We start from the raw sequence: 57,671 nt of genomic DNA on the forward strand, positions 1-57,671 counted from the left end.
TGTCGTAGCAGACACGCACTTCGGGAATGGCCGCATCGTCTGCTCGTATGTGCTGAAGACTTCCCTTGAAGTGGCGGTGAAAGCCGTTCGGCCCGAGTACCCAGAGGTCGTAGTCGCTGCCGTTGTCGGCAATTGCCGACCAGTTGTCATCGAGCATCTTTCCCGCTTCCACCATGTATCGCCGCGGGAGCCGATCGAGGTTGAGCTTGTCGTACACGTGGAACACGGCGGCGGCCTTGCCCGAGTTGGCGAACAGCAGCTTCAGCTTGCCGGCAACCGGGTCTGCCCTGGCGCTGACATGCAGTTCGTAAGGCAGAGCTCGCGAAGGTTTGACGCCGATTTCTTGATGCGGCATTTGAGCGTCTGACGGCGGTTCGATCGGTGGCCTCGGGGTGACGCCATCCGCCTCGAACTCCTGTGAAGCTCTCAGCGCATCCGCATCTGGCCTGCTCGTCTTCCCGGCCAGCACTGGCAAGGCTTCGCCATTCGGCGTGCCGAAGTTGAAGGCGCTTGTCAGATCGCCACACACCGCCCGGCGATAGGGAGAGATGTTGGTTTCTTCCAGACCGAAACGGGCTTCGATGAAGCGCAGCACCGAGGTGTGGTCGAACACCTGCGAGTTGACCCAGCCGCCACGACTCCAGGGTGAGACGACGTAGAGCGGAACACGCGGCCCGGGGCCGTAGACCCGTCCATCGGGCTTGGGCTGTTTGACGGAATCTGGAGCGGCCGGATGGTTGAAGTATTCGGCGCTCATGGCCGTGTCCGAAAGCGTGGTCTTGCCGGCATAGGTGCCGTCCCCCAATGGCGATGGCGCCGACGGCGACGGCACGTGGTCGAAGTACCCGTCGTTCTCGTCGAAGTTGATCAGCAACACCGTCTTGCTCCAGACCTCGGGAACGGACGTCAGCGCGTCCAGGACCTCTTGCACGAACCACGCACCCTGGACCGGACTGGAGACTTCGGGATGCTCGGAGTAGAAGCAAGGCGCGTTGATCCAACTCACGTGCGGCAAGCGCCCGGCCTTCACATCACGCCGGAACGCGTCGAGGTATTCCTCAGGCTTGTTGCCTGGCAGGGTATTGGCAATGCCCTTGTAGAGCGGGTTGCCCGGGTTGTCGGTCGCTGGGTCGTATGCGTGGTACGGCGTCGCCTGGCCGCTGTCGAAAACAGGTTGATTCGGCAGGTAGCCGCCCGATACAGGAAATCCGGATGCCCGATTGGCGCGCCGAAACTGGCGGAACGCGCCGAACAGGTTGTCGCCCCATTCGTCGGGCATGTTCTGATAGCAGATCCAACTGACACCAGCCGCCTCCAGTCGCTCGGCATGCGTTGTCCACGTGTAGCCGGTCTCCACACCCGCAGGACTCCCGTCCAGCATGTCCCACTCGTTCAAGACAAAAGCCGTTCCCTGTGCAGTCGGGCCATTGGTGCCGGTCAGGTGAAAGCTGCGATTGGGGTCGGTACCCGCGTGCATTGCGCAGTGATAACCGTCGCACAACGTGAAGGCATTGGCCAGCGAGAACTGAAACGGAATCTCTGCCTCCTTGTGGAAACCCATCGCCTTGGGGGTTTTGTAACGGGGCCATTCGTGAATGCGGCCGTTGTCCCAGGCTCGTTGACTGTCCTCCCATTCGTGCGGCGTTCCGCCATCGCGCTGTGCGTTGCCTTTGCGGCTGTCGAAGTGATAGGGCAAAACCACCTTCCCTTTGGCATCGCTTTGGTGCCAGACGCTCAGACCCTTGGGCAACGGAATGGTGAATCGGTCACCAAAGCCGCGAACACCCGCCAGCGTGCCGAAGTAATGGTCGAACGACCGGTTCTCCTGCATCAATATGACGATGTGCTCGACATCGTTGATGGTGCCGGTCTTGTTGTTGGCAGGAATGGCAAGCGCCCGACGGATGCTCGGTGGAAAAGCGGAAAGCGTGAGCGCGGCGGCGCTGGCCTTGGCGGTGCCCGCAAGAAAGCTTCGACGTGAGTTCATGGTTTTTGGCTGCGTCATTTTTCAGGGGGCGCAACGCAATTCAGGCGTCCCGGAAGTGCCGGGAGCCCCCCCGGTGAAGCTTCCGCCGCACGCCGCCAACCCCAGGCACAGCAGCAAGATCCATCCACTTTTGGCAGAGACTTTCCAGCCGCGCAGGCTCGTTCTGTTTTTCATTTCACCTCCATGCATCTGTTGAGAAATTCCAGGCTGAGTCACCGCTGGAATCTCGCTGCCCTCGGGTATCGGGTGCTGGCATTGCGCGCCAGCTACCGAGGGGCCTGCGATGCGATGTCGCCTCTTTGCCGGAAGCGCCGAACGAATCGGCGCGGGCGGATGTTAGAACAACGATTTCTTCAAGAACAGTGTTTTTTCTGGAATTGACGTTCTGGGCTATTTCAGAGAGAAGCAGGAGGTGTTTACCCGCGCTTTTCTGCCTGCGCTGTCGACGCCTTCCATGTCTCTGAAGCGCCTCGCCCATCGAACGAAGCGCAAGAAATCCGCGTGTCAGGTTGTGTCAACTCGGGTAACCGCTCGGCGTGCAGATCCGGCACAGCCGCCGTCAGCGCCTGTGTATGGATATGCCTTGGCGCATCGAGCACTTGCTTCGCCGGCCCCTGCCCCAACAGACGCCCGCGCTGCATCACGCCCACGTCGCGCACATGTGGTGGATCACCGCAGGGTTGTGGCTGATCAGCAGGTAGGTCGGGCCGAATTCGGCCTGCAGGTCGCGCATGAGGTCCAGCACCTGCGCCTGCACCGATACGTCGAGCGATGAGGTAGGCTCGTCGCAGACGATGAACTGGGGCTGGCACGCCAATGCGCGCGCGCTGGCGTTGGCCGCCCGAAAATTGATGCGGAAAATGCCGTCCGTCATCGAGCGACATGCGCTCGCGGCGCAGAGACTCGATCACGCGCTCGGAGGTTTCCTGCTGGCGATACTGCAGGACGTCCTCGATCTTCAATACGAAGACACGCATGAAAAAGCCCCGTCAATCGTGAGATCAACGGGGCCCAATCAATTTGGCGGAACCGGAGGGATTCGAACCCTCGATGAGGCTCTACACCCCATACTCCCTTAGCAGGGGAGCACCTTCGGCCACTCGGTCACAGTTCCTGAAAGAAGCCGAGATTATGCCACCGTCAGGAGGCCGGTTGGTCCAGATCGAAGGCTTTATGCAGCGCTCGAACGGCCAATTCCATATATTTTTCGTCGATCACGACCGAGGTCTTGATCTCGCTGGTCGAAATCATCTGGATGTTGATGCCCTCTTCGCTCAACACGCGGAACATCTTGCTCGCCACGCCCACATGACTGCGCATGCCGATGCCAACGATGCTGACCTTGCAGATCTTGGTGTCGCCCACGATTTCCGTAGCACCCAGCGAAGGCATGACCTTCGATTGCAGCAGGTCGATGGTCTTGGCGTATTCGTTGCGGTGAACCGTGAAGCTGAAGTCGGTCTTGCCGTCCTTGCTCAGGTTCTGGATGATCACGTCGACCTCGATGTTGGCGTCCGCCACGGCACCGAGGATGTGATACGCGATGCCCGGCTTGTCGGGCACGCCGAGCACCGAGATCTTGGCTTCGTCGCGGTTGAATGCGATGCCGGATACGACGGCTTGTTCCATGTTTTCGTCTTCCTCGAAAGTGATCAGCGTGCCGGACTTGGCCTCTTCATTGATGTCGATGTCCCATGCGGTGAAGCTCGAGAGCACACGCAGCGGCACCTTGTACTTGCCGGCGAATTCCACCGAGCGGATCTGCAGCACCTTGGAGCCGAGGCTCGCCATCTCGAGCATCTCTTCGAAGCTCACGGTGGTCAGGCGCCGCGCATCGGGCTCGACGCGCGGGTCGGTCGTGTAGACGCCGTCCACGTCGGTGTAGATGAGGCATTCGTGCGCCTTCATGGCCGCCGCAATGGCCACGGCCGAGGTGTCGCTGCCGCCGCGGCCCAGCGTGGTGATGTTGCCCGCGTCGTCCACGCCCTGGAAGCCGGTGATGACCACCACCTTGCCCGCGTTCAGGTCGGCCATCACGCGCAGGTCGTCGATGCTCTCGATGCGGGCCTTGGTGTGCGAGCTGTCGGTGCGCACCGGCACCTGCCAGCCCGCGTAGCTCACCGACTCCACGCCCTCGGCCTGCAGCGCAATGGCCAAGAGCGCGGACGAAGCCTGCTCGCCGGTCGATGCCAGCATGTCGAGTTCGCGGTTGTGGGCTTCGCCCGGTTTGCTCGGCGCCAGTTCCTTGGCGAGGCCGAGCAGGCGATTGGTCTCGCCGCTCATGGCACTCGGAACCACGATCATCTGGTGGCCGGCGCGCGCCCACTTGGCAACGCGCTTGGCGACATTCCTGATGCGCTCGGTCGAGCCCATCGACGTACCGCCGTATTTGTGAACGATCAATGCCATGGGTGAAATCAGAGAAAGGAAAAGGGCCGCTGGATAGGCGGCGCCCTGCAAGCTGTGGGAGCTAAGTCTTCGGCGAGGGCGGGGCATTGTACCAATGCAGCCGATCGCCCTTCCGCTCGGCGAAACCGCCGGCCACTTTGAGGTGGATGCGGTGGCCGCGCGTGGTGCAGGCGCGGACCTGGTCGAGCAACTGGTCGAGCTGCGCGGCGCTGGGCGCGCAGCCGTGCGATTGCATCAGCCAGTGGCGCAGCACATTGGCTTGACGAGCCCGCGAAAACGCCTGCAGCGCCTTGATGAGTGGCGGGTCACCAACGGACTTCAGGTCTTGCGCAGCGAGTTCGAGCAACAGTTGCTGCGCCTGCGCCGCATGGCCGATGCTGCGCGCGAACGTCGCGCGGAACTGTGGAAAAGCCTGCTCCAGTGCTGGCAGCAGCACCGCGCGAATCCGGTTGCGGGTGTAGCGGGCATCGCCGTTGCTCGGGTCTTCGATCCATGGCAGATCGCGTGCTGCGAGCCAGGCGCGGATGTCGGCCGCAGGCACTGTCAGCAGAGGCCGATAGATGTTCAGGCCATTGCGTTCAGCGTGCGCGGGCATGGCCGCCAAACCCGGAAGGCCGGCACCACGCGATAACGCCAGCAAGAGCGTTTCGACCTGGTCGTCCGCGTGATGCCCGAGGGCAATCGACTGGATGAAGGGCCGCGTCGAATCCATGCGCGCCATGACACCAAACGCCTCGTAGCGTGCGCGCCGCGCGGTGTCTTCGGGACTGTCGCCTGGTGCGTGCCGCGCATCGACCCGATGAACCACGAGCGGCACACCAAGCCGCGCACAGACTTCGCCGCAATGCCGCTCGAAATCATCGGCCGCGGCCTGCAGCCCGTGATGCACATGAAAAGCCACCACCTGCCCCGGCCAGCGCGAAGCGCAGGCGGCCAGCAAGGCGTTGGAATCCGCACCGCCGCTGAAGCCCACCGCCAGCGGCCACCGCGCCGGCTCGAACGCGGCGATGGCGCGTTCGAAGGCTTCGCTCATGGGTGCTCAGCGGCCGGTGTCGGCCTTGGTATCGTTGAAACGGCCGTAGCTCTGCAGACGCTCGTAGCGGCGGTCTAGCAGCTCCTTCGGCTTCAGGTCGCTGACCTGGCGGAACGCGTCGTTGAGCGCGCGCTTGAGGAATGCCGCCATCTGGCGGTGGTCGCGGTGTGCGCCGCCGACCGGTTCGTTCACGATCTTGTCGACGAGGCCCAGTGCCTTCAGGCGGTGCGCCGTGATGCCGAGCGCATCGGCCGCTTCCTGCGCCTTGTCGCTGGTCTTCCAGAGAATGGAAGCACAGCCTTCGGGGCTGATCACCGAATAGATCGAGTACTGCAGCATCACCAACTGGTCGCCGACCGAGATGGCCAGCGCGCCGCCGGAGCCGCCCTCGCCGATGATCGTGACGATGATCGGCACCTCGAGTTGCGCCATCTCGAAGATGTTGCGGCCGATGGCTTCGGATTGGCCGCGCTCTTCGGCATCGATGCCGGGGTATGCGCCGGGCGTGTCCACGAAGGTGAACACAGGCAGCTTGAACTTTTCGGCCGTCTTCATGAGGCGCAGCGCCTTGCGGTAGCCCTCGGGCTTGCTCATGCCGAAGTTGCGCGCGGTGCGCTCCTTCGTGTCACGGCCCTTTTGATGGCCCAGCACCATGCAGGGCACGCCGTTGAAGCGAGCGAGGCCGCCCACGATCGACAGGTCGTCCGAGAAATGCCGGTCGCCGTGCAGTTCGACAAAGTCGGTGAAGATTTCGTTGACGTAATCGAGCGTGTAAGGGCGCTCCGGATGCCGGGCGATCTTGGTGATCTGCCAGGGCGTCAGGTCGCTGTAGATGTCCTTGGTGAGCTGCTGGCTTTTCTTGCCGAGCTGATCGATTTCTTCCGAAATGTCGACCGCCGATTCGGTCTGTACATAGCGCAGTTCTTCAATCTTTGTTTCGAGTTCCGCAATGGGCTGCTCGAAATCGAGGAAGGTTCGTTTCGCCAACGTCTTCTCCTGTTTTATTTCAATACGCGACCGGCACGGGGTCCAGCGACCGCCAAATATACCAAGTCGCCACGCTGCAATACGGGGCCCAGGCCACGGCAACGTCGCGGGCATCGCTGCGGCTCACCGGGTCGCCCGAAAAGTAATTGACGCTGATGCCGTTGAGCAGCCCGACATCATCCACAGGCAGCACGTTCGGACGCATGAGGTGGAAGATGAGGAACATCTCGGCCGTCCAGCGGCCGATGCCGCGAATGGCCACGAGCTCTTCGATGATGAGCTCGTCGGCCATGTCTTTCCATGCATCGACGTGCACGACGCCCGAGTCGAAATGCAGGGCCAGGTCGACCAAATATTCGATCTTGCGCGCCGAGAGGCCCGCCGCGCGCATGTCGTCGACCTTGAGCTTGAGCACGTTCGCCGGCGTCAGCTTGCGCGGCAGCACCGCGAACTTGTCCCAGACGGTTTGCGCGGCCTTCACCGAGATCTGCTGGCCGACAACGCTGCGCGCCAACGTGGTGAAGGCGTCGCCGCGCGATTCGAGACATGCGGTGCCGAACTTCGGAATCAACCGCTTCATCACGCGGTCTTTCTTGGCCAGGTGCTTGCAGGCCTCTTCCCAATAATCCGGCGTGTAGATCTGAACGGTCGGGTTTTTGGAAGCGGGCATGGGGTTGGTGGTTCCGTTCACTTCGCGACGGTCCAGCTCGTGCCAGTGGGCGAATCCTTGAGCACGATGCCCTGCTCAAGCAATCCCTGGCGGATGCGATCGGCTTCGGCGAAATTCTTCGCGGCCTTGGCGGCGGCACGCGCATCGATCTGCGCCTGGATGGCCGCATCGTCGAGCGTTGCGCCTGCGCGGAGGAAACTCTTCGGGTCGCTTTGCAATATCTGCACGCACCCACCCAGCGCCTTCAGCAGCCCGGCCTGCGTGGCCGAGCGCGTGCGGTTGACTTCACCCGCCAGGTCGAACAGCACGGCCACCGCTTCGGGCGTTGCGAAATCTTCGTCCATCGCGGCCTTGAAGCGCGCGGCATATGGATCGGTCCAGTCGATCGTCACCTCGGCCGGCGCGACCAGGTCCAGCGCCGTATACAGGCGCTTGAGCGAATTGCGCGCGTCGTCCAGATGCACGTCGCTGTAGTTGAGCGGCCGACGGTAGTGCGCGCGCAGCACGAAGAAGCGGATGGTCTCGGCGTCGTACTTCTTCAGCACGTCGCGGATCAGGAAGAAGTTGCCCAGGCTCTTGGACATCTTCTCGTTGTCGGTCACGATGAAGCCGTTGTGCATCCAGTAGTTGGACAGCGGCTTGTCGTTGGCGCCTTCGCTCTGCGCGATTTCATTTTCGTGGTGCGGGAACTGCAGGTCTTCGCCGCCGCCGTGGATGTCGAGTGTTTCGCCCAGCAGCGCGCAGGCCATGGCCGAGCACTCGATGTGCCAGCCCGGACGGCCAGCGCCGAACTCGCTGGCCCACTTCACCTCTTCGGGCTCGCTCGCCTTCGCGCTCTTCCAGAGCACGGGGTCGAGTGGGTCGTCCTTGCCGTCGAGCACGGCCACGCGCTCGCCCGCATGCAGCTCGTCGATCGACTTGCCGCTCAGCTTGCCGTAGCCGGGGAACTTGCGGATGGCGTAGTTAACGTCGCCGTTCTCGGCGCGATAAGCCAGGCCCTTCTTCTCGAGCGTGCCGATCATCGACAGCATCTGCGGGATGTAGTCGGTGGCGCGTGGCTCGTGCGTGGGGCGCGCGATGCCCAGCGCATCGGCGTCTTCGTGCAGCGCGTCGATCATGCGATCGGTCAACGCGCGGATGCTCTCGCCGTTTTCCACGGCGCGGCGAATGATCTTGTCGTCGATGTCGGTGATGTTGCGCACGTAGGTCACGTCGAAGCCGCTGGCCTTGAGCCAGCGCTGCACCACGTCGAAGGCGATCATCGAGCGGGCATGGCCCAGGTGGCAATAGTCGTAGACCGTCATGCCGCAAACGTACATGCGCACCTTGCCAGGTTGCAATGGGGAGAATTCCTCCAATTCACGCGACAGCGTGTTGTAGATGCGCAGACTCATGAGACTCGGAAAGCGTCGCTTCGCGCACGTGCGGCACGGGCGAACGACGGGGTATTTCAGGGGTGACGGGGACAGTGGCCACGAGGGGTTGGACATGGCCCCTCGGCTACAATGCCACGCAGTATAAACGGCCGCCGCAGCCTGCTGCCGCGTCCCTCCCGGGTGTTCTCCAGGCCCGCATTCCCCTATCTGCCGAGGCTTCATGAAGCACGCCGTGTTCTCCAAACTCTCCATCGCCTTCGCACTCCTGTTCAGCCTGTGGGGTTCCGTTGCGCATGCCAACGAGTACGACGAAGTGAACCTTCTGCTGCGTCAAGGCAAGGCCACCGAAGCGCTCGCCAAGGCCGACACCTACATCGCCGGCAAGCCGCGCGATCCGCAGATGCGCTTTCTGCGCGGCGTGATCCTCACCGAGCAGAACAAGCAGCCCGAGGCCATCATCGCCTTCACCCAGCTCACGCAGGATTTCCCCGAGCTGCCCGAGCCCTACAACAACCTCGCGGCGCTGTATGCCTCGCAAAGCAAGTTCGACCAGGCACGCGCCGCGCTCGAATCGGCGATCAAGCTCAACCCCAACTACGCCACCGCGCACGAGAACCTCGGCGACGTTTATGCGCGCCTCGCGGCACAGGAATACGTGAAGGCGCAGCAGTTCGCCAGCACCAACGCCAGCGTCGCGCCCAAGCTCTTGCTCATCCGCCAGATCTTCTCGTCGAAGGCCGAGGCCGAAGCCGCCGCGCTGCCGGCTGCACCTGTGGTCATCCGCAAGCCGGTCGGCAAGTCCAGCAAGTAAGCCGCTGCCGGCACGGGCGGTGCGACGACGCGTTCGTTGCACCGCCCCCGCCCTCCTCTTTTCGCAAACGGAGCATCACTTGACGATCCACGCCCTTTCAAGACTCAGCCGCCGCAACGCCTTCATCCTGGCCGCGGCCATCGGCTTCGCCGCCACCGGCTACGCGCAGCAAACCGCACCGCGCGTGAAGCTCGCCACCTCGGCCGGCGACATCGTGGTCGAACTCGATGCGGCCAAGGCGCCCAAGTCGGTCGAGAACTTCCTGCAGTACGTGAAAGACAAGCACTACGACGGCACGGTGTTCCACCGCGTCATCGACGGCTTCATGATCCAGGGCGGCGGTTTCACGGCCGACATGCAGCAAAAACCCACGCGCCCGCCGATTCCGCTCGAAGCGAGCAACGGCCTGAAGAACGACAAGTACACGATCGCCATGGCGCGCACCGGCAACCCCAACTCGGCCACCTCGCAGTTCTTCATCAACGTGAAGAACAACGATTCGCTCAACGCGCCCAATCCCGACGGCTACGGCTACACGGTGTTCGGCAAGGTCGTGGCCGGCACCGACGTGGTCGACAAGATCCGCGCCGTGCAGACCGGCAACAAGGGCGGCATGCAGAACGTGCCCCTCGAGACCATCACCATCAAGTCCGCCACGCTGGCGAAGTAATTCATCCCCCCAATTTCCGAAGAAGGAGTCCCTCATGAGCAACCCCCAAGTCGAACTGCACATCAAGAACTACGGCGTGATCACGCTCGAACTCGACGCCGAGAAGGCGCCCAAGTCGGCCGAAAACTTCATCGGCTACGTGAAGAAGGGCCACTACGACAACACGGTGTTCCACCGCGTGATCCCCGGCTTCATGGTGCAAGGCGGCGGCTTCGAGCCCGGCATGAAGCAAAAGCCCACCGGCGCCGAGATCGAGAACGAAGCCAACAACGGCCTGAAGAACGCCAACTACACCGTCGCCATGGCCCGCACCAGCGCGCCGCACTCGGCCACCGCGCAGTTCTTCATCAACGTCGCCGACAACGGCTTCCTGAACCACACGGCACCCTCGGCGCAGGGCTGGGGCTACGCGGTGTTCGGCAAGGTCATCAATGGCACCGACGTGGTCGACAAGATCAAGGCCGTGAAGACGGGCCGCAAGGGCTTCCACGACGACGTGCCGCTCGAAGACGTGGTGATCGAAAAGGCTCTCGTCATCGCTGAATGACCCTCAGGCAAGACAGGCACGGCGCGGCATGACCAACGTGGCGAACCCGGCTTTCACCGAGCTGGTGGCGCCGCCCGCGTGGCGCACCGTCGACCTGATCTCCGACCTGCACCTGCAGGCGGGCGAGCCCACCACCTTCGAAGCTTGGCGGGGCTACCTCGAAACCACGCCGGCCGATGCGCTGGTCATCCTCGGCGACCTGTTCGAGGTGTGGGTGGGCGACGATGCCGCCGCCTCCCCCGGCTTCGAGGCGCAATGCGCAGAACTGCTGCGCCACACAGCGCAGCGCCTGCCGGTGTTCTTCATGCACGGCAACCGCGATTTCCTGGTCGGCCCCGCGTTAGCGGCGCAATGCGGCCTCACGCTGCTCGACGACCCCACCGTGCTGGTGCTGCACGGCCAGCGCTGGCTGCTGAGCCACGGCGACATCCTCTGCCTGGAAGACACCGAGTACCTCAAGTTCCGCGCGATGGTTCGCACGCCTGAATGGCAGGCCGCGTTCCTGGCACGCCCGCTCGAAGAGCGCCGCGCACTTGCGCGCGCGATGCGCACGCAGAGCGAAGACCGCAAGCGCAACCCCTCGACGATCTGGGCCGACGTGGACACCGACGCCGCGCGCCGATGGTTGCATCAGGCCAAGGCGCAAACGATGGTGCACGGCCACACGCACCGCCCGGCCGAACACGACCTGGGAAACGGCCTGCGCCGCATCGTGCTGAGCGACTGGGATGCGGCGGCCCATCCGCCGCGTGCGCAGTTGCTGTGCCTCTCCACCGCCGGCGCACAGCGCGTCGACCTGCGCTAGCCGCACCGCCGATGTTCAAGTGGCTGCGCCGCCTGCGCGCCCTGCCCCCGATTCCCGATGCCGCCTGGCAGGCCACGCTGGCGCGCTACGCCTTCCTGGCCGACCGCCCCGCTGCCGATGTGCAGCGGCTGCGCGCGCTGACGGCCGAGTTCCTGCGCGACAAGGAATTCCACGGCACCCAGGGCTTCGTCATCACCGACGAGGTGGCGCTCGCCATCGCGGCGCAGGCCGTGCTGCCCGTGCTGCACCTGAAGGGCCATCTCGACTGGTACGACGATTTCGTCGGCATCGTGGTGCATCCGTCCGAGGTCGTGGCGCGGCGCAAGGTCGTCGACGAAGCACTGGTCGTGCACGAGTACGACGAGGTGGTGGCCGGCGAAGCCATGGACCGCGGCCCCGTCATGCTCAGCTGGCAGGACGTGCTCGCGAGCAGCGTCACCAGCGAAGGCGGCTACAACGTCGTGATCCACGAGTTCGCCCACAAGATCGACATGCGCGGCGGCGACGCCGATGGCTGTCCGCCCTTGCCGCCCGGCTTCGCGGGCAAGCGCAGCGCTCGCGAATCGCGCGCCGCGTGGCTCGCCGTGCTGCAGCCGGCCTACGACGATTTCCGCGAGAAAACCATCATGGCCGAGCGCTTCGGCGCCGAGCCACCGTGGCTCGACGACTATGGCGCGACCTCGATCAGCGAGTTCTTCGCGGTGGCCTGTGAGGCCTACTTCGTGAACCGGCCGAACTTCGCCCGGGACTTCGCTGCGGTGACGGCTCTTTTCGATGAGTTTTTCTTGAGCAGGCAGGCCTGAGGGGCGACCGGGTCCGCAGGTCGCGCGCCAAAGAAAAAGACGCCCCGCGGGGCGTCTTTTTCATGGCGGTCTGGCGCTTACTTGCGCAGCAGCGCCTTCAACGCGTTCTGCAAGCGACGTGCGCTGGCCGCATCGTGCGCCGCAGCCAGCACCTTGCCGGCATCCTGGCCCCAGGTCTGGGCCGGCGCCGGGTCGCCGCGCTTGGTCAGTAGCTTGAGTTGCAGCGCACGGCGTGCGTCGAGCTGCTCTGCGGGCGTCGGCACTTCGGCGGCCATTTCCAGGCGCAGCAGCGCTTCGGCCGCATCGCCGGCCGCAGCCGTCGGCGCGCTGCCGACAGCTTGCGACCAGGTGGTGCGTACGGCCGGCGTGACCGCGCGACCCAGCTCCTGAACGCTCGGAAGGCGAGCCGCATCGCGCTGCTCCCAGGCGCCGAGCACCTGCGTCAGTGCTTCGCCATGGGCTTGCGCAGCGAGCTTGCGCAGCGCCATGTCCGCGCGTTCGAGCGCTTCGCGCTGGGCGCGGAAAGCGGCGTCGCCGAGGCGCGGGCCGCGGTCTTCGAAGCGCGGGGGACGGTCTCCGAAACGGCCGGCCGGTGCGCCGCGATCGCCACCACGGTCACCGCGTGCGTCGGGGCGCGGACCGCCACGGTCGCCAGGACGGCCCGGACCACCAGGGCCTGGCCGGCCGCCGTCGCGACGGTCGCCGAACTTGCCGCCGGCGCGGCCTGCGGGCGCCGCGTCCGTCTTCTTGCTGCTGGGACGGTCGTCGCCACGCATGGCCACGACGGGCTTGGGTGCCGGCTTCGGCGCTGCGGCTGGCGCAGGGCTTTCGACAGCGGCAGCTTCGCCTGCGTCGTGCGCTGCGCCATCGGCGCGTGCGGAGGCATCGGCACCGTCGGCCGGGGCCACGAGGTCGGGCGTATCGGCCTGCGCTGCCTCGGCGGTTGCGGCCGGCGAGGCTTCCGCGTCGCTCGGGCTCGGTGCTTGCTCGGCGCTTTCGGCGAATTCAGCGGCGGCCTGTCCGGGCGCCACGACTTCGGCTGCGCCGACCGACGGACCGTCGCTGCTCACCACAGCCTGTTCGGCCTTGGGTGCCGGGGGCGGCGCTTCGCCGCGCAGCGCGCCTTCGAGGCGGGCGATGGCGGCGCGGATCTTCTGCACGTCGCCGCCGGCATTGGCCGCGTCGAGCGCCTTGGACGCATCGAGCACATGGCGATCGTGCTCGCTCATGGCGGCCGATGCCTTTTCGCGCTCGGCCGTCTTGCGGTTGAAGGCTTCGTCGATGGGGGCGCGGAACGCGTCCCACAGTTTCTGTTCGTGGCGGCGATCGAGCGGCACGCTCTGCGCCTCGTGCTGCCAACGCTGCTGCAGCGCCTTGACTGCGTCGATGCGCAGCATCGGCTGGGCGCCGAGCTCAGTGGCCTCGGCGATCATGGCCTGGCGGCGTTCGACGCTGGCCTTCTGGGCCGTCTCGAACGGTGCGCGCGCGGCGCCGAAGGCTTCGTTCCACTGCGGCTGCAGTTCGGCGAAGACCTTCTCGCCCACATGGCCGGCATCGCGCCAGCGGTCGGCGAACTGATGCAGCGCGCGGTTGTGCGCCTTCAGGTCGGTGGCGCCGGCATGCTCGGCGGCCCAGGCCTTGACCTCTTCGATCAGCGCCACGCGATGCGCGCGGTGCTCGGCCGCATCGGCGCGCACCTTCTCGAGCCAGGCCTCGACCACCTTGTGGGCTTCGTTGCAGGCTTCGTCGAAGCGTTTCCACAGCGCATGGTTCGGCATGCCGCCCTGGTCGGCCTGCTTCCACTGGTCGCGCAGCGCGCGCAGCGTTTCCTGCATCTTGCGGCCGCCGAGGGCCTGGCCTTCGGGGCGCTTGAGCAGGCCTTCGGCCTTGGCGACGAGGTCTTCGCGGACCTTGTCGGCGCTCCAGCGCTGCCAGCCTTCGAGCTCGCCGGCCGCGACCAGCGCGGCATGCACGCGGGCTTCGAGCGGCGCCTCGACCAGCTTGCCGTGCTCCTTGAGCACCGCACGCAGCGCGGCGGCCGCACCGGCACTGGCCTTGCCGTGGCCTTCGGCGGTTTCCTGTTCGAGCTTGGCGAGCGCAACCTGAACGGCGTCCTGCGCGGCGGCACGAACGGCCGGATCGATCTTGGGTGCCGCAGGCCGTGCGGGCGCTGCAGTCTTGGGTGCGAGCACCTCGCCGCGCGCGCTGCGCAGCTCGTCGGCCCACACGGGCACCGGCGGCAGCGGCGCGGCAGCATCGGCTGCGGCGGCGATGGCCTGTGCCAGCGCGCTGTGGAACGCATCGGACACGACCAGCAACTGCGACTTCGATGCATCCAGCTGCGGCGCGAACTTGGCGTCGAGGCTGTTCCAGTTGATGTCGGCCGTGATGTCGGCGGCCTGCTGCTGCCAGTGGGTCACGTCGTTGCGCAGCGACTCTTCGGCGGCCTGGGCGTCCTGCCAGCCCTTGGTGGAGAGCACTTCGAAGCGCTGTGCAAGCAGGACGGCGGCTTCGCGATGCACCTGGGCGCGGTGCTGCAGGTCTTCGATGCCCTTCACGCGTTCGGCCAGCTTGGCCTTCAGGCCCGCGAGCGGTTCGCGCGAGAGCGGCGCGCCGGCCTTGGCGGCGTCGCGCTGCCAGGCAAGTGCATCGGCGATGTTGAGCTTGGACTGGCCCAGCAGCAGTTCGGCCTTCTGCGCCCATTCCGCGGCAATCGCCTCCTGGCCCTTGGCGCGCTTGAGCTCGTCGAGCTTCTCGCGCAGCAGGCGCGCGGCGCCCTTGTCGCGACCGCTCAGCTCCTTGAAGACTTCCTGCATTTGCTCGGATGCCGGGTTGCCCGCGAGCCAGTCGCGGATGCGCGCGGCGCGCTCGCCGGAAGTCGGCGCGGTGAAGGCGCCGCCGGTGAGCGTATCGAGGGCTTGAAGGTCGTGTGGCTTGGAAGAAGTAGAGGTCACTGGCGGAATCGTTGTCTTGGTAGAGAAAGCGAAGGCGCCGGCAAAGGCCGGCGCACATCGACATTTTCACCCACTTGCGATGGACTGCCGAATTCCGTGGCGGAACGGCGGCCAACGCTGGTGGCGGGCTGGGAGATTTAACGGGAACTACATATATAGCAAGCCGATGCAGAAAGCCAAGTGGCCGTTCTCACTTCATGGTCAGTTTGAGCTCGGCGCCCGGCTTCCACTCGGCACCGCTGGCCGTGGTGCGCACCGCGCCCAGGAACAGCCGCTCGCTCGTGAGTTTCTGCGCCAGCAGGTAGTCGCGCACCGCGGCGCCGCGCTCCACGGCCAGTTGGCGCATCGATTCCTCGTCGACCGGCACGCTCGCGAACAGCAGGTTTTCCATTTCCTTGACCGGCAGGTCCTTGGCCAGCCCGACGAGGTTGCGCGGCTTGGTGATGTCGGCGCGCTTGTACACCGCCGTCAGCAGCTCGGGGTATTCGGCGTCGGTGACCGGCGGCACCTCGGTGCCGGTTTGGCCGCCGCGCACCGCGACACGGCGCTTCTCGGCCTGGGTGAGCTGTCGCACACGCTGGCGCTGGTAGGCATCGCGCTCTTTCTCGAGGCTGGAGGTGCCGATGACCGTCATCTCCAGCGTCGGCCGCTCGGCCAGCGCCTTGGCGACCTCGTCCAGGCTTTCCTTGGCCGCCGCGCTGAGCACCGAACTGCCCGCCTCGAAGGTGATTGCGCTCGATTCGCCGCTGCCACCGCCGCCCAGGCCGCCGGTGAGCAGGCTGAACGGCGCCGTCACGGCCTTGACGATCAGGTTGACCACCGCCTTCCAGATCAGCGGTCCGACGCTGAACTGCGGATCGTTGAGCGAGCCGCTGAGCGGCAGGTCGACGTCGATCACGCCGTTGCGGTCGGCCAGCAAGGCCACAGCCAGTTTCACCGGCAGGCTGTTGGGCGCACCGGCGACCTCCTCGCCGAACTGCAGCTGGTTGAGCACCAGCTTGTTGGTGGCGGTGAGCTGGCCGTCGGGCGCGACCTTGTAGTTCACGTCCATGCTCATCTTGCCGCGCTCGATGCCGTGGCCCGCGTAGCGCACCGAGTACGGCGACAGCGGTGCGAGGTCGAGGTCGCGCATCTTGGCGGTGATGTCGAGTTCGAGCGGCTTGGCCAGCGGATTGAGCTTGCCGGTGATTTCCAGCGCGGCCGTCTGCTGCGCCTTGCCGCGCAGTTCCAGGTCGGCCAGCGCCGGGCGGCCCGTCTCGCCCTTGGGCGGGTTCGACGAGAAGGAACTGAGCTTGCCGGTCAGCTCGCTCAGGTCGGCCGAGTAGTTGGGCTTGACGAAGAGATCGGTGAAATCGATCTTGCCGTTGACCAGGCTCATCGGACCGAAGTTGATGACCGGCGTGAGGCCGGTGTCCGCCGGTGCCTGCGCCGTAGCTACCGGCGCGGCGGCCGGCTTGGCGGGTTCGGGGCTGCCGCCGACCATGGCTTCGGCCGACACCGGCGCGCCGCCGGAGCGCTGCACAGGCGCCGCCGCGCGGGTCGTGGTGGTGGTGCCGCCCGGTCCCTTCTGGGTCTTGGCGTCGGCAGAGGCCGCAGCCGCGGCACCTTCGGCTTCGCCCTTCTTCGTCAGATTGAGCAGGTTGAGCCGGCCGGTCGGATCGACGATCACGCGGGCGAAGAAGTCGGTCAGCGTGGTTTCGCGCACGTCCACCTTCGGCGGCGTATTGGGCGCCAGGCCGACCTGCAGCCCGCGCAGGCTCAGCGTCTTCCAACTCAGGAGCTGGTTGGTGTTGCGGTCGAAACCGGGGGACTGGGTGAGCGACACACTGTTGGCGCGGAAGTCGTCCAGTGCGGTGTCGCCAGCCAGCTTGACGGTCATGCCGGCCGGCGTGGTCGTGTAGTGGACCGTGCCGCGGTAGCTCGCGAAGGCGCGGCGGATGTCGACGTTGAGCGCGTCCGCGTAGTAGGCCTTGAAGGCGTGCGCGGGGAACGAGATCACCTCGAGCCGGCCCTCGGCGGCCAGCGGCTTGAGCACGACGTTGCCCTTGTAGTCGAACTTGCCCGGCTCGGAGCGGCCGGAGCCGATGCGGCCCGAGACCTGCAGCGGCGACACGGTGTTGGTCTCGGGCGCGATCTTCTGTGCGTTCAGCTTGAAGGCCGTGACCTCTACCGTCACCGGCAGCGCGCCGGCCTTGTCTGAATATGAGAGGCTGCCGTTGTCGACCGCCATCGTGGCGATGGTCAGCGCCCAGGGCTTGGTGTTGGCGTCGGCCTTGGCCGATCCGGCGCCGGCCGGCTTGGGCGCCGCCACCTTCGCTTCGGCCGCGCCGCCGTTGCCGGCCGGGGTGCGCAGCCAGCGCTCGAACATCCAGCGCTTCTCGCTGTCGCGCTCCACGCGCACCTTGGGGTTGGTGGCGGTGAACGAGGCGATGTTCAGCGTGTGCTGCGTCATGTCGACCTCGGCGTCGACCAGCTCGAAACGGCCGACGCTCGCCAGTGCGGTCTTGGTCTGGGTCAGCGCAAGCCCGTCGGCTGCCAGCCGGCGCGCCTTGAACTTGAGGTTGGGCTGGTTCCAGGCGATATCGATCTGGCCGCTGAGCTTGCCGTCGAGCGTGGGCTCCAGGCTCTGCGCCAGATACGGTGCGGCCAGCGAGAGCGGAAGCGCGTCGACCTCGGTCTGCACGTCCGCCACCTTGTCCGTGGCGCTGCCCTTGAACTTGAGCGAGGCGCCGGCAATGGCGGTGCCGCCGTTGAACTGGGCCGGCTTCTCCATTGGCCAAGTGATGGCGGTGACGTCGAGCCCCAGGTCGGTCAGGTCGACGGCGGCCGCGGGCTTGACGGTCTCGTCGCGCCAGCCAATGCGCCCGCCGCTCAGCGCCACCTTGTCGACCTGCACGTTCAGCTTGGGCTTTTCGGCCGTCTGGCCGGCCGGTGCGCTGGCTGGGGCGACGGGTAGCGGCGCCACTTTTTCCGCGGCGTCGGTGGCCGGGTCGGTCGCCATCAGGTTGAGTTGGCCCGAGGCATCGCGCGCCACCACGAGCTGCGGATTGGCGAGCGCCACTTCGCTCAAATGGAACACCGATTCGAGCGGGCGAACATCGGCCAGCGCAAGCTTGAGCGAATCGAAGCTCAGCAGGTCGCGGCCCCTGGCGTCGCTCAGCTTGGCGCCGTGCGCTTCGACCGTGCCGTAGATCTTGAGGCCGGTGGTCGTGGCCTGCTGGAAGTCGATCTTCAGGTCGGCATCGAGGCTGCCGGCCTGCAGCTTCACCGGCAATCCGCCGGGGATGTAGCCGAGGTAAGGCACGAGATCGAGCCCCTTGAACTGCACGTGGGCGTCGGTCTTGCGGCTGGCCGAAAAGGGTGTGGTGAAGGCGGCCGAATCGAAGTTGCTGCCGTTGAGCACGAAGGCCAGCTTGGGCTCGGTCTTGACCTCGCGCTGCGAGGCCAGGTTGCTCAGGAAAGGCACGTTGAGCACGAAGTTGCGCAGCTCGTGCTTGCGCTTGACCGTCTGGTCGTCGAAGTCGACCGCGCCGTCCTTGATCGAGATGTTGTAGATCGCAAAGCGCGCCGGCTCGGCCTTGGGGTCGGGCGGCGGACCCGAGGCCAGCTTGGCCAGGATGTCGTCGATGTCGTACTTGCCGTCGGCCTGGTGCGTGAGCAGGATGGCGGGCGATTCGATCGAGACCGCATCGATCACGGGCGCCAGGCGAAAAAGCGATTGCAGTTCGGCGTCGGCGTAGATGCGCTTGATGGCCAGTTGCGGCTGCTTGCCGTCGGCAGTGGCGATGCGCAGGTCGTGCAGCGCGAGTTCGAGGGTCCAGGGCTTGAAATCGATCTTGCCCACGGTGACCTGCCGGCCCAGTTTTTCGCTCGCGATCTTTTGAAGCTGGCTCTTGGCGACGGGCGGAACCGCCAACCATGCGATGACCCAGAGGGCCAACAGAACCAGCAAGGCGACGATCCCACGTCGCATCCATTTGTTTTGTTTGAGCGAAGCTAAATCCATCGCGGGAGTGTGCCGCAAACACGCCTCGAAGCAGAAACAAGAAAGCCCGGCAACGCGACTGAATGCCTCGTTGCCGGGCTTGATGGCGGGCCTAACACCCAAGCCATCGATTCGCACGGCTGGAAGTCAATGGTTCCTGTCGTGCTGGCAGCAAGAGATTGCCACCGTGGATCCTCCGTCGTTCGAGCCCTTGACTTGCACCTCGGGCTGCCTGACTTCGGAAAAACGCCTGAAAACCCAGGCCCGTTCAGATTAGGTGCAGCACCCTCGCATTGCAAATCCAATCTTCCAAGGGATTTCCCTTAAGCAGAACGCTCTGGGAGGCTTCACTTTTTAAACATTTATTAGCATAAGAAACAAAATCCTTATGCTTGACCGAGTATTTAGCCACGCTAGAATCCGCCCTGCTCCCGACTGCCAGACGCAGAGGGGCCACCCCTGAATCCGCTGCCGAGAACTCCCCCGGCTTGATCAGGTCACCGCGCTCCTTACCCACACCCCTCCATGCGCGGAGCCTGATTCGTACCAATCCAAGCGCCGCTGCCTTCATCCATCGCCTCTCCAGGCGCTGCGACCAGGTGCCGCACAGAAAGGAAGAGCGATGAACAAGGCGTTTGATGCCACAGCCCGCGGGCTGAGGACCTTTGTGTCCGATGTGGCAGACGGCTTTTTTGAAATCACCCACAACGGGTTCGCGTTGGTCGGTTTGGCCATCGTGTTCGCGGCCCTCGCCCTCGTGGCACGGCCCGATCTGCGCCAGACCGGCGAGGAACAGCTCATGGGCTGGCTGCAGTCGCGCAAGCCCGCGCCTGAAGTCACCGACCTGGAGCCGACCGCGATCGAGCGCACCACGGCCGCGAGCCCCGGCGACCTGCCCAAGCAGCAGGCCGCCGTGGCGTACTGGCTGAGCAAGAAATACAGCGTGGCGGCCGAACCGCTGAGCGTGCTCGTGGCCGAGGCCTACAACATCGGCAAGCGCACCAAGCTCGACCCGACGCTGATCCTGGCCATCATGGCCGTGGAGTCCAGCTTCAATCCCTTCGCCCAGAGCCACGTCGGCGCCCAGGGCCTGATGCAGGTCATGACGCGCGTGCACGGCGACAAGTACGAAAGCGCGGGCGGCACGCTCACCGCCTTCGACCCGGTGACCAACATGCGCGTCGGCGTGAAGGTGCTGCAGGAATGCATCTCCCGCGCCGGCTCGCTCGAAGGGGGCCTGCGCTACTACGTGGGCGCAGCCAATCTGGAAGACGATGGCGGCTACGCCAACAAGGTGATGGCCGAGCATGAGCGCCTGTTGCAGGTCGCCAACGGCCGCGCACCGTCGGTGCTGCCCCCCCGCACGACCGTGCGCGCGCAGCCGATTCCCATCGTGACGCCGGCACCGGCACCGATCAAGGCCGAGGAAGGCTCGGAACCCGCAAAGGTCGCCCTGCTTTCCGCTGTTTCCTGAAGCTGGCCTGGCCGGGTGTGAGCTACACTCGGCCCCGTACGCGACTGGCGATAGGCGCAGCACCTGAACAAGGTGCCACGCGCTGACGTGGAATACCACTGGGAAGCGTGCCGCCTGGCCACAACAGGCGTTCAGCCGTTCGCCTGGGCAGCCCTTGTTTGGTTGAAGAACAAGGACCTCGTCTTCAAAGGACTGCCATGTACCAACGCAATATTCTGGTCGAACAGACCGACCCCGAGATCTGGGCCGCCATTCAAGCCGAAAACGCGCGCCAGGAACACCACATCGAGCTGATCGCCAGCGAGAACTACGCCTCGCCGGCCGTCATGCAGGCTCAGGGCTCGCAGCTCACTAACAAGTACGCCGAAGGCTACCCGGGCAAGCGCTACTACGGCGGCTGCGAGCACGTCGACGTGGCCGAGCAACTGGCCATCGACCGGGTCAAGCAGATCTTCGGTGCCGACGCCGCCAACGTGCAGCCGCATTGCGGCGCCTCGGCCAACGAAGCCGTGATGCTGGCGTTCCTCAAGCCTGGCGACACCATCATGGGCATGAGCCTGGCCGAAGGCGGCCACCTGACCCACGGCATGCCACTCAACATGAGCGGCAAGTGGTTCAACGTGGTGAGCTACGGCCTGGACGCCAACGAAGCCATCGACTACGACGCGATGGAACGCAAGGCGCACGAGCACATGCCCAAGCTGATCATCGCGGGCGCCTCGGCCTACTCGCTGCACATCGACTTCGAGCGCTTCGCCAAGGTGGCGAAGGACGTGGGCGCGATCTTCATGGTCGACATCGCCCACTACGCCGGCCTCGTGGCCGCGGGCGTGTACCCCAATCCGGTGCCGCACGCCGACATCGTGACCTCCACCACCCACAAGAGCCTGCGCGGCCCGCGCGGCGGCATCATCCTCATGAAGTCGCAGCACGAGAAGGCGATCAACAGCGCGATCTTCCCGGGCCTGCAAGGCGGTCCGCTGATGCACGTGATCGCCGCCAAGGCCGTCGCGTTCAAGGAAGCGATGACGCCCGAGTTCAAGGCTTACCAGCAACAGGTGGTCAAGAACGCCAAGATCGTGGCCGACACGCTCACCGAGCGGGGCCTGCGCATCGTGAGCGGCCGCACCGAGAGCCACGTGATGCTGGTCGACCTGCGTTCGAAGGGCATCACCGGCAAGGAAGCCGAAGCCGTGCTGGGCAGCGCCCACATGACGATCAACAAGAACGCGATTCCGAACGACCCCGAAAAGCCGATGGTCACCAGCGGTGTGCGCATCGGCACCCCGGCCATGACCACCCGCGGTTTCAAGGACGAAGAGGCCCGCATCACCGCGAACCTGGTCGCCGACGTGCTCGAGAACCCGCGCGACGCGGCGAACATCGATGCAGTGCGCGCCAAGGTGCACGCGCTGACGAGCCGCTTCCCCGTCTATCGCTGATCTGCACGGCCCGACCGCATGAAATGCCCTTTTTGCGGTCATCTTGAAACGCAGGTCGTGGAGACCCGCGTTTCGGAAGACGCCGACTTTGTCCGCAGGCGCCGCCAGTGCAGCGCCTGCGACAAGCGCTTCACCACCTACGAGCGCCCCGACGTCAACTTCCCCGTGGTCGTGAAGAAGGACGGCAGCCGCGCCGACTTCGACTCCTCCAAGGTACGTGCCTCGATGATGCTGGCGCTGCGCAAGCGTCCGGTGAGCATCGAGCAGATCGACACCGCCCTCTTGCGGATCGAGCAGAAGCTTTTGGCCAGCGGCCTGCGCGAAATCGATTCGACGAAAGTCGGCGAACTGGTGATGCGCGAACTCAAGCGCCTCGACAAGGTCGCCTACGTTCGCTTTGCCTCGGTGTACCGCAGCTTCGAGGACGTGGACGAATTCCGGCAGTTGCTGCGGGACATCTGATTCCGCGGGCCGGCCTTCAAGCGCCGCCGCTTTCTCCCCTGGCGCACGCCCCCGAGCCGCAATCGCCGCTCACATCCGGATTGCAGACCTTCGCCCGGCCCGACGCCGAGACGATGACCGAGGCCCTGCGCCCCGTCTCGGCCTTGAACGTCAGGCAGCCCGCGCTGAAACCGGCCCTCGCGGTCTGGCGCGAGAACCCGTTGCCGTCGTAGCGCAAGCCTTGCGCAAAGCCGCCGCCGAGCGTCGTGTCGATGCTCACGCCCTGCGGCAATCGGTCGAAGCGCCGCAGCGTTTGGGTTTGCCTCTGCGTGGAGGACGACGCATCGGAGCCGGTTCGGACCACCCAGCCTTCGGACCAGTCGCCGCCCGCGAGTGCAGCCACCTCCACGCCCTGCGCGCGCTGAATGGCTTCCATGCGTGCAAAGCCCAGCGCCGCATTGAAACCCTGCGCAGCCGTCGCCAGACGCTGGTTGAGCAGCATGTCGCGAAAGCTCGGCACGCCGATAGCCGCCAGCACCGCGACGATGGCAACGATCGCCATCAGTTCGATCAGCGTGAAGCCGCCGAACGGTGTCGTGTTGCCGCGCTTCATTGCCAGCACCTGCCGGGCAGCGTCCCGTCGCATCCTTTGCCACCCGTGCTGTCCACCCAGAGATTGCCGACGTGGGGATCGGAGAACCCCGGCTTCAGCGTGGCCGTCAACCGGATGCAGCCAGTGATGCTCCCTCGCCCTTCGCAATTGGCGCTCTTGACGATGTACTTGCCGCCCGCGCCCCCTTCCCCCGACTCGCCCTCGTAGGGCCGGTATCGCCCCACCCTGGTATAGAGGCGCTCCTGCTCCTGCATCTGCTGCATGAGCGCGGAGCGCCCCTCGCTGCGCCAGCTTTTGCGCACGAAATCCATGTAGGACGGATAGGAGATGGCCGCCAGGATTGCGGCGATGGCCAGCACGATCAGCATCTCGATCAGCGTGAAACCGCGAAGCTTCGGGGCTCTCACTGCTTTGCCCTCCGGTAGTCGGAGATCTGTCGCCAGTTCAGCCGTCTGCCGGTCTGGCCCGTGTTGCTGTCGCCGACGGGCTGCGCGGTCGAGAGCCCTCCACCCCGGCCGCTGCGCGCGCCCGTGCTGACGATCGCCAGACGCGTCGTTTCCGGACGTCGTCCGAATGCATCGGTAGCTCCGAGACCGGCCGTGCCCACTTGCACCAGATGTGGCGCCCCCAGCATGCCGGCACTCGACGGCACGCAGGCGCTCCCTTGCGAAAGCCCCGTCATCGCATTCACCGCGCAACTGCGGCCGCCACCGTCTGCGCTGCATGCGCCGGAATCAGGAATCAGCGTGTTGAAGAACAACTGGCCGTCGCCCAGCACCGGCTTGAAGACCATCCGCTCGCCCCGTTCGGGCCCCGCCGGCAGGTCGAAGTACCAGCCGCGGCGGGCATTCGTCTTGCCATCGAACGCGCCATAAACAAAAGCATCGCCGGTGACTGGCGGGAATGCCTGCCCATCGACAGCGCCGGTCTTGCGCTGCTGCAACTGCACGCGCGCTTCGCCGGCGGGAATGGCCACGCCGTTGTCGTACACGCCGTACATCGTCTGCACGCCCCTGTTCGAACGCCCCAGGTCTTCGGGGCTCACGAACTTTCCGGTTCCGAAGAGCACGATCGCGCCGCCCTCAGGACCCACGCCGACCTCGGGCGCGACGGTGATCGGCTGCCGCTTCGCATCCGCGCCGCTGCCGGCCATGGCGACCATCAGGGGTTTGCCGTTCAGCGCCAACGCCTTGGTGCCCCACGGTGCATTGCCCGAAAAATCGAACTTCCACAGATTGCCCTGCGTGTCGCCTGCGTAGAGAAAGCGCGTGGCGTCGTCCGCGCCCGCGTAGTCGCCAGGAGTGCTCAACGCATTCACGAGGGTTTTGTCCGCAGGGGCCGGCAGAACGATCTTGTAGTAGTTGGTGTCCCGCTTCCAGGATTCGCCCACGGGCTTGTCCAGCGACAGCAGGAACAGTGCGGCCTGCTTTTCGGGATTGGCGTTGTTGAAGCCCGAGGGAACGACGGCGAACCAGCCATAGGTCGCCGCCCGGGTTCTGGTGGCTGCCGCGGTTCGGAACTTCATGATGCGCGGCGCCTGGGTCACCTGGCCCATGTCGTCGTCGTACGCGCCGCTGAATTCCCAGAGCACCTTGTCCGCCGAGAACGCCGCGGGGTCGGTCACGTCGAGCGCGAAGACGCCGGTGGCGCCGCCGCCATTGCCGGAAACCAGCACGGTCTTCCACGCGCCATCGGCCATGCGGGCGTCGACGACGACGGGCGTTCCGTCGACGTAGCTGCGGTGCACATAGTCCGGCGAGGTGTAGGCGGCCAGGCGGGCGAACATGATGCGCGGCACGTAAGCGAAGAGTTCGTCCCCGGTGCGGGCGTCGAAGGCATGCAGCATGCCGTCGTTGGCGCCGACGTACACGACGGGCGGACGGCCGCGATGGGCGGCCAGAAAACGTTCGTGCCCCGGTTCCTGAATCGCGAGGCTGGGTGGCCCGACATGCACCGGGTTCGAATTGGTCACGTCGCCCATGACCGAGTCGCGCACGCGAAAGAGGCCTTGCGGTGCGGACATTTCCCGCCGCCGGTCCCCGCGCAGATAGGCCAGCCGCTCGGCGCCCAGGCCGTCGGAGACATCGGGCACGACATACGGCGTCGCATTCAGCCAACCGCGCAGCCCCCTGTCGAGCGCCTCCCACTGGAACGGCGTGCCGACGTCGGCCGTCGAGAGCGTAAAGATCCGCCTGCTCGCGACATCGCGCGCGGCCACGGGCGGCACGGCGTTCGGATTGCCTGTCAGCAGCTCGCCGGCGTCCCAGTCGGGCTTGTCGGCGCGCTGAACCGTACCGGTCGCCGCATCCGGCCGAAGGGAATACGACAGCAGCGTGCCCGACCAGCGTCGCCCGTTGAACTGCGGCACGTAGAGGCTCGCGCCGGCCTGAGCGATCGTGTTCGACGAAATGGCGCTCCCCGCCGTGACGCCGCCGGCCGGGGCCACGGCGCGCAGGAAAATCCGGCGGATGGCCTCGGTCATTTGCGCCGGTTCACCGGCCAGGAAGTAGTTGGCGGGCTTGGGCTGGTTGTCGCCGTCAAGGCCTTCGGCCCATTCGGAACCGCCACCCGACGCAAGGAACGGATTGCCGTCGTCGTTGCTGTCGGCAAAACCACCGTACTTTGCGGCCAAGTAGAAGACGCTGCCGCGTTGCTTCTGCCCAATGGCGCTCGCGCCGCCCTGCCCCATGTCGATGGCAAAGGTCTGCACGCGCAAGCCGGTGTGGTCGCTGCGGATCTTCTGCGTGCGCGCCCAGTACGCAAGGCCTGCCATCCCGAACGATCCCTTGTCGGCGCCAGTTTCCGCGCTCGCGATGTCGGCCGAGGTCAACGGCGTGCCGCCCTTGTAGTTGAACGCCCGCGGCCCCTCGTTGCCGCCAGTGGTGAGCCCCGCCTTGGCCGAGGGGTGCGCATAGGCAAGCGCCTCGCTGTTTTCAAAGGCGCCGACCAGACCTGTCCAGTAGGCCGTGTCGGGCTCATGGGCAGCGATGCTGAAGCTGCGATCAAAATCGCCGATGGAGTTCCCCCTCGACATGCCGGGCAAGGAACGGTCGTAGTGGGTGTCGGCATCGCCGATCATCAGGACATCGTTTCTCTGGCAGCTGACGGCGATGGGATCGCCATGGCTTCGAGGGCTGTCGCTACCGGCGACCGCCTGCGGCGTCGGCGCCTTGCCCTGCAGGTAGCGCAGCGACTCGTAGTAGAGCTCGCCTGCAGGATCGAACGTGCTGTAGGCGCCTTGCCGGACGCCGTTGCGCCCGAAACGGTTGATGGCGTTGACGACCCCAGGGCTCTCCGCTGTGTCGGCCTTGAACACGCCCGTTGTGGCATTCCACTCCGCTTGCGGGTTGTCGACCGTGTCGAAAATGGTGTCGATCTTTCTGGGCCCGACGTGCTTCATTGGTGCGCGCAGCACGCCGCCATAGCGTGCGGGGTCGTCGTCCGGCAAGTAGCCGAAAACGGAGAACTTCATCCGGCCCGCGTAGCGCTGGACGGCGCCCACAGGCTTGGAGTTGCCATTCGGGTATCTGGCGCACAGCCCGGGACGCACCACCACCTCCGCCGCCGTGCACACCTCGACGCGCGCGAGGTAAGGCGTGCCGCCCGGCGCCGAGCAAGTACCTGCAGCGGCTGCTCCGACGACGAATCGATCGAGGCAGTTGCTGAAGTGCAGCGTGTCCGTCGCAAGCACCGCACCGCGTGCGCCCGTGACGAGCGGCGTCAGCCTGTTCAGGTTGCCGATGACCGCCTTGTCGGGGAAGTGGGCGCTGCGATGAAAGTCCTCCGGCAGCACCGCGCGCTGCAACACCGTGCGGCCCGGTTCGTCGATCACGCGGTCACCACCCGTCAACGCGAGGCGCACCCCGTCGAGGGAAGACGACACCGCCCAGTTCAGCAGGTTGCCGCTCCACTGGTTGGCGCAGGCGATTTCTCCGCTGCTCAGCCTCGTTGCCGCGGACGAGCGCCTGAAGTAACCGTCGCCCGCCGCATAGCGGTAGCAACCCATCGCGTCCCAGTAACCGCCGTAGGTTTTCTTCGCGTCGAAGCTGTCGCGGTACGCAGCGCCGGCGTTCGCGCGCTTCAGCGAAAGATCGATCACCAGCCCCGGGTCGGCGCGCGATGCCAGCGAAAACATCGGCTCGCCCGGAAGCTCCGCGTCGGCTGCGTTGGCCGTCGTCGCGGCATGGGCGCACGTGGCGGCGAAGGCCGCCATCGCGCAAATTCGAAGAAAGCGCATGAAGGTTCCGTCTTCAGGAAGGGCAGCCAAGGCTGGCCGCCGGTTTGTACAAGGTGGTCTGCAGAACGACCTGGGTCTCTTCGCGCATGCCGTAGCCGACGGCCGTGACGCGAAAGATGTAGTTGGCGTCCTGGGCACTCGCGCTCTGCAGCACATTGGCCTGCCATCCGCCGCGGCTGCGAACGGCTTCCACGATGTAGCGCGGTGCGCGGGCCGGCAGCGCACCGGCATGGCTGCCGGTGGTGGCGTCGCCGCTGAAATAGGTCTGGCCCGTGAAGGTGCCGTAGGCGACCGACTTGCCGCTCCCGGCCGAAAGATCGACGCTCACCCACGCCGGATCGGCGCCCGGCTCGGCGGGCGCGCACAGCCCCTGCTGCTCGCTGCCGCCACCGCACCCCGCGACGAAGGCCGTCGCATCGGAGCGATTGAAAAGGCAGAGGCGCTGCCGTGCGTTCTCGTTGGGCCCGAGCACATCGGTTTCGGCATCGACAAGGGCAGCCTCGGCGGCCTGGAATGCCACCTCGGCATCGCGGTCGTTGCGGGCGCTGCGCTCGTTGACCAGCGAGACCTGCGCCGCGCCGACGCCCAGCACGGTAGCCACGACGAGAAGCAGCAGCACGACGATCAGCGAGAAGCCCCGCTGCGGCGGCGAAAGACGGTGCGGGCTCACGATGCCGGCGCCCTCAACGCATTGCGCAGCATCACCGTGAAGGTCGCCACGCGCCGCAGCCGGCCATCGGCCGCGGGCCTGAAGCTGAGTTCGGAGAAATCGGTGCCCAGCGGATAGAGCACCTCGTCCGCTTCCTGCCGTCCGCCCCGGCCGTGCGCGCTGCGCGCCACCATGCCGACGCGCAGGCCGACGACCTTTCGCCATTCTTCGGCCACCTTGTCTCCGGAGGCGGCCATGGCTTCGAGCTGCACGGCATCCAGCCACTGCTCGGGGGCGCCGTTGCCGTCGGCGTCGTGGCCGTAGACGACCTTGAACACCTCGATGCCGCGCGCCAGCGGTTGCGCACTGAACGCGCCGCCCCTTGCGCTGCGGTACTTGCAGTAGAGCTCGGGCTCCCTGTCCGCGGCTTCAGCGACATAGAAAAAACTCCAGGCGCGGTCTGCGGAGACGGGCGTGTCCGCCGCCGGACCGGGCTGGGCGAACCCCATGCAATCGACCATGGTGCCGTCGGGCTCGGTGCCGTCGCCATCGGAACGGCTGCGGCCGAAGAAGCGGACCCGCAGCGAATCGCTTGCGTTGATCCCGCGCGTGCCGTGCGCGCCGTGGCTGTCGCCGACGCCGCTGACGCGGGTGTCGCTCGCACCCACGATGTCGAGGTCGGCGGGGTCGCTCGACGATGCCGTGGTGCCGGTGCTGCCTGCCGCGCCTTCGGACCCCTGGGGTTCCCTGGCGTCGGGCGCGTGGTCCGAATAGCCCGCCTGCCGCGCGACGCTCCTGACGACGAAGCCCGCGAACCTCAGCGACTCCTCCACCGCCTGCGCGTCGGCATTGGCCGTGAACAAGCGCTGGCTGGCGACAAAGGCGGCCGTGGCCGCGAGCACGACGACCAGCGCAACAGCCGTGGCGACCAGCAGTTCGACCAGCGTCACACCGCGTTCGCGCAAGCGGCCGGCGAACTCAGGAACCCGCTTGGCCATCGCGTGCCTGCCCTGCGACCAGTTGCATCACCAGGCGCGGCGCCGAGGATGAATCCGCCTTCGCACCAAGGGGGCCAGCGCGAGGCGTCCAGCCGAGCTTCACGACCACGGTGCGGCCGGTCTTGCTGCATGTCCAGGTGTACTCATCGGCTGCCGCGTTCCAGGGCGCCTCGTCGAAGCACACGCTGACGCGCGCATCGGGCAGCGCCTTGGCGATACGGCGCTGCCACTCTTTCATGTCCCATGCCGCGAGGTCTGCCGTGCTGCAGACTGCGCCGCCGCCCACGCAGGCCGCGCCGGTGGAGGCGCCTCCCGATGCGCCGCCCTCACGCCAGTCCTCGACAAGGTAGGCATTGCCCGCGTCGTTGCGCGTGGCGATGCCCTTGTTCATCCGCACCTTCTCCGACAGATCGCGCGCCAGATTGAGCGCTGCCGTGAAGGTTGCCGACTCGTTGCTCTCGCGCACCGACGCCAGCAGCATGCCGATCGTGCCGAGCAGTCCCAGGCCCAGCACGACGATGGATACCAATACCTCCACGAGCGAAAAGCCCGCGGCCCGATGCTTCGTTGAAGCCATGTTCGATGTCCTCCCTGATCTGCTGCAACTTGTGTTGCTTCTTTATTCCCGCCATCGATTTCGAGCGTAGGGGCCGCTTGCGACAGGGCGCGCACCGTTCATCCGCATCGGTATGCCGCTCGTATGATCGAACGGCACCGGTGTTAAATTTTTCCCCGTCCCGCCCCCGTCCTGCCTCTTCCACTCCCATGCCTTCACACGAACAAGACGCGCAGCACATCGCGACAGCCCTGCGCCTGGCGTCCGACGCCTTGCTGCTGACCGATCCGAACCCGCGCGTCGGCTGCGTGCTGTGCGACGCCGAGGGGCGCGTGCTGGGCCAGGGGCATACGCAGAAGGCCGGCGGTCCGCATGCCGAGGTGATGGCGTTGCGCGATGCGGCGGCGCAAGGCCACTCGGTCGAAGGCGCGACGGCCTACGTCACGCTGGAGCCCTGTTCGCACCACGGCCGCACCGGGCCTTGCTGCGATGCGCTGATTGCGGCGGGCATCGAGCGGGTCGTGGCGTCGCTGGCCGATCCGAACCCGCTGGTCGCGGGCCAGGGTTTCGAGCGGCTGCGTGCGGCGGGTGTCGAGGTCGAGGTCGGTCCCGGTGCCGACGAATCGCGCGAGCTCAACATCGGCTTCTTCAGCCGCATGGTCCGCAAGACGCCGTGGGTGCGGCTCAAGGTGGCTGCTTCGCTGGACGGCAAGACGGGCCTTGAAAACGGCATGAGCCAATGGATCACCTCCGAGCCCGCGCGCGCCGATGGCCACGCCTGGCGCGCCCGCGCGAGCGCTGTGCTGACCGGCGTCGGCACGGTGCTCGAAGACAACCCGCGCCTGGACGTCCGTCTGGTCCCGACGCCGCGCCAGCCGCATCTGGTCGTCGTTGACAGTCGCCTCCAGACACCGCCGGACGCTCACATATTCATAGCAGGCCGCCCGGTGTGGATCTACGCGGCCGTACGGGACGAAGCCAAGGCTGCCGCGCTGGAAGCCCGCGGCGCCACGGTCACTTGCCTTGCCAATGCCGACGGCAAGGTCGATCTGGGCGCGATGCTGAAAGATTTAGCAGCGCGCGGCGTCAACGAGCTGCACGTCGAGTCGGGCCACAAGCTCAATGGCTCGCTGATTCGCGAGGGCTGCGTCGACGAACTGCTGGTCTACCTCGCGCCCAAGCTGATCGGCCGAGGGCTCGACATGGCCAGTCACATTCACGCAGACGGTCCGCTCACCTCGCTGGCGGGCGTTCTCCCCCTGGAATTCAAGTCCGTGGACATGTTCGCGCCGGACCTTCGCATCGTGGCGCGGGTGACGGGAAGGGACAGGTTCTAGCGTTCGGCCCGAACGGGCTTCGTTCTCTGCGAAAATGTGCGAATGTTCACCGGAATCATCACCGGCGTGGGGCGCATCGCCGCCATCCACGACCTCGGCACCTCCTCCTCCTACGGCAAAAGACTCAGCATTGCGGTGCCTGACGGCTATCTCGACGATGTCGGGCTGGGCGACAGCATCGCGCTGAACGGCGCCTGCATGACCGTTACCACGCTCGTTCCCGAGCAGCAACTGTTCACCATCGACATTTCCGCCGAATCCCTCGACAAGACTGCCGGCCTGACCGACGAGGGCAGCCGCATCAACCTCGAAAAAGCCCTGCGCGCCAGCGACCGCCTCGGCGGCCACATCGTCTCGGGCCATGTGGACGGCATCGGCACAGTGAGCTTCTTCGAGCCGGTCGGCGAAAGCTGGGAGTTGCGCGTGGTCGCACCGCCCGCCCTCGCCCGCTTTCTCGCCTACAAGGGCTCGATCACCATCAACGGCGTGAGCCTCACCGTCAACAGCGTCAAGGACATCGAAGACGGCGCCGAGATCAGCATCAACCTGATCCCGCACACGGTAGACAACACCTCCCTCGGCGGCCTCAAGGCCGGCTCGAAGGTCAATCTCGAAATCGATACCGTGGCGCGCTACGTGGAGCGCATGCTCCAGGCGGGCGTCCTGGTCCCCCAGGCTTCCACGTATTCCAAGGACACCGCCGAATGAACGCCTCCGTCACGCCCATCGGCGCCGCCCCGAGCGCCGCGCGCGCGCCAGCCCCCATTTCATCGGTCGAGGAGATCGTCGCCGAGCTGGCTGCCGGCCGCATGGTGATCCTTGTGGACGAGGAAGACCGCGAAAACGAAGGTGACATCGTCATCGCGGCCGACCACATCACGCCCGAATCCATCAACTTCATGGCCCGCCATGCGCGCGGCCTGATCTGCCTCACGCTCTCGCGCGAAATGTGCGAGCGGCTGCAGTTGCCGCCGATGGTGCAGCGCAACGGCGCGAAGCATTCGACGGCCTTCACTGTTTCCATCGAAGCCGCCGAGGGCGTCACCACCGGCATCTCGGCCGCCGACCGCGCCCGCACCGTGCAGGCCGCCGTCGCACCCGACGCCGTGGCCGCCGACCTCGTGCAGCCCGGCCACATCTTCCCGCTGCAGGCGGTGGACGGCGGCGTGCTGATGCGCGCCGGCCATACGGAAGCCGGCTGCGACCTCGCCGCCATGGCCGGCTGCTCGCCCGCCTCGGTGATCTGCGAGGTGATGAACGAAGACGGCACCATGGCCCGCCTGCCCGACCTGCAGATCTTCGCGGCCGAGCACGGCCTCAAGATCGGCACCATCGCCGCGCTCATCGAGCACCGCAGCCGCGTCGAATCGCTGGTCGAGAAGGTCGGCTGCCGCGGAATTCAAACCGCCTGGGGCAATTTCACCGCCCACGCCTTCATCGACAAGCCCAGCCGCGGCGTGCATCTCGCGCTCGTGCGCGGCAAGTGGGCGCCTGAAGACACGGTGTCGGTGCGCGTGCACGAGCCGCTTTCGGTGCTCGACGCGCTCGAAATCAACCGCTCGCTGCACTCCTGGAGCCTGGACGCCAGCCTCTCGCACATCGCAACCGAGGGCAAGGGCGTGGCCGTGCTGCTCAATTGCGGCGAAACCGCCGGCGAGCTGCTCGCGCAATTCGACGGCACCGCGCGTCCCGCGCAAGCCCCCGAGCGCGGCCGCATGGACCTGCGCAGCTACGGCATCGGCGCGCAGATCCTGCGCGAATGCGGCGTGCACAAGATGAACCTGCTGGGCACGCCGCGTCGCATGCCGAGCATGGCAGCGGGCTACGGCCTGGAAATCGCCGGCTACCTCACGAAAGACTGAACGACCATGCAAGGTTCAAACAAGGGCGAGACGACGCTCAATGGCAAGGGCCTCCGCATCGGCATCGTGCAGGCGCGCTTCAACGCCGACATCACCGATGCGCTGGCTTCGGCCTGCCTCGCCGAACTCGAATCGCTCGGCGTGGCCGCGTCCGACATCCATCATGTGAAGGTGCCCGGCGCCCTCGAAGTGCCCGTGGCGCTGCAGGCGCTGGCCGAGCGCGGCGGCTACCACGCGCTCGTCGCGCTGGGCTGCATCATCCGCGGCGAGACCTACCACTTCGAACTGGTGGCCAACGAATCGGGCGCGAGCGTGAGCCGCATCGCACTCGATTACCGCCTTCCCATCGCCAACGCGATCCTCACCACCGAAAACCTAGCGCAGGCCGTCGCACGGCAGACCGACAAGGGCCGCGATGCAGCCCAGGTCGCCGTCGAGATGGCGCAACTGCTGGCCACCCTTTCATGACCGAAGACACCACCAAGGCAGGCGGCGCCAAGCCCCGCCAGTCGCGCACGGGCCTTACCAGCACCGGCGCGCGCAAGGCTTCGGCCAAGTCGAACCGCAGCCGCGCGCGCGAATTCGCGCTGCAGGCGCTCTACCAGCACCTGGTGGGCCGCAACGACCCGACCGACATCGACCACTTCACGCGCGACCTCGCGGGCTTCCACAAGGCCGACGCGGCGCACTACGACGCGCTGCTGCACGGCTCGATCGACAACGCCGAGCAGCTCGATGCGCTGATCCGCCCGCTGCTCGACCGCAAGTTCGAGGAAATCTCGCCCATCGAGCACGCCGTGATGTGGATCGGCGTGTACGAGTTCCAGAACTGCCCCGACGTGCCGTGGCGCGTGGTGCTCAACGAGTGCATCGAGCTCGCCAAGGAATTCGGCGGCACGGACGGCCACAAGTACGTGAACGCGGTACTCAACGGCCTCGCGCCGCAGTTGCGCCCCCTCGAAGTGGAAGCGGATCGCGCTTCCGGCAAGGCGAAAGCATGAGGATTTCGACGCGCGCGGAGCGCATCGAGCCCTTCTATGTGATGGAGGTGGCGAAGGCTGCCGGGGCGCTGGCGCGCGAAGTGGCGCACACCGACCGGCCGATGATCTTCCTGAACATCGGCGAGCCCGATTTCACCGCGCCTCCGCTGGTACAGGAAGCCGCCCTGCGCGCCGTGCGCGCGGGCGCCACGCAGTACACGCAGGCGACTGGCCTCGACCATCTGCGCGAACGCATCAGCGGCTGGTACCGCGAGCGATTCAACGTCGACGTGCCCGCCCGCCGCATCGTGGTGACGGCCGGCGCTTCGGCCGCACTGCAGCTCGCCTGCCTCGCGCTGATCGAATCGGGTGACGAGATCCTGCTGCCCGACCCGAGCTATCCCTGCAACCGCCACTTCGTGAGTGCGGCGGACGGCAAGGCGGTGCTCATCCCGACGACGGCCGAAGAGCGCTTCCAGCTCACCGCCGCCAAGGTCGAGGCCGCCTGGACCGAGAAGACGCGCGGCGTGCTGCTCGCCTCGCCCTCCAATCCGACCGGCACCTCGATCGCGCCCGACGAGCTGCGCCGCATCCACAAGGTCGTGTCCGACCGCGGCGGCATCACGCTGATCGACGAGATCTACCTGGGCCTGTCCTACGACGACGCCTTCGGGCAGACCGCGCTGGCCATCGACGACAACGTCATCAGCATCAACAGCTTCAGCAAGTACTTCAACATGACCGGCTGGCGCCTGGGCTGGCTGGTGGTGCCCGAAGTGCTGGTGCCGGTGGTCGAGCGCCTCGCGCAGAACCTCTTCATCTGCGCGAGCACGGTGTCGCAATATGCGGCGCTCGCCTGCTTCGAGGATGCGAGCATCGCCGAGTACGAACGCCGCCGCGCCGAGTTCAAGGCGCGACGCGACTGGTTCATTCCGCAACTCGACGCCCTGGGCTTGAACGTGCCCGTGGTGCCCGATGGCGCCTTCTACGCCTGGGCCGACTGCACCAGCTTCGCCGAGAAGCTTGGCATCTCGGGCAGCTGGGATTTCGCCTTCGAGACCATGAAGCGCGCCCACGTCGCCGTCACGCCCGGCCGCGATTTCGGCACGGCAGAAACGGCGAAGTTCGTGCGCTTCTCCACCGCGAGTTCGATGGAACATCTGAAAGAAGCCGTCGAGCGCCTGCGCGCAATGGCCGAGAACCGGGCGCAATGAGCGCAGCGCAGGGCCGCCCCAAGCAAGCTCGCGCCGCAGTGCAAAGCACGGAGGCATGCCGATGAGCTACGCGTTTCCGATCCGCGTCTACTGGGAAGACACCGACGCCGGCGGCATCGTGTTCTATGCCAACTACCTGAAGTTCATGGAGCGCGGGCGCACCGAGTGGCTGCGCTCCCTGGGCGTCGAGCAGCGCAAGCTCAAGGAAGAAACCGGCGGCCAGTTCGTGGTGAGCGAAACGCAGCTCAAATACCATCGGCCCTCCCGGCTCGACGACGAACTGCTGGTCACAGCCGATCTTCAACAATTGGGCACTGCCTCATTGATAATCGGACAGCAAGTGCTATCAAAAACAGAGCAAGAGCGAATCGGCGCCGCGGCACCGGTCTTGCTGTGCGAAGGCACGATCCGTATCGGGTGGGTGAATGCCGCCACTTTGCGTCCCGCACGCATCCCTTCCCGGGTTTCGGGAACCCTCGAGCGCTGCGGCGGCTCCATGACTCAACCTTTCAAGCCATGAACCAAGATCTATCCATCATCAACCTCCTGCTCCACGCCAGCTTCGTGGTGCAAATGGTCGTGCTGCTGCTCGTGATCGTCTCGATTGCCAGCTGGGCCGCGATCATCCGCAAGTACTTCGCGCTGCGGCGCATGCGCGCGCTGAACGACGACTTCGAGCGCGAGTTCTGGTCGGGCACCAGCCTGAACGAGCTGTTCGCCTCGGCCGCCCAGAACGCCAAGTTCGCGGGACCGATGGAGCGCATCTTCGCCTCGGGCATGCGCGAATACCAAAAACTGCGCGAACGCCATGTGAGCGACCCCGCCACGCTGCTGGACGGCGCCCGCCGCGCGATGCGTGCGAGCTTCCAGCGCGAGCTCGATGCGGCCGAGCAGAACCTCTCGTTCCTCGCGACCGTCGGCTCGGTGTCGCCGTATGTGGGTCTCTTCGGCACGGTCTGGGGGATCATGCATGCCTTCACCGGCCTGGCCGCGCTCACGCAGGTGACGCTGGCCACCGTGGCGCCCGGCATTGCCGAAGCGCTGGTGGCCACCGCCATCGGCCTCTTCGCCGCGATTCCCGCGGTGGTCGGCTACAACCGCTTCGCCCGCGAGATCGACAAGATCGCCATCGCCCTCGAGACCTACATCGAGGAGTTCTCCAACATCCTGCAGCGCAACCTCTCGGCCAACCCGGGCGCGGCCGCCGCGGCAACCACGGTGGCTCCGGCCAACCGCTGAGCGGAGTCCGAGCGCATGCCCGCCGTTTCATCCCGGGGCCGTGGCCGCCGGACGATCAACGAGATCAACATGGTCCCGTTCATCGACGTGATGCTGGTGCTGCTGATCATCTTCATGGTCACCGCGCCGCTCATCACGCCGAGCGTGATCAACCTGCCCTCGGTCGACCGCGCCAACAAGCAGCCCGACAAGCCCATCGAGATCGTCATCAAGAGCGATGACGAAGTGCAGATCAAGAAGGACCCGTCCACCGGCAGCACGGGCAATACCTCCATTCCCATGACCCAGATCGGCGCTGCCGCCAAGCAGGCGCAGGGCGGCGACGCCCAGCGTCCGGTGGTCATCAGCGCCGACAAGTCGGTGAAGTACGAAACCGTCGTGAAGGCGATGAACCAGCTCAAGCGCAGCGGCATCGAGCGCGTGGGCCTGTCGGTCACGACCACGGGCGGCAAATAAGGCATGTCGCTCGCACTGGATCGCCCCGAGTTCGCGCCGCCCCCGCAGCGCGGCACGCCGCGCGCCGTCGTGCTCGCCCTCATCGCGCATGCGCTGCTGATCGCGGCGCTGACGTGGGGGGTGCGCTGGCGCAGCGACGCCGACGAAGGCGCTGTCGATGCGGAGCTGTGGTCCTCCACCGTGCAACAGGCCGCGCCGCGCCTGTCCGCACCGGAGGCGCCGACGCCTGCGCCCGCGCCGCCTCCGCCTGCTCCCACGCCACCGCCGCCTCCGGCAGCCAAGGCGCCCGAGCCCGCACCCGCGCCGAAGGCTCCCGACATTGCCCTGGAGCGCGAGAAGAAGCTCAAGGAGCAAAAGGAACAGAAAGAGCGCGAGCTCGAACAGCAGCAACAACAGCAAAAGAAGAAAGAGCTCGAAGCCAAGCAGCGCGCCGAAGACGAAGCCGAGCGCAAGAAAGAGCAGCAACAGAAGCTCGCCGAGCAGAAGAAGCAGCAGGAAGCCGAGGCCAAGCAAGCCGAAGCCAAGAAGGCCGAGGCCGCCGCGAAGCAGGCCGCCGCCGACCGCGCTGCCACGCTCAAGCGCATGCAGGGCCTGGCGGGTGCGAGCGGCGCCGACGATTCGAAGGGCACGGCCCTGCGGTCTTCGGGTCCGTCGAGCGGCTATGCCGGACGCATCGCCGCCGCCGTGCGCCCGAACATCACCTTCCCCGATGCCGACACGGTGAACGGCAACCCGGCCGCCGAGTTCGAGGTGAACCTCGCGCCCGACGGCACCATCGTCGGCGTGAAGCTCACGCGCTCCAGCGGATTGCCCGCCTGGGACGAAGCGGCCGAGCGCGGCCTGCACAAGACCGACAGGCTGCCGCGCGACACCGACGGGCGCATCTTCCCGTCGCTGATCGTGTCGCTCAGGCCCAAGCGCTGATTCACGCCAGTTCCGGGCCGCCTTTCGCAAGGCTGCCCGGAACTCCGTTGTTGCCGCGCTGTCTACCCGCGCACAACAACAGCCGGGCTCCGTGCCCGCACAAGAGCGCAAGATGAAATCCACCGGTCGCATCCGCTACGGGAGCAGTCCGCTGCTCGCCAGTCCCACCCCCGTCTGGCGCAGCAAGTTCATCGTGGCCAGCATCGCCTTCGGCTTCGTGCTGCTGGCCGGCCGGGCCGCCTACATCCAGGTCTTCAACCACGACTTCTTCCAGCACCAGGGCGAGGTGCGCTACCAGCGCACGCTGGAGCTGCCCGCGAACCGCGGGCGCATCCTCGACCGCAACGGACTGATCCTCGCCTCCGACATTCCGGCGCCCAGCATCTGGGCCATTCCCGAGGACATCGAGCGCGACGATCCCGCCGTGCAGGCCAAGTTGAAGCAGGCCGCCAAGCTGCTCGGCATGCCGCAGAAGGAGTTCGACAAGAAGCTGGAGGACGAGGACAAGAGCTTCGTCTGGATCAAGCGCCAGGTCGACACCGCCATCGGCAAGCAGATCGCCGAACTCGGCATCAAGGGCATCTACCTGCGCCGCGACTACCGGCGCCAGTACCCCGAGGGCGAGGCGGCCGCGCACCTGGCGGGCTTCACCAACGTCGAAGACACGGGGCAGGAAGGCGTCGAACTGGCCTTCAACAGCGAACTGGCCGGCAAGGCGGGCTCGCGCCATGTCATCAAGGACCGCCTGGGCCACATCGTCGAGGACACCGAGGACCAGGTGCCGCCGACCGACGGCCACGACATCCAGTTGAGCATCGACGACCGCGTGCAGTTCGTCGCCTACGAGAAGATCCGCGATGCCGTGGTCGCCAACAAGGCCCGGGCCGGCAGCGTGGTGGTGGTCGATGCGGAAACGGGCGAACTGCTCGCCATGGCCAACTACCCGAGCTACGACCCGAACGACCGCCGCAACCTCACCGGCGAACAATTGCGCAACCGCGCGATGACCGACGTGTTCGAGCCGGGCTCGACGATGAAGCCGATCACCATCGCCACCGCGCTGCAGCTCGGCCGCGTCACGCCGCAGACCATCATCGACACGAACCCCGGTCGCATCACCGTCACGGGCGCGACGATCCACGACGACGAGAACTTCGGCGTGCTCACGGTGCAGGGCGTGATCCAGAAATCGAGCAATGTGGGCGCCACCAAGATCTCGCAGCGCATGACGGCGCAGGAGATGTGGAACTCGTTCACCTCGCTGGGCCTCGGCCAGAAGCCGCAGACGCCCTTCCCCGGCGCGGTGACCGGGCGCCTGCGGCCCTGGAAGTCGTGGCGGCCGATCGAGCAGGCCACCATGTCGTACGGCTACGGCCTCTCGGCGTCGCTGTTCCAGATCGCGCACGCGTACACGGCCTTCGCGCACAACGGCGAAGTCATCCCGGTGGGCCTTTTGAAAAGCACGAACACCGAGCCGCCCGGCGTGCAGGTGTTCTCGCCGCAGGTCGCGAGCGAGGTGCGCAAGATGATGCACATGGCCGCCGCGCCCGGCGGCACCGCGCCGCTCGCGCAGACCGATGGCTACTCGGTCGGCGGCAAGACCGGCACCGCGCACAAGCAGGTCGGCAAGGGCTATGCGAGCAACAAGTACCGCGCCTGGTACACCGGCATGTCGCCGATCGACAAGCCGCGCATCATCGTCGCGGTGATGATCGACGAGCCCGGCGCGGGCAAATACTTCGGTGGCCTCGTCGCAGCGCCGGTCTTCAGCCAGGTGGTCCAGCAGACGCTGCGCATCCTGAACGTGCTGCCGGATCTGCCGGTGGCCTCGATGGCGCATTGATGGCGCATTGATGGCGCGCTGGTTCACCTCGCTCGTTTAGGATCGTCGGCACCTCATTGCCGGCGCTCCTGACATGGTCGATTTCCCTCCTGCCGTTCGCCTCGAAGACCTGACCCCGCTCCCCTACCAGCAGGCCCTGGCCGCCCACTTGCAGGCGAACGAGCCCGAAGTCTGGCGCTGGGCCGCCTCCGCCGAGGCGCGCGAGGAGCACGCCGCGGCGGTGCGCGCCGACCTGCTGCGCAATTCGTACCGGCTCGATGCCGATGCCCACCCCGAGCTGCATGCGCATTGCAACGCGGCGGTGCAGCGCCTGGGCATCACGGCGCGCGTCGCGCTCTACCAGGCGGGCGACGGCACGATGAATGCCACGCTCTACTTCCTGCCCGGCGAGGCGCACATCGTGCTCTCGGGTCCGCTCATGGAGCGACTGCAGGGCGCCGAGCTGCAGGCCGTGCTCGGTCATGAACTGGCGCACTACCTGCTGTGGGAGCGCGAGGGCGGCAAGTACCACGTGGTCGACCGCATCCTGCAGGCCGCGGCCGCCGATTCGCGCGCCGACGCGAGCCACCTGCACGCGGCGCGCCGCTACGGCCTCTACACCGAGGCCTTTGCCGACCGCGGCGCCTGCATTGCCTGCGAGGCGCTCGAGCCCGCGGTGACCGCGCTGGTCAAGGTGCAGACGGGACTGAACCAGGTGAACGCCGCGAGCTACCTGCGGCAGGCCGACGAGATCTGCGCCGCGCCCGAACTCCAGACCCGCGGCACCAGCCACCCCGAGGTGTTCGTGCGGGCGCGGGCACTGCGGCTGTGGACCGAGCGCCAGCCCGAGGCCGACGAATGGCTGGCCGGCGCGCTCGAAGGCCCGCTGGACATCGCCACGCTCGACCTGCTCGGGCAGCAGCGCGCCGATGCGCTGACGCGGGAAACCATCGCTCAGTTGCTGCAGCGGCCCTTCCTTCAGTCCGATTCGCTGCTGGCCCATGCGCGCCGCTTCTTTCCGAACTTCGCGCCGCCCTCGGCGCCCTTGCCACCACCCGCCCCGGTGCCGGCCGGCGTGCACGACTACCTCGCGAGCGTGCTGGTCGATTTCGTCGCAGCCGACCCCGACCTCGATGACATCACGCTCGCCGCCGCACTCGGCCTCGCCGAAGCGATGGGTTGCGCCGCGCAGCTCGAAGAGCGCGTGGTGAAGGACATGCGCTTTCCCAAACGCAGCCTCACCCGCGTGAAGCGCGATGCGGTCACCTTGCTTGAAAAGGCAGCCGCACAACATCTGCAAAGCGCATCCGCATGAACGCCGCCATCGCTCCCCTGCTGCAACTGCTGGACACCGCCGACACCCACGGCGGCCTGCAGACCGACGACGTGCTGAGCCTCGTGCTGCCGCTGCTGCGCGAAGTCTCCGCATTGCACGAGCAAGGCAAGGTCGCCGCGCTCGGCAGCGCCTTCGCTTACCGCGTCAACGACACGCCCGCGCTTGTCCTCGCTCAGCCCGAAGGCGCCGAGCCGCGCCAGAACCGCGCAGCCATCGCACCGCTCGAAGCGCCCGCCGCCTCGGTGCTGCGCGTGGTCGGCGAACACCGCATGACGCTCGATGCCGACGAAGGCGTCTCGGTCGAGAACCTCGCGCTCATGGCCGACGCCGCGCCCGACGCGCTGCCGACGCGCCCCGTCTACCTGCCCGGCTACACCGCGTGGGAATTGCGATTCGCACATCACGACGCGCTGACCGACATCCTCTGCCTCGGCCAAGTGCTCGCCAGCCTTTCGTGCGGCCTCGACTTCACCGACAGCGAGGAACTCGGCCGCTTCGTCGCGAACCGCGCCAACCTCTTCGCGCTCAACCGCCGGCTGCATCCGGTGGTGGGCGCGGTGATCGGCGAGATGACCGCGCTCGATCGCCACGAACGCGCGCGCGACCTGCCCTCGGTGATTAGCCGGCTCGAGACCTACCGCGACCAGCCGCTGGACCTGGGCCTCGACCGCATCGCACCCGCGAAAGACGGTGCAGGCCAGCGCCGCCAGGCGATCCGCGTGCACCTGCGCGATCGCTTGTTCGATCTCTCGCGCCGCAACCGCCTGCTGCACTTCAAGCCGAGCCAGACGCATGTGAACCTCACGGTGGCGAGCGTGCCGCTGGTGGTCGACATCAAGAACATCCGCGTCGACCAGCTCTGCGTGTGGGACGGCCGCTTCGCGAGCGACATCGCCACCTGCGACCCCGTGCCGCTCGCGCGCTGGCTGCGCTTCGAAGACCAGCCCTACCTGCCGGGCGCGCTCGACCGCATCCTGCAGGAGGCGCGGCGCGACCGCTCCGAGTACGGCTTCTCGCAGCTCTCGCTGGTCATCGCGTTCCTGCGCTGGCACAACCTGAAGGAAGGGGAAGCCGAGCGGGCCGAGCGCATCGCCTCGCCGCTCCTCATGCTGTCGGTCGAGCTCACGCGCAAGAAGGGCGTGAAGGACCAGTACCTGCTCGAAGCTGCTTCGAGCGAAGCGCAGGTGAACCCGACGCTCAGACACCACCTGCGCCAGCTCTACGGCATCGTGCTGCCCGAGAGCATCGACCTGCGCGAGACCACCATCGAGCAGTTCCACGCCCAACTGGCCGCGCAGATCGCCGCGACCGAACCCGGCGTGCAACTGCGGCTGGTGAAGCAGCCTGAGATCGAGCTGATCCACCAGCGCGCCCGCCAACGGCTCGAGCAGTTCAAGCGGCGCACCCGCGTGCGCAACCCCGGCGCGCAGCCGGTGGCGGCGCAGGACTTCAGCTATGCGAAGGACGACTTCCGCCCGCTCGGCCTGCAGCTCTTTCACAGCAAGGTGCGGCCGGTTCCGCTGACCCTGCGCGATGCGGTCGGCGCACGGCCCTTGCCGCGCGCGCCGCAGATGGCATCGACCGCCGCACAGACCGAGCAGCAGACGTATTCGTTGCACGAGAGCACCGGCAATCCGTACCAATGGGATGTCGACCTCACCTCAGTGACGCTCGGCAACTTCAACCACCGCAAGATGTCGCTGGTGCGCGACTACTCGGCACTGAGCGAATCGGAAATCGCGAGCGACGCCTTCGACCGCGTGTTCTCGCTGCAGCCGCGCCAGGTCGATGCCGAAACGCCCGCCGCGCTACCGCTCGCCGACCAGTGGCCCGTGGTGCAAGCCGATGCCACGCAGACCGCCGCCGTGGCGCTCGCGCGCACCGGCACCAGCTACATCATCCAGGGGCCGCCCGGCACGGGGAAGTCGCAGACCATCACCAACCTCATCGCCGACTACGTGGGGCGCGGGCAACGGGTGCTGTTCGTCTGCGAGAAACGCGCCGCCATCGACGTGGTGTTCCACCGGTTGCGGCAGCAGGGACTGGACGAGCTGTGCTGCATGATCCACGACTCGCAGGGCGACAAGAAGGCCTTCGTGCAGAACCTCAAGAAGACCTACGAGCACTGGCTCGCGGCGCCCGAGGAACTGGATGCGGAGACCCGCGAGCGCACGCAGCTCGTCGACACGATGGATGCCGACCTCAAGGCGCTCGAACGCTTCGATGCCGCGATGCGCGATGTGCCCGAGCACCTGGCCGTGGCGGTGCGCACGCTGATGGCGCGGCTGATCGCGCTCAAGCCGCACGATCCCGCTTTGACACCGTTGCAGGCCGAGGCCCTGCCCGCTTTCGCTGCCTGGCGCAAACATGAGGACCTGGTTGCGCGCTTGCACCTCGCGGTCACCGAAAGCCTGGGCGTGCCGTATCTGTCGGCGCATGCGTTCGCGCAACTCGCGCCCGTGTTGCTGCGGCAGGAGCGGCCGCTTGCACGACTGGTCGACCTCAGTGATCGCGCGGCGGAGCAGACCGGCCCGCACCGCGATGCATTGACCGACGCCTGGCCGCCGCTGGGCGATGCGCCCACGCTCTGGGGCGACGCGCTGGCCGTGGTGGCCGATGCTCGCCGCGTGGCTGCGCTCGCGGCGCGCGGGCATCTCTCGCTGCTCGACACTGCGCACCCGGCGAGCCTCGCGTTCGGCGAAGCGATGGCGCAGCGCCGCGCGTTGCAGCAAGTCCTGAACGAAGCCGCGGCACGCACCAGCCATTGGAAGGACAAGTTCTCGCCAGGCGACACCGAAGCCGGCCTCGCCCAGGCCAAGGCGCAGCAGGGTTCGCTGCTGCGCTGGCTCCAGCCCTCGTGGTGGCGGCTGTCGGGCGAACTCAAGCGCCGCTACGACTTCGCCAAGCATGCGGTGCGTCCGCAACCGAGCCAGGTGTTGGAAGAACTGCTGGCCGAGCACACGGCCCGCGCGGCGGTCGGCAAGCAGGCCGCGCAGATCGAGGCCACCTACGGTTGCAGCGACCCCGACGACTTCGTGCAGCAGCTCGATGCCCTGCGCCGTGGCGATGCCAACGGCAGCGGCGTGCGTGCAGCCTTCCACAAGCACTTGCGCACCGAGCCCGGCGCGAGCCGCAACGTCGAACGGCTGGCCGCCCTCGGCGAGCGCACCGACGCGCTCGATGCCCTGTGGCACGACCTGCTCGACGACCCGGCCGCGCAACCGCTGGGCTCCCTCGAAGCACTCGCCCGCACGCTGCGCGAACAGGCCGACACCCTGCCGACCGTGCTGCCGCACCTGCAGGAACTGGCCGATGCCGACCCGGCCCTGGCCAAGGCCCTGCGCACGCTGCCGCTCGCACCCGACGCCATCGAATACGCCGTCGCGCGCGAAGGCCTGGAGCGCGTCTACCGCACCGAGCGCTGGCTGCCGCGCTTCGACAGCGCCGCGCTCGCGCGCCATGCGCAGCGCCTGGCCGAGGGAGAGCGCAAGCTGCTCGACCGCAACGCCCGCACGCTCGCCGCCGCGGTGCGCCAGCGCTTTCGGGAGCACGTGCGCACCAGCGCCCTCCCCGCGAGCCAGCTCGACGCTGGCGGCAAGCTCTTCAAGAAGAGCTACAACGCGGGCCGGCGCGAGCTCGAACACGAGTTCGGCAAGACCATGCGCTACAAGGCGATCCGCGAACTCGCCTCGGGCGAGACCGGGCAAGTGGTGCGCGACATGAAGCCGATCTGGCTCATGAGCCCGCTCTCGGTGTCCGACACGCTGCCGCTCGCCGCCGACCTCTTCGACGTGGTGATCTTCGACGAGGCGAGCCAGATCCCGGTGGAAGAAGCCGTGCCCGCGCTCTACCGCGCGCCGCAGATCATCGTGGTGGGCGACGAGATGCAGCTGCCGCCGACGAGCTTCTTCTCCTCGGGCCGCGACCCCGAGGACGACACCGTCTCGGTCGAGGACGAAGGCGACCGCATCGCCGTGGTGCTCGACGCCGACAGCCTGCTGAACCAGGGCGCGCGCAACCTGCCGGCCACGCTGCTCGCCTGGCACTACCGCAGCCGCTACGAGTCGCTCATCGGCTTTTCGAACGCGGCCTTCTATGCGGGCAACCTCTTCACCATTCCGGACCGGAGCCTGCCTTCGGACGCGCGCGACGAGATCCTCGTGCAGTCGCGCGCGCCGACCGAAGAATCAGTCGCCGCGAATGTAGACACCCTGCTCTCTCGCGCCATCAGCTTCCACCGCGTGACCGATGCGGTGTACGAGAACCGCATCAACGACGGCGAGGCGCGCCACATCGCACAGTTGGTGCGCGAGCTGCTGAAACGCGAGACCGGGCGCAGCCTGGGCATCGTCGCGTTCTCCGAAGCGCAGCAGACCGAGATCGAGGCCGAACTCGACGCGCTGGGCGCCATCGACACCGACTTCGCCGCGCGGCTGGAAGCCGAGTACGTGCGCGAGGAAGACGACCAGTTCTGCGGCCTCTTCATCAAGAACCTGGAGAACGTGCAGGGCGACGAGCGCGACATCATCATCCTGAGCATCTGCTACGGCCCGAACCCCGAGGGCCGCATGCTGATGAACTTCGGCCCGATCAACCAGCGCGGCGGCGAGAAGCGGCTCAACGTGATCTTCAGCCGCGCGCGGCATCACATGGCGGTGGTCTCGACGATTCGCCACGAGGCGATCACCAACGACCACAACGAAGGCGCCGCGGCGCTCAAGCAGTTTTTGCGGTATGCGGAGTGTCTGTCGCGCGGCGATTCGGCGACCGCGCGGCGCGTGCTCGAAAGCATGAACCCGCTCACGCGGACGAGCGGTGCGCAGCATGCCCGTGCGGACGAGGTGACGGCGCAGCTTGCGGCCGCGCTGCGTGCGCGCGGCCATGCGGTCGACGAACAGGTGGGACAGTCACGCTTTCGCTGCGACCTCGCGCTGCGGGCGCCGGAGGCCGGGCACTACGCGCTGGGCATCCTCGTGGACACCGCGACGCACTACGAGAACCGCAACGTGCTCGAGCGCTATGTCTCGCGCCCGCGCGTGCTCGATGCGTTCGGATGGCAGGTGGTGCAGGTGCTCGCCAAGGACTGGCTGCATGCGCCGGAGGCCGTGCTCGAGCAGATCGAGTCAGCCTTGCGAACCGGCCGTTCGGGCTGAGCCTGTCGAAGCCCTGCGCAGCACTTCGACAAGCTCAGTGTGAACGGGGGTTATCGATTCCCCCGGCCGGAGCCGCCGCCGGAGATCAGCGCACCAGGCTCAGCCGCTTGACGTCCAGCTCGGCCTTGTTGCCGACGAGGTCCTTGTCGAACTCGCCCGTGATCTCGACGCGCACCTTGTCGTCGATCTTCACGCCGGCCGGGAAATGCTTGGCATCGATCTCCACCTTCATGCGGCCGCTGTCGTCGGCGAAGGTGTAGTGCTCGCCGCCATCGTGCGAGACGATGAAGCCGCGCAGCGTGGCGTGCTGGTCGTCCTTGCCGGTGTCCAGCAGTTGCTTGACCGTCATCGTCGGCACGGTGCTCGGGCCGGCGTACTGGGCGAAGGCGGTGGACATCGCCAGCGACATGCCGAGCGCGAGCGCGGCGGTCTTCAGGGTCTGGGTGCTCTTCGTGGTCTTGGTCTCAATCTGGGTCATGGCAATCGTTCCTCCTTGAACGGCTTGGTTGTGAAGAAACAGATGGACGCCAGAGGCGCCCAAATGTTCCACGACCCTCGAAACCCAGGGGCCATTCACTCGTAGACGATCAGCGCCTTGCCCGCCTCCGCCTGCGCCGTCCAGCTCGCGAGCGCGGCATCGGTCGGGAAGAACTTGGCGCGCTCGCCCAGCTGCAATTCGACCTGTGCGCCGCCGCGCGCCATCGACAGGCGCACCGGCAGGCCCTGCACCAGGTCACCGACTTCCGTCTGCTCGGTGCGCGGCGGAAAGTCCTTCACCAGCCGCGCGATGTCCGGCGCCTTGCCGTTCACCGCCACGCGCAGGAACTTGCCGAAGCGGCAGCGCGCCGTGGCGAGGTCCCACACCTGCTGCACCTGGAAGCGCGCCTCGAAACCGCCGCGCGCGGGTTGCAGCCGGCCGCTCACGATGACGAGCTCGTCGTCCTTCAGCGTGTTGCGGTTGGCGTTGATGAGCGCCTCGTCGGCCGTCGCGTCGATGGACTCCGACTTGTCGTCGAGCTTGAAGATCGCGAGCCGCCCGCGCTGGCCGTTGATCACGCGGAAGTCGCTCACGATGCCCGCGATGACCTGCTGGTCGCGGCTGTCGAGCAGGTCGCCAATCTCGCGCTTGCAGAAGCGCCGCACCTCGTGCGAGACCTCGTCGAACAGGTGGCCCGAGAGGTAGAAGCCAATGGCGGTTTTTTCGAGCGTCAGCCGCTCCTTCACGCCCCACGGTGTGGCATCGACCAGATCAGGTTCGGCCGTGGCCGAGCCGTGCTCCGCATCCCCGAAGATGTCGACCTGCGCGGCATTGGCGGCCGTCGCGCTGGCGAATTCGAAGGCGCGGTCCACCGAGGCGATCAACGCTGCGCGGTTCTGCTGGATCGCATCGAACGCGCCAGCCTTGATGAGCGCCTCGACCGTGCGCTTGTTGATGCGCTGGCGGTCGATGCGCACGCAGAAATCGAACAGGCTCTTGAACGGCCCGCCCTCTTCGCGCGCCCGCACCACCGCCTCGACCGCGAGCTGGCCCGTGCCCTTGACGGCGCCGAGGCCGTAGCGGATCACCTTGTCGGTGACCGGCTCGAAGCGGTAGTTGCCGCGGTTCACGTCCGGCGGCTCGAAGGTGATGCCGAAGTTCTTCTGGGCGTCTTCGAACAGGAGCTTGAGCTTGTCCGTGTCGTCCATTTCCACGGTCATGTTGGCGCAGAAGAATTCGGCCGTGTAGTGGACCTTGAGCCAGCCCGTGTGATACGCGAGCAGCGAGTACGCGGCGGCGTGGGACTTGTTGAAGCCGTAGCCCGCGAACTTCTCCATCAAGTCGAAGATTTCGTCGGCCTTGTCCTGCGGGATGCCGTGCGTGGCGAGGGCGCCCGCGCGGAATTTCTCGCGGTGCTCGGCCATCTCCTCGAGCTTCTTCTTGCCCATCGCGCGGCGCAGCAAGTCGGCGCCGCCGAGCGAGTAGCCGCCCAGGATCTGCGCGGTCTGCATCACCTGCTCCTGGTAGACCATGATCCCGTAGGTCTCCGAGAGCATCTCGGCCACGGCCGGATGCGGGTACTCGACCTCTTCGCGGCCGTGCTTGCGCGCCACGAAGCTGGGAATCAGGTCCATCGGACCCGGACGGTACAGCGCGTTCAGCGCGATCAGGTCTTCCAGGCGCGTGGGCCGCGCGTCCTTCAGCATGCCCTGCATGCCGCGCGATTCGAACTGGAACACCGCTTCCGTCTTGCCTTCGGAGAAGAGCCGGTAGGTGGCCGCGTCCTTCAGCGGAATGTTCTCGAACGCGAAGTTCTCCTGGCCCTTGTGGCGCGCGACGATGAAGTCCTTGGCGATCTCCAGGATGGTGAGCGTGGCCAGGCCCAAGAAGTCGAACTTCACGAGGCCGATGGCTTCGACGTCGTCCTTGTCGTACTGGCTCACGGCCGAGTCGCTGCCCGGCTGCTGGTAGAGCGGGCAGAAATCGGTGAGCTTGCCCGGCGCAATGAGCACGCCGCCGGCGTGCATGCCGATGTTGCGGGTCATGCCTTCGAGCTTCTGCGCGAGCTCCACCAGCATGCGCACTTCTTCTTCCTTCTCGATGCGCTGCGCGAGCTGCGGCTCCATCTCGATGGCGTAGTTGTTCTTGTCGCCCTCGATCTTTTTCTCGGGCGGGTACTGCAGCGTGACAGACATGCCCGGCTTGTTCGGAATCAGCTTGCTGATGCCGTCGCAGAACATGTAGCTCATGTCCAGCACGCGGCCCACGTCGCGGATGGCGGCGCGCGCGGCCATCGTGCCGAAGGTGGCGATCTGGCTCACGGCATTGCGGCCGTACTTGTCCTTCACGTAGTCGATCACGCGGTCGCGGTTGCCCTGGCAGAAGTCGATGTCGAAGTCGGGCATCGAGACGCGTTCGGGGTTCAGGAAACGTTCGAACAGCAGCTTGTATTCGAGCGGGTCGAGGTCGGTGATCTTCAGCGCATAGGCCACGAGCGAGCCCGCACCCGAGCCCCGGCCCGGGCCCACGGGGCAGCCGTTTTCCTTGGCCCACTTGATGAAGTCGCCCACGATCAGGAAGTAGCCGGGGAAGCCCATGTTCAGGATCGTGTTGATCTCGAACTCCAGGCGCTCCACATAGCGCGGCCGCTCGGCATCGCGCTTGGCTGCGTCGGGGTAGAGATGCGCGAGGCGCACCTCCAGCCCTTCGAACGACTCTTGCCGGAAGAAGTCGTCGATCGGCATGCGCACGCCTTCGCTGACGAAGGGCGTGGGGAAGTCGGGCAGTTGCGGCTTGCCGAGCACCAGCGTCAGGTTGCAGCGCTTGGCGATTTCCACCGTGTTGGCCAGCGCACTCGGCACGTCGGCGAACAGCGCCTGCATCTCGGCGGTCGACTTGAAGTACTGCTCTTCGGTGAACTTGCGCACGCGGCGCGGGTTGCCGAGGATTTCGCCTTCGGAAATGCAGACGCGCGCCTCGTGCGCTTCGTAGTCCTGCCGTTCAGCGAACTGCACCGGGTGCGTGGCGACCACCGGCAGCTTCAGCCGGGCCGCGAGCTTCACGGCGGCGATGACATGCGGCTCGTCTTCGGGACGGCCCGCGCGCTGCAGTTCGATGTAGAAGCGGTGCGGGAACATGCCCGCCAGCTTCAGCGCCAGCTCGGCCGCGCGCTCGCCCTGGCCCTGCAGCAGCGGCACGCCCAACGGCCCCGCCTGCGCGCCGGACAGCGCGATCAGCCCACCCGAAAGCTCTTCGAGCCATTCGAGCTTGCAGGCCGCCTGCGACTGGCCGCGGCCCACGTTCTGCGTCCAGGCGCGTGCCAGCAGTTCGGACAGGCTCAGGTAGCCCTCCATGTTCTGCACCAGCAGCACGAGGCGGGTGAGAACGCCGGGCTCCTTGCCCAGCCCCTCGATGAAGATTTCAGCGCCGATGACGGGCTTGACGCCCTTGCCCCGCCCCTGCTTGTAGAACTTGACCGCCCCGAACAGGTTGTTCAGGTCGGTGATGGCCAATGCGGGCTGCTTGTCGGCAGCGGCGGCCTTGATGACTTCGTCGATCCGGTTGGTGCCGTCGACGACGGAAAATTCGGTGTGCAGGCGCAGGTGAACAAACATCCCGCCATTGTAGAAACCGGCACCTTCACGATGTGGGTTGGCAATCCCTAAATCGCCCCGCCGGCAAGGGAAAGACCGCGGCGGCCCGCATCCGGCCCGGCGGCGCCACCTAGAATCGCGCCCCGTGCAAGAGATCCTGAACATCGCGGCCTACAAATTCGTGGCCATCCACGACAGCCCCGAGCTGCGTGAAGACCTGCGCGCCCGCACCCAGGCGCTGGGCCTCATGGGCACCATCCTGCTGGCGCCCGAAGGTATCAACCTGTTTCTGGCGGGCACTGCCGACGCCATCCACACCTTCCTTGCCGACCTGCGCGCCGATGCCCGCTTCGCCGACCTGGAGACCAAGGAAAGCTGGTCCGAAACGCAGCCATTCCGGCGCATGCTGGTGAAGCTCAAGCGCGAGATCATCCGCATGGACCATCCCGCCATCCAGCCGGCCGCCGGCCGCGCGCCCGGCGTCGACGCCCTCACCCTCAAGCGCTGGCTCGACCAGGGCCACGACGACGAAGGCCGCGAGATCGCATTGCTCGACACGCGCAACGACTTCGAAGTCGACGAAGGCACCTTCGACGGCGCAATCGACTGGCGCATCACCAAGTTCACCGAATTCCCGCCCGCGCTCAAAGCGCATCGCGCCGATTTCGAAGGCAAGACCGTGGTGAGTTTCTGCACCGGCGGCATCCGCTGCGAGAAGGCCGCGATCCTGATGCGCGAAGAAGGTGTGGAGCACGTGCTGCAGCTCGAAGGCGGCATCCTCAAATACTTCGAGGAAGTCGGCGGCGCGCACTACCACGGCGATTGCTTCGTGTTCGACGGCCGGCGCGCATTGGCGCCCGACCTGAGCGCACGCGCGGCCGATGCCAGCGCGCGTGCGTCGGAAGACATCGACCTGGGCCGCGGCCTGAAGAAATAACCGGCACCAAGCGGCACTCACCGGCAATCCCTCATGCGCATCCTCCTGGTGGAAGACGAACTGGACATGGCCTCGTGGCTCATCCGGGCGTTGACCCAGAGCGGCTTCGTGGCAGACCACGCACCCGATGCGCGCACCGCCGAAGCCTTCATGGCCGGCACCGAATACGATGCCATCGTGCTGGATCTGCGCCTGCCCGACAAGCACGGCCTGAGCGTGCTGGCCGACATGCGCGATGCCGACGACCGCACGCCCGTGCTCATCCTCACCGCGCAGGGCGCGCTGCAGGACCGGGTGCGCGGCCTGAACCTCGGCGCCGACGATTTCCTCACCAAGCCCTTCGAGCTGGTCGAGCTCGAGGCGCGCCTCGCGGCGCTGGTGCGGCGCAGCCGCGGCAAGCAGCATCCACGACTGCAGTGCGCCTCGCTCTCGTACGACAGCGAGAGCCACGCCTTCACGCTGCGCGGCACGCTGCTGTCGCTCACGCCGCGGGAGCAGGCCGCGCTCACCGCGCTCCTGATGCGCAGCGGCGCGCCGGTCGGCAAGTCGCAGCTCTTCGCCAAGGTGTTCACCAACGACAGCACCGCCGGCCCCGACGCCATCGAGGTGGTGCTGCACCGCCTGCGCCGCAAGCTCGCGGACAGCGACGTGCGGATCGTCACCGTGCGCGGGCTGGGCTACATGCTCGAGGGCATTGCCGATGGACCCGCAGGCTCCGCCCCGCCCACCGCGGTCTGAACCGCAGCGCTTCGGCATCCGCGCGCGCCTGCTCGCGCTGCTGCTGCCAGGCATCGTCGCGCTGCTGGCGCTGGACAGCTGGAACGACTACCGCACGCTCACCGATTCGCTGGTGGTCGCCTACGACCAGAGCCTGCTCGAACCGGTGCAGGCGCTGGCCAACGGCATCGTGGTCGCGAGCGACGGCAGCGTGCGGGTGCAGGAGGCCTTCTCGGTGCAGGCGATGTTCGAGTCCACGCACCTGCGCTACAAGTACCTGCATGTCGGCGTGCAGCGCATTCCCAAGGGCGGGACGCTCGACCCCAATGCGCCCGAAGAAACGCTCATGGGCGTGCCCGGCCTGCCCCGCCCCGCACAGACGCCGGCCGACGGCACGCCGGTGTTCTACGACGCGGTGCACGAGCAGCACCCGGTGCGCGTGGCCGCACTGCGCCAGACGGTCTACGACAACACCCGATCGGGGGCCGCCGCGTACAGCGTGCTGATCCAGGCCGCCGAAGGCACTGGTCCGCGCCTGCAGGCCCAGAACGATTCGCTCAGGCAGGAACTGCTGCGCGACGCGCGCATGGTGCTGGTGATGGCCGTGCTGGTGTGGCTCGGCGTGGCCTGGACGCTGCGGCCGCTGGAGCGCCTTCGCCGGTCCCTGCGCGAACGCCCGCGCGACGACCTGAAGCCGCTCGACGCGAGCGGCGTGCCCCAGGAGGTGGTGCCGCTTGTGGACGCGGTCAACCACCACATCGCGGACCACCGGCGCATGGTGGCGGAGCAGTCGCAGTTTCTGGCCGATGCCTCGCACCAGCTGCGCACGCCGCTGAGCATCCTGTCGATCCAGGCCGGCTACGCGGTGCGCGAGACCGATCCGGCGCGCATGCGCGAATCGCTGCACGCGATCGTCGCGCAACTCGCGCGCACGCGGCGCCTGAGCGAGCAACTGCTGGCACTCGCGCATGCAACGACCGAAGAGGAGGTCGCAGGCGCCGAGCCCGCGGTGGTCGACCTCAGCGACATCGCGCGCGCCGTGGTGCTGCAGTACCTGCCGCTCGCACGCGAGCACGACCAGGACCTGGGCTGGGTCGATGCGCGCGGCGAACCGGAAGGCGAAGACGAACCGCCGCCCTTGCCCGTGAAGGCCAACGGCGCCGAGTTGCACGAGGTGCTCGCGAACCTTGTGCACAACGCCATCAAGTACACGCCGCGTGGCGGCAACATCACGGTGACCGTGCGGCGCGAGGCCTCGCATGCGCTGGCCGAGGTGTGCGACAGCGGCCCGGGCATCGCGCCCGAGCGGCGCAACAGCGTGTTCGAGCGCTTCCATCGCGACCCGTCCACCGACGCTGCCACAAAGGGCGCGGGCCTCGGTCTCACCATCGCGCGCAGCTATGCGCGGCGCAACGGCGGCGAGATCGAACTCGACAGTGCCGACATGCCTGAGAGCGCCAACGGCGGCGGCCTCCGCGCGATCCTGAAGCTGCCGCTCGCGGCCGGTTCCTCCTAGGGTTTTCGCGGGTAGCGCTGTAAGCAATTACACGTATTTTGAGCTTCGCGAGCCCTCCGAAGCCCTCGTCGAAAGGCGATTGAAAGCCTCGATTCCTAGACTGCGCTCCTTCCAAATCGAAGGAGACTCAATGCACCCGCACGGTGAAGATCCGGCCTCGCACGCGCTTCGGCCCGCCCCCAAATTCAAGAAGGATTACTATGGCGGCGCGTTGCTCGTGGTCATCGGCCTCGCGGCCGTCTATGCCGGTGTCGGTTACCGCGTCGGCGAGCTGGCGCACATGGGACCGGGCTTCTTCCCGGTGGCGCTCGGCGGCCTGCTCGCGCTGACCGGCCTGCTCATTGCCCTGTCCGCGCGCGGCGACAAGCCCTCGAGCGGCGAAGAGGCCGCTTCGCACGGCCATCCGGGCGGCATGCCCGACCTGCGCGGCGGCATCTGCATCATCGTGGGCATCCTGTCGTTCCTGCTGCTGGGCGAATACGGCGGCCTGCTGCCGGCGACCTTCGCCATCGTGTTCATCTCGGCGCTCGGCGATCGCGACAACACGCTGACCGAGGCGCTGCTGCTGGCGCTCGCGATGTGCTTCATCGCGGTGGTGGTGTTCTGGTGGGCGCTGAAGCTGCAGCTGCCGTTGTTCCAGTGGGGAGGCTGAAATCATGATCGGTCAATCGCTCCACGATCTCTGGTTCGGCTTCGGTGTCGCGTTCCAGGGCTCCAATCTCCTGTGGTCGTTCTTCGGCGTGCTGGTGGGCAACCTCATCGGCGTGCTGCCGGGCATGGGCGCGCTGCAGGCCATCTCGATCCTGCTGCCGCTCACCTACGCGATGCACCCGGTGCCCGCGATCCTGATGCTGGCGGGCATCTTCTACGGCTCGCAGTACGGCGGCGCCATCGGCGCCATTTTGATGAACATGCCCTCGCACCCGCCGCACGCGGTGACCTGTCTCGACGGGTATCCGATGACCAAGCAGGGCAAGGGCGGCGTCGCGCTCGGGGTGACGATGATCGCCTCGTTCTTCGCGGCATCGGTCGGCATCATCGTGATGATCTTCGCCTCGCCGCTCCTGGTGCAGATCGCGTTCAAGTTCGGCCCGACCGAGATCTTCTCGATCATGCTGCTGGGCCTGCTCGCAGGCTCGACCATGTCGCGCGGCTCGCCACTCAAGGGCGTGGCGATGACGATCTTCGGTCTCCTGTGCGGCGTGGTCGGCACCGACGTGAACAGCGGCAGCTTCCGCTTTGCCTTCGGCCTGCCCGAGCTGAGCGATGGCCTCGAACTGGTGGCCATCTCGATGGGCCTCTTCGGCGTGGCCGACTTCCTGCTCAACGTGAACCGCATGAAGGCCATCGGCGACACCGGCACGCTCAAGCTGAGCGACATGCGCCCGAGCAAGGAAGAATTGAAGCGCGCCTTCCCCGCGATGATCCGCGGCACCATCGTCGGCACCGTGTTCGGCGCCATGCCCGGCACCGGCCCGACCATCACCACCTTCATCGCCTACGCGCTGGAGCGCAAGGTGTCGAAGACGCCCGACAAGTTCGGCACCGGCATGATCGAAGGCGTGGCCGGCCCCGAGGCCTCGGCGCACTCGAAGACGCAGGTCGACTTCATCCCGACGATGAGCCTGGGCATTCCAGGCGACGCGGTGATGGCGTTGATCCTCGGCGCGCTGCTGATCCAGGGCATCCAGCCCGGCCCGCAGCTCATCACCGAGCATCCGGACATCTTCTGGGGCCTGATCGCCTCCTTCTGGATCGGCAACGTGATCCTGGTGATCCTGAACGTGCCGATGATCGGCGTGTGGGTCAAGCTCCTGAAGGTGCCCTACAAGTACCTGTTCCCTGCCGCGATGTTCTTCATTGCGACGGGCGTGTACAGCACGCAGAACAGCCTCTTCCAGATCTGGGAAGTGCTGGTCTTCGGCATCGTCGGCGCCGTGCTGATGACGCTGGAGTTCTCGGTCGCGCCGATCTTGCTGGGCTTCGTGCTCGGGCCGATGGTGGAAGAGAACTTCCGCCGCGCGCTGCTGCTCTCGCGCGGCGACATGTCGGTGTTCGTGACGCGGCCGATCAGCGGCACCTTCATCGGGCTGTGCGTGCTGCTGCTGGCCGGTGTGGGCTTCTCGGCATGGCGCGGTCGCGCGGGGCGCAAGGCAGTGATCGAACTGCCGAAGGCGCCCGATGGCGCACCGCCTGCCGAGGCCATCTCGCTCGGCGGCAAGTAAGCCGCGCGAGGCAATCACCCAAAGCAAAAGGGCCCGATCAGTCGGGCCCTTTTTTCGTTCGAACTTCCAGCTTTTATTTGAGCTTCTGCGCGAACGGCAACATGCGTTCGCCGTCGGCTTCGGTGAACACCACAGCCGGCGTGAGGCCCACATAGCGCCCACCTTCGTGCGGCCGGGCTTCCACGAGTTGCAGGCCGACGAGCTTGCCGCTCTTCACGTAGCGGGTCTCGATGTAGATGCCCGTCTGGCCCTTCCTGTTGATCGGCAGCGCTGCGACTGCAGCGTAGTCGTCGGTCTTGAGCAGGTGGGTGAGCCGGTCCTTCAGGTGGTAGTCGTACCAGGCTTCCTCGAAGACCATCGACTCGCCGGTCTGCACATGCTTGAGCATGATCACCAACTGCCGCTTGAAGAGATTGAGCTCCTTCATGAGGAACTCGAAAAGATCGCCGTATTCGCCCGGTGCAACCTCGGGGGTTCGGAAAACTGCCATGTGCCTTGCTCCCTTTCTGGGATGTCGTTGGGACGGCGATCCCCTCGATCGCCGTTTGCGGGGCGCAGCTTACTACCCGTGTGTGAAGGTGAGTTCGGGGCGGCGATCACGCCCTGGACAAAGAACGAACAGAGATCAAACAGGCGTAGTGCCCGTATCCGGCTCGCGCACACCAAAGGGCTTGCCCGGCAGCGGAATGAATTCGGTCTCGCCGGGCACGTGGCCCATGCGCTGCGCAGCCCAATCAGCACCCGCTTCGAGAATGCGCTCGCGCCGGCTCGAAACGAAATTCCAGGTGATGTAGCGCGGACCGTCGAGCGGCGCGCCGCCGATCACCATCAGTCGCACGGCAACATCGGACGTCAGCACCGCGCCCTGCCCATCGGGCAGCACCGCCATCGTGTGCGTGGGGATCGCCTCGCCGTTGACGCGCGCGTCGGCATCGACGGCGTAGATGGCCAGCTCGGGCGCCAGCGCAGGCAACTCGAAGCGGCCACCCGCAGGCAAAGCGATGTCGAGGTAGACCGTCTGCACCAATGTCTTCACCGGCGAGCGTTGGCCGAAGGCCTCGCCCACCAGCACGCGCACTTGGGCGCCCTGCTCCACCACTTCGGGGATGGCGCTGGCCGCCGTGTGCTCGAAGCTCGGCTCGACCTCTTCATGCGCTTGGGGCAACGCGGCCCAGAGCTGCAGCCCGTGGTTCACGTAGGTGTCGGCCTTCAGGCGCTCGGGCTTGCGTTCGGAGTGCACGATGCCGCGCCCCGAGGTCATCCAGTTGATTGCGCCGGGCAGGATTTCCTGCACGCTGCCGAGGCTGTCGCGATGCATCATCGCGCCCTCGAAAAGATAGGTGACCGTCGCGAGGCCGATGTGCGGATGCGGCCGCACGTCGTGCTCGGTGCCGGGCTTCTCGGTGGCCGGTCCGAAATGGTCGAAGAACACGAAGGGCCCGACCGAGCGGCGCTGCGCGGCGGGCAGGAGGCGCCTCACGTTGAAGCCACCGCCCAGGTCCTTGTCGTGCGGTTGAAGCAGTTGGGGCAACTGAGTCTGGGCGTTGGTATCGGTCATCGTGAGGCTCCGTGGGTGGCTGGGTTTTATCCGCGCGATCTTGCCACTGCCGCAATGCGCTCGCCGAATGCGCGGGCGGTGTCGAAGTCGCCCTTGAACATCTCCGCCGGGCTCGCGTCCGATGGCGATTGCGTCAGCAGGCCGCCGTAGCCGCCCACGTAGTTCATCGACTCGCGCGTGGCGGCCTTGTTGTTGGTCGGCAGGATGCCCATGCTGACCCAGATGCCGCTGTGCTGCATCGCGAGCGTCCACAGGTACGCCATGGTCGTGACCTTGTCGCCGTTCATGGTGGCGCTGTTGGTGAAGCCGGCGAAGAGCTTGTCTTTCCAGCCCTGCGTGTACCAGACCTTCGACGACGCATCGGCGAATTTCTTGAACTGCCAGCTCACGCCGCCCATGTAGGTCGGCGAGCCGAAGACGATGGCGTCGGCGGCGGCCAACGTTTCCCAGCCGCCTTCGGGCAGGTTGCCGTCGGCGTCGATGGCGAGCAATTGCGCGCCGGCCGATTCGGCCACGGCTTGCGCGATCCGTTGGGTGTGGCCGTAGCCGGAATGGAAGACGACAACGATGTTTGCCATGTTCGGGTGCTCCTTGTGTTTGGGTTCAGGGGTGGATCAGCGCTTGTCGATACTGAAACGACCGGGGCCAAAAGCGGCGAAAGCGAGCAGGCCGCCGGCGATCGCGATGTTCTTGTTGAAGTTGATCTGCTGCATCATCTTCATCGCATCGGGCACTGCCCAGTACTTGTGGAAGAACAGCGCGGTGGCCACGGTGAAGATCGCCATTGCAATGGCGGTCCAGCGGGTCTTGAAGCCCAGCAGCAGCGCAATGCCGAGGCCGAGTTCGACCACGATGGCGATCACGGCGGCCACTTCCG

47 protein-coding genes, 1 tRNA gene and 1 riboswitch (2 of these 49 running past the window's edge) are annotated in these 57,671 nt (G+C 66.6%); of the genes, 26 read left to right on the forward strand and 22 right to left on the reverse strand.

The window, feature by feature from the left end:
• The 8 genes from VARPA_RS17475 to cysS form a co-directional block, all read right to left on the reverse strand.
• Window positions 1–1,987: the 5' portion of a phosphocholine-specific phospholipase C gene (locus VARPA_RS17475; protein ID WP_013541911.1), read on the reverse strand. The gene continues 284 nt to the left of window position 1, outside the view; 1,987 of the gene's 2,271 nt are visible here — the first part of the coding sequence; its start codon is at window positions 1,985–1,987; its stop codon lies beyond the left edge, outside the window.
• A 640-nt stretch (window positions 1,988–2,627) separates the two neighbouring features.
• Window positions 2,628–2,861 (reverse strand): hypothetical protein, encoded by a 234-nt coding sequence (locus VARPA_RS30645; protein WP_049794431.1) that lies wholly within the window; start codon window positions 2,859–2,861, stop codon window positions 2,628–2,630.
• A gap of 147 nt (window positions 2,862–3,008) precedes the next feature.
• Window positions 3,009–3,101 (reverse strand) — tRNA-Ser (locus VARPA_RS17485).
• 26 nt (window positions 3,102–3,127) lie between these two features.
• Window positions 3,128–4,396 (reverse strand): aspartate kinase, encoded by a 1,269-nt coding sequence (locus tag VARPA_RS17490; RefSeq protein WP_013541912.1) that lies wholly within the window; start codon window positions 4,394–4,396, stop codon window positions 3,128–3,130.
• Window positions 4,397–4,457: 61 nt separating this feature from the next.
• Entirely contained in the window at window positions 4,458–5,429 is a 972-nt protein-coding gene (gene tilS / locus VARPA_RS17495; RefSeq protein WP_013541913.1) for a tRNA lysidine(34) synthetase TilS, read from the reverse strand.
• 6 nt (window positions 5,430–5,435) lie between these two features.
• Complete coding sequence (locus VARPA_RS17500) at window positions 5,436–6,416, reverse strand: acetyl-CoA carboxylase carboxyltransferase subunit alpha (protein WP_013541914.1); 981 nt, start codon at window positions 6,414–6,416, stop codon at window positions 5,436–5,438.
• A 19-nt stretch (window positions 6,417–6,435) separates the two neighbouring features.
• Window positions 6,436–7,086 carry a DNA-3-methyladenine glycosylase family protein gene (locus VARPA_RS17505; protein WP_013541915.1) on the reverse strand — a complete coding sequence of 217 codons (651 nt, stop codon included), beginning with the start codon at window positions 7,084–7,086 and terminating at the stop codon, window positions 6,436–6,438.
• Between the two features lie 17 nt (window positions 7,087–7,103).
• Window positions 7,104–8,480 (reverse strand): cysteine--tRNA ligase, encoded by a 1,377-nt coding sequence (cysS, locus tag VARPA_RS17510; protein ID WP_013541916.1) that lies wholly within the window; start codon window positions 8,478–8,480, stop codon window positions 7,104–7,106.
• Between the two features lie 202 nt (window positions 8,481–8,682).
• Here cysS and VARPA_RS17515 point away from each other — a divergent pair, with 202 nt between their 5' ends.
• From VARPA_RS17515 to VARPA_RS17535, 5 genes are all read left to right on the forward strand, one after another.
• Window positions 8,683–9,273, forward strand: a complete 591-nt coding sequence (locus VARPA_RS17515; protein WP_013541917.1) for a tetratricopeptide repeat protein — start codon at window positions 8,683–8,685, stop codon at window positions 9,271–9,273.
• A gap of 79 nt (window positions 9,274–9,352) precedes the next feature.
• Window positions 9,353–9,943, forward strand: coding sequence for a peptidylprolyl isomerase (locus tag VARPA_RS17520; RefSeq protein ID WP_013541918.1), 591 nt, complete (start codon window positions 9,353–9,355; stop codon window positions 9,941–9,943).
• Window positions 9,944–9,977: 34 nt separating this feature from the next.
• Window positions 9,978–10,490 (forward strand): peptidylprolyl isomerase, encoded by a 513-nt coding sequence (locus tag VARPA_RS17525; RefSeq protein ID WP_013541919.1) that lies wholly within the window; start codon window positions 9,978–9,980, stop codon window positions 10,488–10,490.
• 28 nt (window positions 10,491–10,518) lie between these two features.
• Window positions 10,519–11,295: a UDP-2,3-diacylglucosamine diphosphatase gene (locus VARPA_RS17530; protein WP_013541920.1), complete on the forward strand. Its 777-nt coding sequence runs from the start codon at window positions 10,519–10,521 to the stop codon at window positions 11,293–11,295.
• A gap of 11 nt (window positions 11,296–11,306) precedes the next feature.
• Window positions 11,307–12,098: a zinc-dependent peptidase gene (locus tag VARPA_RS17535; RefSeq protein WP_013541921.1), complete on the forward strand. Its 792-nt coding sequence runs from the start codon at window positions 11,307–11,309 to the stop codon at window positions 12,096–12,098.
• A 77-nt stretch (window positions 12,099–12,175) separates the two neighbouring features.
• Here VARPA_RS17535 and VARPA_RS17540 read toward each other — a convergent pair whose 3' ends face one another.
• The gene (locus tag VARPA_RS17540; RefSeq protein WP_013541922.1) at window positions 12,176–15,052 is read right to left on the reverse strand and encodes a DUF349 domain-containing protein; all 2,877 of its coding nucleotides are present in this window, start codon (window positions 15,050–15,052) and stop codon (window positions 12,176–12,178) included.
• Between the two features lie 190 nt (window positions 15,053–15,242).
• Window positions 15,243–19,058 carry a DUF748 domain-containing protein gene (locus VARPA_RS17545; RefSeq protein ID WP_041942945.1) on the reverse strand — a complete coding sequence of 1,272 codons (3,816 nt, stop codon included), beginning with the start codon at window positions 19,056–19,058 and terminating at the stop codon, window positions 15,243–15,245.
• A gap of 601 nt (window positions 19,059–19,659) precedes the next feature.
• Here VARPA_RS17545 and VARPA_RS17550 point away from each other — a divergent pair.
• The 3 genes from VARPA_RS17550 to nrdR all read left to right on the forward strand — a co-directional run bounded on the left by VARPA_RS17550 (window position 19,660) and on the right by nrdR (window position 22,415).
• On the forward strand, window positions 19,660–20,511 hold the full coding sequence (locus VARPA_RS17550; protein WP_013541924.1) for a lytic transglycosylase domain-containing protein: 852 nt from the start codon (window positions 19,660–19,662) through the stop codon (window positions 20,509–20,511).
• A gap of 30 nt (window positions 20,512–20,541) precedes the next feature.
• Window positions 20,542–20,667: riboswitch (ZMP/ZTP riboswitch) on the forward strand.
• Between the two features lie 41 nt (window positions 20,668–20,708).
• Entirely contained in the window at window positions 20,709–21,953 is a 1,245-nt protein-coding gene (glyA, locus tag VARPA_RS17555) for a serine hydroxymethyltransferase (protein WP_013541925.1), read from the forward strand.
• A gap of 18 nt (window positions 21,954–21,971) precedes the next feature.
• Window positions 21,972–22,415, forward strand: a complete 444-nt coding sequence (nrdR, locus tag VARPA_RS17560) for a transcriptional regulator NrdR (protein WP_013541926.1) — start codon at window positions 21,972–21,974, stop codon at window positions 22,413–22,415.
• Between the two features lie 16 nt (window positions 22,416–22,431).
• Here the strand turns inward: nrdR and VARPA_RS30250 are convergent, their stop codons facing one another.
• Genes VARPA_RS30250 through pilV form a run of 6 tightly spaced genes read right to left on the reverse strand, consistent with a single transcriptional unit; the run spans window position 22,432 to window position 29,468 of the window.
• Window positions 22,432–23,007, reverse strand: coding sequence for a GspH/FimT family pseudopilin (locus VARPA_RS30250; protein WP_013541927.1), 576 nt, complete (start codon window positions 23,005–23,007; stop codon window positions 22,432–22,434).
• Window positions 23,004–23,414, reverse strand: a complete 411-nt coding sequence (locus tag VARPA_RS31845; protein ID WP_013541928.1) for a type IV pilin protein — start codon at window positions 23,412–23,414, stop codon at window positions 23,004–23,006. Before VARPA_RS31845 ends, VARPA_RS30250 begins: the two co-directional genes overlap by 4 nt.
• Window positions 23,411–27,244 carry a pilus assembly protein gene (locus VARPA_RS17575; protein ID WP_167330548.1) on the reverse strand — a complete coding sequence of 1,278 codons (3,834 nt, stop codon included), beginning with the start codon at window positions 27,242–27,244 and terminating at the stop codon, window positions 23,411–23,413. The genes VARPA_RS31845 and VARPA_RS17575 overlap by 4 nt, the downstream gene beginning before the upstream one ends.
• 13 nt (window positions 27,245–27,257) lie before the next feature.
• Window positions 27,258–27,914 carry a pilus assembly PilX family protein gene (locus VARPA_RS17580; protein WP_013541930.1) on the reverse strand — a complete coding sequence of 219 codons (657 nt, stop codon included), beginning with the start codon at window positions 27,912–27,914 and terminating at the stop codon, window positions 27,258–27,260.
• Entirely contained in the window at window positions 27,911–28,891 is a 981-nt protein-coding gene (locus VARPA_RS17585; RefSeq protein ID WP_013541931.1) for a PilW family protein, read from the reverse strand. Before VARPA_RS17585 ends, VARPA_RS17580 begins: the two co-directional genes overlap by 4 nt.
• Entirely contained in the window at window positions 28,872–29,468 is a 597-nt protein-coding gene (gene pilV, locus VARPA_RS17590) for a type IV pilus modification protein PilV (protein WP_013541932.1), read from the reverse strand. The genes VARPA_RS17585 and pilV overlap by 20 nt, the downstream gene beginning before the upstream one ends.
• A gap of 188 nt (window positions 29,469–29,656) precedes the next feature.
• On the opposite strand from pilV, the gene ribD reads away from it, so the two are divergent.
• The 13 genes from ribD to VARPA_RS17655 all read left to right on the forward strand — a co-directional run bounded on the left by ribD (window position 29,657) and on the right by VARPA_RS17655 (window position 45,770).
• The gene (gene ribD, locus VARPA_RS17595; RefSeq protein ID WP_013541933.1) at window positions 29,657–30,784 is read left to right on the forward strand and encodes a bifunctional diaminohydroxyphosphoribosylaminopyrimidine deaminase/5-amino-6-(5-phosphoribosylamino)uracil reductase RibD; all 1,128 of its coding nucleotides are present in this window, start codon (window positions 29,657–29,659) and stop codon (window positions 30,782–30,784) included.
• 42 nt (window positions 30,785–30,826) lie between these two features.
• Window positions 30,827–31,492 (forward strand): riboflavin synthase, encoded by a 666-nt coding sequence (locus tag VARPA_RS17600; RefSeq protein WP_013541934.1) that lies wholly within the window; start codon window positions 30,827–30,829, stop codon window positions 31,490–31,492.
• Window positions 31,489–32,646, forward strand: a complete 1,158-nt coding sequence (gene ribBA / locus VARPA_RS17605; RefSeq protein ID WP_013541935.1) for a bifunctional 3,4-dihydroxy-2-butanone-4-phosphate synthase/GTP cyclohydrolase II — start codon at window positions 31,489–31,491, stop codon at window positions 32,644–32,646. Before VARPA_RS17600 ends, ribBA begins: the two co-directional genes overlap by 4 nt.
• Window positions 32,647–32,652: 6 nt before the next feature.
• Window positions 32,653–33,114: a 6,7-dimethyl-8-ribityllumazine synthase gene (gene ribH, locus VARPA_RS17610; protein WP_013541936.1), complete on the forward strand. Its 462-nt coding sequence runs from the start codon at window positions 32,653–32,655 to the stop codon at window positions 33,112–33,114.
• Window positions 33,111–33,647: a transcription antitermination factor NusB gene (gene nusB / locus VARPA_RS17615; protein WP_013541937.1), complete on the forward strand. Its 537-nt coding sequence runs from the start codon at window positions 33,111–33,113 to the stop codon at window positions 33,645–33,647. The genes ribH and nusB overlap by 4 nt, the downstream gene beginning before the upstream one ends.
• Window positions 33,644–34,840, forward strand: coding sequence for a pyridoxal phosphate-dependent aminotransferase (locus VARPA_RS17620; RefSeq protein WP_013541938.1), 1,197 nt, complete (start codon window positions 33,644–33,646; stop codon window positions 34,838–34,840). The genes nusB and VARPA_RS17620 overlap by 4 nt, the downstream gene beginning before the upstream one ends.
• Before the next feature lie 61 nt (window positions 34,841–34,901).
• A complete protein-coding gene (locus tag VARPA_RS17625; protein ID WP_013541939.1) occupies window positions 34,902–35,360 on the forward strand; it encodes a YbgC/FadM family acyl-CoA thioesterase in 459 nt (152 codons plus the stop codon).
• Window positions 35,357–36,079 carry a protein TolQ gene (gene tolQ / locus VARPA_RS17630; protein ID WP_013541940.1) on the forward strand — a complete coding sequence of 241 codons (723 nt, stop codon included), beginning with the start codon at window positions 35,357–35,359 and terminating at the stop codon, window positions 36,077–36,079. The genes VARPA_RS17625 and tolQ overlap by 4 nt, the downstream gene beginning before the upstream one ends.
• Window positions 36,080–36,094: 15 nt before the next feature.
• Window positions 36,095–36,535, forward strand: a complete 441-nt coding sequence (locus tag VARPA_RS17635) for an ExbD/TolR family protein (RefSeq protein ID WP_013541941.1) — start codon at window positions 36,095–36,097, stop codon at window positions 36,533–36,535.
• Window positions 36,536–36,538: 3 nt separating this feature from the next.
• Window positions 36,539–37,459, forward strand: coding sequence for a cell envelope integrity protein TolA (locus tag VARPA_RS17640; RefSeq protein ID WP_013541942.1), 921 nt, complete (start codon window positions 36,539–36,541; stop codon window positions 37,457–37,459).
• A 112-nt stretch (window positions 37,460–37,571) separates the two neighbouring features.
• Window positions 37,572–39,302 carry a peptidoglycan D,D-transpeptidase FtsI family protein gene (locus VARPA_RS17645; RefSeq protein WP_013541943.1) on the forward strand — a complete coding sequence of 577 codons (1,731 nt, stop codon included), beginning with the start codon at window positions 37,572–37,574 and terminating at the stop codon, window positions 39,300–39,302.
• Between the two features lie 73 nt (window positions 39,303–39,375).
• A complete protein-coding gene (locus tag VARPA_RS17650) occupies window positions 39,376–40,596 on the forward strand; it encodes a SprT-like domain-containing protein (RefSeq protein ID WP_013541944.1) in 1,221 nt (406 codons plus the stop codon).
• Window positions 40,593–45,770: an AAA domain-containing protein gene (locus VARPA_RS17655; RefSeq protein ID WP_013541945.1), complete on the forward strand. Its 5,178-nt coding sequence runs from the start codon at window positions 40,593–40,595 to the stop codon at window positions 45,768–45,770. The genes VARPA_RS17650 and VARPA_RS17655 overlap by 4 nt, the downstream gene beginning before the upstream one ends.
• An 85-nt stretch (window positions 45,771–45,855) precedes the next feature.
• Here VARPA_RS17655 and VARPA_RS17660 read toward each other — a convergent pair whose 3' ends face one another.
• Together VARPA_RS17660 and dnaE are read right to left on the reverse strand one after the other, a co-directional pair.
• Window positions 45,856–46,248, reverse strand: coding sequence for a YgiW/YdeI family stress tolerance OB fold protein (locus VARPA_RS17660; protein WP_013541946.1), 393 nt, complete (start codon window positions 46,246–46,248; stop codon window positions 45,856–45,858).
• Window positions 46,249–46,343: 95 nt separating this feature from the next.
• On the reverse strand, window positions 46,344–49,862 hold the full coding sequence (dnaE, locus tag VARPA_RS17665; protein ID WP_013541947.1) for a DNA polymerase III subunit alpha: 3,519 nt from the start codon (window positions 49,860–49,862) through the stop codon (window positions 46,344–46,346).
• 124 nt (window positions 49,863–49,986) lie between these two features.
• Here dnaE and VARPA_RS17670 point away from each other — a divergent pair, with 124 nt between their 5' ends.
• From VARPA_RS17670 to VARPA_RS17690, 5 genes are all read left to right on the forward strand, one after another.
• Entirely contained in the window at window positions 49,987–50,778 is a 792-nt protein-coding gene (locus tag VARPA_RS17670) for a sulfurtransferase (RefSeq protein ID WP_013541948.1), read from the forward strand.
• A 33-nt stretch (window positions 50,779–50,811) separates the two neighbouring features.
• Window positions 50,812–51,516: a response regulator gene (locus tag VARPA_RS17675; protein WP_013541949.1), complete on the forward strand. Its 705-nt coding sequence runs from the start codon at window positions 50,812–50,814 to the stop codon at window positions 51,514–51,516.
• Entirely contained in the window at window positions 51,479–53,011 is a 1,533-nt protein-coding gene (locus tag VARPA_RS17680; protein WP_013541950.1) for a sensor histidine kinase, read from the forward strand. The genes VARPA_RS17675 and VARPA_RS17680 overlap by 38 nt, the downstream gene beginning before the upstream one ends.
• A 130-nt stretch (window positions 53,012–53,141) precedes the next feature.
• Entirely contained in the window at window positions 53,142–53,663 is a 522-nt protein-coding gene (locus VARPA_RS17685) for a tripartite tricarboxylate transporter TctB family protein (RefSeq protein ID WP_013541951.1), read from the forward strand.
• 4 nt (window positions 53,664–53,667) lie between these two features.
• Entirely contained in the window at window positions 53,668–55,236 is a 1,569-nt protein-coding gene (locus VARPA_RS17690; RefSeq protein ID WP_013541952.1) for a tripartite tricarboxylate transporter permease, read from the forward strand.
• Between the two features lie 73 nt (window positions 55,237–55,309).
• Here the strand turns inward: VARPA_RS17690 and VARPA_RS17695 are convergent, their stop codons facing one another.
• From VARPA_RS17695 to VARPA_RS17710, 4 genes are all read right to left on the reverse strand, one after another.
• A complete protein-coding gene (locus tag VARPA_RS17695; protein ID WP_013541953.1) occupies window positions 55,310–55,726 on the reverse strand; it encodes a hypothetical protein in 417 nt (138 codons plus the stop codon).
• Between the two features lie 135 nt (window positions 55,727–55,861).
• The gene (locus VARPA_RS17700) at window positions 55,862–56,794 is read right to left on the reverse strand and encodes a pirin family protein (RefSeq protein ID WP_013541954.1); all 933 of its coding nucleotides are present in this window, start codon (window positions 56,792–56,794) and stop codon (window positions 55,862–55,864) included.
• A 26-nt stretch (window positions 56,795–56,820) separates the two neighbouring features.
• Window positions 56,821–57,372, reverse strand: coding sequence for a flavodoxin family protein (locus tag VARPA_RS17705; RefSeq protein WP_013541955.1), 552 nt, complete (start codon window positions 57,370–57,372; stop codon window positions 56,821–56,823).
• Between the two features lie 36 nt (window positions 57,373–57,408).
• Window positions 57,409–57,671: the 3' portion of a DoxX family protein gene (locus VARPA_RS17710; RefSeq protein ID WP_268741612.1), read on the reverse strand. Its footprint extends 205 nt past the window's final position; 263 of the gene's 468 nt are visible here — the last part of the coding sequence; the start codon falls outside the window, past its right edge — the gene reads right to left on this strand; its stop codon occupies window positions 57,409–57,411.

The organism is Variovorax paradoxus EPS (assembly GCF_000184745.1).
Classification (GTDB): Bacteria; Pseudomonadota; Gammaproteobacteria; order Burkholderiales; family Burkholderiaceae_C; genus Variovorax; species Variovorax paradoxus_C.

Bases quoted from the DNA above. Each gene is read 5' to 3' on its own strand.
- VARPA_RS17655 (WP_013541945.1), top strand. From the start codon at position 40,593: ATGAACGCCGCCATCGCTCCCCTGCTGCAACTGCTGGACACCGCCGAC.
- pilV (WP_013541932.1), bottom strand. From the start codon at position 29,468: ATGGCTTCAACGAAGCATCGGGCCGCGGGCTTTTCGCTCGTGGAGGTA.
- VARPA_RS17535 (WP_013541921.1), top strand. From the start codon at position 11,307: ATGTTCAAGTGGCTGCGCCGCCTGCGCGCCCTGCCCCCGATTCCCGAT.
- nrdR (WP_013541926.1), top strand. From the start codon at position 21,972: ATGAAATGCCCTTTTTGCGGTCATCTTGAAACGCAGGTCGTGGAGACC.
- ribBA (WP_013541935.1), top strand. From the start codon at position 31,489: ATGAACGCCTCCGTCACGCCCATCGGCGCCGCCCCGAGCGCCGCGCGC.
- VARPA_RS17640 (WP_013541942.1), top strand. From the start codon at position 36,539: ATGTCGCTCGCACTGGATCGCCCCGAGTTCGCGCCGCCCCCGCAGCGC.
- VARPA_RS17705 (WP_013541955.1), bottom strand. From the start codon at position 57,372: ATGGCAAACATCGTTGTCGTCTTCCATTCCGGCTACGGCCACACCCAA.
- VARPA_RS17525 (WP_013541919.1), top strand. From the start codon at position 9,978: ATGAGCAACCCCCAAGTCGAACTGCACATCAAGAACTACGGCGTGATC.
- VARPA_RS17700 (WP_013541954.1), bottom strand. From the start codon at position 56,794: ATGACCGATACCAACGCCCAGACTCAGTTGCCCCAACTGCTTCAACCG.
- VARPA_RS17530 (WP_013541920.1), top strand. From the start codon at position 10,519: ATGACCAACGTGGCGAACCCGGCTTTCACCGAGCTGGTGGCGCCGCCC.
- tolQ (WP_013541940.1), top strand. From the start codon at position 35,357: ATGAACCAAGATCTATCCATCATCAACCTCCTGCTCCACGCCAGCTTC.
- VARPA_RS30645 (WP_049794431.1), bottom strand. From the start codon at position 2,861: ATGACGGACGGCATTTTCCGCATCAATTTTCGGGCGGCCAACGCCAGC.
- VARPA_RS17635 (WP_013541941.1), top strand. From the start codon at position 36,095: ATGCCCGCCGTTTCATCCCGGGGCCGTGGCCGCCGGACGATCAACGAG.
- ribD (WP_013541933.1), top strand. From the start codon at position 29,657: ATGCCTTCACACGAACAAGACGCGCAGCACATCGCGACAGCCCTGCGC.
- VARPA_RS17645 (WP_013541943.1), top strand. From the start codon at position 37,572: ATGAAATCCACCGGTCGCATCCGCTACGGGAGCAGTCCGCTGCTCGCC.
- tilS (WP_013541913.1), bottom strand. From the start codon at position 5,429: ATGAGCGAAGCCTTCGAACGCGCCATCGCCGCGTTCGAGCCGGCGCGG.
- VARPA_RS17695 (WP_013541953.1), bottom strand. From the start codon at position 55,726: ATGGCAGTTTTCCGAACCCCCGAGGTTGCACCGGGCGAATACGGCGAT.
- VARPA_RS17625 (WP_013541939.1), top strand. From the start codon at position 34,902: ATGAGCTACGCGTTTCCGATCCGCGTCTACTGGGAAGACACCGACGCC.
- VARPA_RS17690 (WP_013541952.1), top strand. From the start codon at position 53,668: ATGATCGGTCAATCGCTCCACGATCTCTGGTTCGGCTTCGGTGTCGCG.
- VARPA_RS17600 (WP_013541934.1), top strand. From the start codon at position 30,827: ATGTTCACCGGAATCATCACCGGCGTGGGGCGCATCGCCGCCATCCAC.
- nusB (WP_013541937.1), top strand. From the start codon at position 33,111: ATGACCGAAGACACCACCAAGGCAGGCGGCGCCAAGCCCCGCCAGTCG.
- dnaE (WP_013541947.1), bottom strand. From the start codon at position 49,862: ATGTTTGTTCACCTGCGCCTGCACACCGAATTTTCCGTCGTCGACGGC.
- VARPA_RS17650 (WP_013541944.1), top strand. From the start codon at position 39,376: ATGGTCGATTTCCCTCCTGCCGTTCGCCTCGAAGACCTGACCCCGCTC.
- VARPA_RS17505 (WP_013541915.1), bottom strand. From the start codon at position 7,086: ATGCCCGCTTCCAAAAACCCGACCGTTCAGATCTACACGCCGGATTAT.
- cysS (WP_013541916.1), bottom strand. From the start codon at position 8,480: ATGAGTCTGCGCATCTACAACACGCTGTCGCGTGAATTGGAGGAATTC.
- VARPA_RS17490 (WP_013541912.1), bottom strand. From the start codon at position 4,396: ATGGCATTGATCGTTCACAAATACGGCGGTACGTCGATGGGCTCGACC.
- glyA (WP_013541925.1), top strand. From the start codon at position 20,709: ATGTACCAACGCAATATTCTGGTCGAACAGACCGACCCCGAGATCTGG.
- VARPA_RS17660 (WP_013541946.1), bottom strand. From the start codon at position 46,248: ATGACCCAGATTGAGACCAAGACCACGAAGAGCACCCAGACCCTGAAG.
- VARPA_RS17685 (WP_013541951.1), top strand. From the start codon at position 53,142: ATGCACCCGCACGGTGAAGATCCGGCCTCGCACGCGCTTCGGCCCGCC.
- VARPA_RS17515 (WP_013541917.1), top strand. From the start codon at position 8,683: ATGAAGCACGCCGTGTTCTCCAAACTCTCCATCGCCTTCGCACTCCTG.
- VARPA_RS17545 (WP_041942945.1), bottom strand. From the start codon at position 19,058: ATGGATTTAGCTTCGCTCAAACAAAACAAATGGATGCGACGTGGGATC.
- ribH (WP_013541936.1), top strand. From the start codon at position 32,653: ATGCAAGGTTCAAACAAGGGCGAGACGACGCTCAATGGCAAGGGCCTC.
- VARPA_RS17675 (WP_013541949.1), top strand. From the start codon at position 50,812: ATGCGCATCCTCCTGGTGGAAGACGAACTGGACATGGCCTCGTGGCTC.
- VARPA_RS17620 (WP_013541938.1), top strand. From the start codon at position 33,644: ATGAGGATTTCGACGCGCGCGGAGCGCATCGAGCCCTTCTATGTGATG.
- VARPA_RS17680 (WP_013541950.1), top strand. From the start codon at position 51,479: ATGGACCCGCAGGCTCCGCCCCGCCCACCGCGGTCTGAACCGCAGCGC.
- VARPA_RS30250 (WP_013541927.1), bottom strand. From the start codon at position 23,007: ATGAAGCGCGGCAACACGACACCGTTCGGCGGCTTCACGCTGATCGAA.
- VARPA_RS17575 (WP_167330548.1), bottom strand. From the start codon at position 27,244: ATGCGCTTTCTTCGAATTTGCGCGATGGCGGCCTTCGCCGCCACGTGC.
- VARPA_RS17585 (WP_013541931.1), bottom strand. From the start codon at position 28,891: ATGGCCAAGCGGGTTCCTGAGTTCGCCGGCCGCTTGCGCGAACGCGGT.
- VARPA_RS17550 (WP_013541924.1), top strand. From the start codon at position 19,660: ATGAACAAGGCGTTTGATGCCACAGCCCGCGGGCTGAGGACCTTTGTG.